Origin of the sequence: Tahibacter amnicola (assembly GCF_025398735.1) — a bacterium.
GTDB classification, from domain to species: Bacteria; Pseudomonadota; Gammaproteobacteria; order Xanthomonadales; family Rhodanobacteraceae; genus Tahibacter; species Tahibacter amnicola.
Genome location: NZ_CP104694.1, coordinates 1434354 through 1492024 on the forward strand (window position 1 = coordinate 1434354; position 57671 = coordinate 1492024).

A 57671-nucleotide genomic window follows, 5' to 3' on the forward strand; every position below is an offset into this window, starting at 1 on the left:
CGACATGCAGTTCAATTTCGCCCAGCTGATCGCGCATGCGGCCAGGACGCGTCCACTCAGTGCCGGCACGATCGTGGGGTCGGGCACGATCGCCAATCAGGACACCTCGACCGGGGCCTCCTGCCTGGCGGAGCAGCGCGTCGTCGAGACCCTGCGGGACGGCAAGCCCAGCACCCCTTTCATGCGCTTTGGCGACGTGATCCGCATCGAGATGTTCGATCGCCAGGGGCGGTCCATCTTCGGTGCTATCGAACAGAAGATGACGCCGCTGGGCTGATCCGGCCCGGCCAGCGATGTGGGGCGTTCCGGCGCTGCCGGTGATGGCACCGGTGCTTGGCGTGCCGGTGTCGCTGCGGTAGATTTCCAACGCCGGCGCAAGCTTGCCCGGCGGCGGGTCACAGGGAGACAGGACGATGTCGGCCGAAGGCTTGCGGCTCTACAGCTACTGGCGATCCAGTGCTGCCTATCGGGTGCGTATCGCCCTCAACCTCAAGGGGCTGGCGCACGAGATCATCCCCGTGAACCTCGCCGCTGATGGTGGTGAACAGCACAGCGCCGAGTACCACGCGGTCAATCCGCAGGAGCTGGTGCCGGTACTGCGCGACGGCGGCCGCATCATCCGCCAGTCCATGGCGATCATCGAATACCTGGACGAAACCTACGACGGCGAGCTGAAGCTCCTGCCGACACCGGCGCGGGACCGGGCCCGTGTCCGTGGCCTGGCCCAGCTCATCTGCTGCGATATCCACCCGATCAACAACCTGCGCGTGCTCCAGTATCTGGAGCGCGAATTCAACACCCCGCAGGTCGAGCGGGAGCGCTGGGTGCGCCACTGGATCGCCGAAGGGTTCCGCGCGTTCGAGGCCCTGCTGACGGAAAATCCGGCCACCGGACTCTTCTGCGAAGGCGACGATCCCAGCCTGGCGGACGTCTGTCTCGTTCCACAGGTATACAACGCGCGTCGCTGGGGGCTGGATCTGGACGCCTTCCCCACCATCCAGCGCATTGATGCCGAGTGCCTGAAGCAGTCGGCGTTCGAACTGGCCCGGCCGGAAAACCAGCCGGACGCGCCAAAGAGCTGAATCACCGGCAGGGCGCCGCACTTTGCGACGGCGATCGGCCGCAGTCCGGCCGGTGGATCGTCCTGCGCGGCGCGCGGCGCCGACCCCGCGTACGGGGTCGGATTGTCGACAGTGTTCCGGCGGCTACGACAAGAATGTCAAAAAGCCGACATGTTGAAGGGGTCGTGTTCGGCGGCCGGATTGTCGCCGCCGCCTTCGGCGAGGCGGATCTTGAGCGCCAGGCCGTCGCGCGAATCGGCTTTCGCCAGCGCTTCCTCGAGCTCGACCTTGCCTTCCTTGTAGAGCCGGTACAGTGCCTGGTCGAACGTCTGCATGCCTTCCTGCAGGCTTCGATCCATCGCCTCCTTGATTTCGTGAACCTGGCCGCGGCGCATGAGGTCGCGGATGTGCGGCGTGTTGATCAGGATCTCCACCGCGGGCACGCGGCGGCCGTCCTTGCCGATGACCAGGCGCTGCGAAATCACCGCCTTGAGGTTCAGCGCCAGGTTCATCAGGATGTTCTTGTGCGCGGACTCCGGGAAGAAGTTCAGGATGCGCTCGATGGTCTGGTCGGCGTTGTTGGAGTGGAGCGTCGCCAGGCACAGGTGGCCTGTCTCGGAGAAGGCGATCGCCGCTTCCATGGTTTCCACGTCACGGATCTCGCCGATCATGATGACGTCCGGCGCTTCGCGCATCGCGTTCTTGAGCGCTTCGTGGTAGCTGTGGGTGTCAAGGCCCACTTCGCGCTGATTGACGATGGATTTCTTGTGCCGGTGCAGGTATTCGATCGGGTCTTCAATGGTGAGGATATGACCCGAGCGGCTGGCATTGCGGTGATCGATCATGGCCGCCAGCGTGGTGGACTTGCCCGAGCCCGTCGCGCCGACCACGAGGATCAGGCCACGCGGCTCCATGATGATGTCCTTGAAGATCTGCGGCAGCTTCAGGGCGTCGACCGTGGGGATCTCGCTCTTGATCGCGCGGATCACCATGCCGATTTCGCCGCGCTGCTTGAACACGTTGATGCGGAAGCGGCCGGCGTCCTTGACGGCAATGGCCATGTTCAGCTCCAGGTCGCGCTCGAACTGCGGCACCTGGCCTTCGTCCATCAGCGAATAGGCGATCTTTTTCACCATGCCGCCGGGAAGGCCGGTATTGCCCAGCGGGTAGAGTTTGCCCTCGACCTTGATGTTCACGGGAGCGCCGGTCGTCAGGAACATGTCCGACGCGCCCTTTTCGGTCATGAGCTTGAGGAAATAGCCGATATCCATGCTCGCCTCGCTGCGAGATGCGTGACGGCTTGGCGCCGTCGGTTTTCTAGGAATGCGTTTTGCCGTAGCAGGCGAATCGTCGTTGCAACGTTCATGCCCGCTTCCGACAATAGCGGCGCATACCCACCCTGTGATGCGATGGAAGTTATGACACCAACCCGAGCAAAAATCCACGTACTCGCGCTGGTTTTGACGATTCCATCCACGCTTGCGTCTGCCCGTGGACCGGCTGCGGTGACCGAGATCACACTCGCTGCGCAGGCCCTGGAAATCGCCACAGAAGCCGGTGCCGCCACATATGCGCCTTTGGAACTTCGTTACGCGGCCGAACAGTTGGAGCAGGCACGCCAGGCGCTGGGGCGCGACGACGAAAAGCAGGCCCGGCAGCTGCTGGAGGAATCGGCCGTCAATAGCGACCTGGCGCTGGCCAAGTCGCGCCTGGGCAGAACGCGCGAGGCGGTGCAGGCCAAGCTGGTGGAAGTGACGCGATTGCGTAGCGAGCTCGGGCTGCCGGCGGAGCCCGCGCAATGACGGCGACCCGGCCATACCTGGCTCGTCTTGCACGGCGCCTGTGGCGCTGCGGTGCCGTGGCCAGCGTCATCCTGGCGGTGGCCTGCGGCTCGGCGCCGCGGCGCGACCTGGAATTCGATCGCCTCCATGCCAGTCTCACCGCGCTATCCGCCGATGCGTCGCTGGGGCGTTACGCCCTGGCCGAGCGTACGCTGGCAGAGGCCGCCGTGCGCCGCCTCGACGCCAGTCACATCAATGCCGAAGACCACGCCCACCTGGCCTACCTGGCCGAGCGGCGCGTGGATGTGGCCTATATCGCGGCGCAGACCGCGCGCGAGGCCGAGCGGCTGGCCGCCCTGGAGCGCGAATACAGCCAGATGCTGCTGGAAGCCAGCCGCCGCGAGACGGCCGCCGTGCGCGCCGAGCTGGACCGGCAGCGCCGGCTCGAGCTGGAGCGCGCCGAGGAAGCCTCGCGCCAGCCGCCGCCAGCCGCGCCGTCTGCACCGGCGTCGGCCGCACCCCTGACGGCCGCATCGCCCAGTCTTGACCCCGACCTCCTGCGCCGGCTGACGACGCTGACACCGCAGTCGACGCCAGGCGGCCTCCAGTTCACGCTGGAAGATCTCGTCTTCGATCCGGGTACGGCCATCCTGCGCCCCGAGGCCGCTGCCGGCATCGGGCGGATCTACGAGCAGCTGGCGCGCTCCACAGGAGCGGTGCGCATCGAAGGCTTCACCGACGCCAGCGGCACGGCCGATGCCAACCTGCTCCTTTCCCAGCGGCGGGCAGAGGCGGTCCGCGCCGCCCTGGTGGCGCTGGGGCTGTCGCCGGGCCGCGTCTCAGTGTTCGGCCGGGGGAGGAATCGCCGGTCGCATCCAACGACGATGCCACCGGGCGTGCGCTCAACCGGCGTGTCGTGGTCACCCTCTCCGAGCCGGTCGAATAGACCATTTTGCAATCGTAACCAATTGACACAAAAGGCGATTCGCGCCTGGTTTGCGTAGGTGCCGGCATTGGAGTAGGGTCGGGGTGCAGTCGCCGTCAAGACGGGGATTGCCCAAAAAAATATGCAGACCCGCGCATCGCACACGTCCGAGGAAGCAGCCCCGCCACACACGTCGCGGCGGGCATGGACGCTTGATGCCGCCAGAGTCGCTTCACTCAGGTTCCCGCAAGTATCTCGACCACCGGCGCCAGGAAGGCGGACGGTGGCGTTTGCTTGTGTCCGATAACGCAGAGGAGAACGGCTGATGTTCGAGAATCACCAGAAATCCGAGATCGACGCACTGCTGAAGACGAATACCGAATTCCGCAGCTTGTACCAGCGCCACCAGGAACTGGACAGCAAGCTGAGGGACGCCGATCTCGGGGTTTTGCCGATGGACGACACCACGCTTCATTCGCTCAAGAAAGAAAAGCTCCGCGCCAAGGATCGCCTGGTCCTCATGTGGGAACGCAGGAACGCCGCGCACTGACGGATTCTCGCCGGACGGCCCGCCGATCGCGGGCCGTCGGGCCCTCGGTTATCATCCCGCCCCCTGAATCGAAACACGCCCGGCCCGTGCCGGGCGTGCTGGCGGGAGCCACATGACCATCCATCAAAGCGTGCTGGAACTCATCGGACGTACCCCGATGGTGAAAGCGCAGAACCTCGATACCGGTTGCTGCGAACTGTTTCTCAAGCTGGAAAGCATGAACCCGGGCGGGTCCATCAAGGACCGCATCGGCCTTTCGATGATCGAGGCCGCCGAGCGCGAAGGGCGCATCAAGCCGGGAGACACCCTGGTCGAAGGCACCGCCGGCAACACCGGCATCGGCCTGGCGCTGGTGGCGCAGCAGAAGGGCTACCGGCTGGTCCTGGTGGTTCCCGACAAGATGAGCCGCGAGAAGATCTTCAACCTCAAGGCGATGGGCGCCGAGGTGATCCTGACCCGCTCGGACGTTGCCAAGGGCCACCCCCAGTACTACCAGGACATGGCCGAGCGCCTGGCGAAAGAGACCCCCGGCGCGTACTTCATCAACCAGTTCGGCAATCCGAACAACCCGCTCGCCCACGAAACCACGACCGGCCCCGAAATCATCGAACAGATGGATGGCCGCCTCGACGCCATCGTGTTCGGCTGCGGCTCGTCCGGCACCATGACGGGGCTTTCGCGCTACTTCGCCAGCGCGGCGCCGAACGTCGAGTTCATCCTGGCCGACCCGGTCGGCTCCATCCTCACCCAGTACATCAACGAAGGTACGCTTTCGACCAAGAGCGCCTCGTGGCTGGTGGAGGGGATCGGCGAAGACTTCCTCCCGCCGATCAGCGACTTCACCCGGGTCAAGAAGGCCTACGGCATCAGCGACAAGGAGAGCTTCCTCACCGGTCGCGATGTGCTCCGGAAGGAAGGCATCCTGGTCGGCTCCTCCAGCGGCACCCTGATCGCCGCGGCGCTGCGCTATTGCCGCGAGCAGACCACGCCCAAGCGCGTGGTGGTGTTTGTCTGCGACACCGGCAACAAGTACCTGTCGAAGATGTACAACGACTACTGGATGCTCGACAACGGCTTCCTGGAGCGGGAACAGCGCGGCGACCTGCGAGACCTGATCATGCGGCCCTATTCCCAGCACGATACCGTCGTGATCGGGCCGAATGATCCGCTCACCATGGCCTACCAGCGCATGAAGTTGTACGAGATTTCGCAGTTGCCGGTCATGGATGGTGAGAAAATCGTCGGGATCGTCGACGAATCGGACGTGCTGATGCACGTGCACGCCGATGAAAGCCGTTTCCGCGATCCCGTTTCCACGGCCATGGTTTCCAAGCTGGATGTGCTCGACGTCCACGCACCGATCGAATCCCTGTTGCCGGTTTTCGACCGTGGCCACGTTGCCATCGTGATGGACGGGGAGAAATTCCTCGGGCTGATCACGCGGATCGACCTGCTGAATTATCTGCGGCGGCGCGTGCAGTGACGCCTGCCATTTCCACCTCGGAGGAACCCGTGGACACGTTTTCCCCTGTTTCGATGGAACCGCCGGTTGATTTGCGCAAGATGCGCGTGTTTCGCGCGGAGGCGTTTCCGGCATCACCCAACACGCCGTGGCTGGACCGGCCGGATTACGAAGCGCAGATCCAGGCGCGCCTTGCCAACGGCACCCTGACGGCCGAACAGGCCGAGTGGTGCCGCAAGTGGGCGCGGGACGGCTACCTGATCATTCCCGGGATGTTTTCGACGGATGAGCTGGATGGGGCGTGGTCCGAGTACGAGGCGCGCATCGCCGCAGGTGAACTCGTGCCACTCGAGGACCACGCCATCAGCGTGCAGAACCCCTTGCCCGGGCGTGTCCTCAATCCGCACTTCAAGGTTCCCGGTTTCAACGCCATCCTGCGCAACCGGCGCGCCGAAGAGATCGTCAGCGTCCTTCTCGGTGCGAAAGCGTTGCCGTTCCAGACGATCGCCGGCCACAAGGGTAGCGAACAGCTGGCGCACTCGGATTCGATCCACATGACGACCTATCCCCAGGGCTATCTCGTCGCCAACTGGATCGCGATGCAGGACATCGCGCCGGACTCGGGCCCCCTGGTCTACTACCCGGGCAGCCACCGCCTGCCGTACGCCTACTCGCGCGAATGCGGCATCACGCTGGAGGAAGGCCGCAAGGGCTACGAGGCGTACCACGCCAAGTACGAGCCGCATGTCGAAGCGACGATTCGCGACAACGCCCTGGACGCTCACTATTTCCACGCGAAAAAAGGCGATGTCCTGTTCTGGCACGCCAACCTGCTGCACGGCGGCTCGCGCATCAAGGACCCCTTGTCTTCGCGACGGGCGCTGGTCTGCCACTACTTCGCCGAAGGCTGCCTCTGCTACCACGACTACACCGGCAGTCCCAGCCACCTGGTACGCCTGCCGATGCTCGACGCCGAAGACTTCGACGCGGCGAGCTACCTGAGCTTCAACCCCGACGTGGCCGCCGCGGGCGTCGACGCGTACCAGCACTACGTCAACCACGGATACAACGAAGGACGCCGCGTGCGATGAGCAACAAGAACAACCTCGGTCTGGGTACGCGTGCCATCCATGCCGGCCAGTCGCCGGATCCGTCGACCGGCGCCGTGATGGTGCCGATCTACGCCACGTCTACCTATGCGCAGTCCAGTCCTGGCGTCCACCAGGGCTATGAGTATTCGCGTTCCCACAATCCGACCCGCTTCGCCTACGAGCGCTGCGTGGCAGACCTTGAAGGCGGTACGCGCGGCTATGCCTTCGCCTCCGGTCTGGCGGCGACATCGACGGTGCTCGACATCCTTGATTCGGGCAGCCATGTCATCTGCATGGACGATGTCTACGGCGGTACCTATCGTCTGTTCGAGCGGGTGCGCCGCCGCTCGGCCGGTCTGGATTTCAGCTTCGTCGACCTCAACGATCGCGCTGCCCTCGAAGCCGCGGTCCGGCCGGAAACGCGCCTGATCTGGATCGAAACGCCCACTAATCCACTTCTGAAAATCGTGGATATCGCGGCGATTGCGGAGTTTGCGCGCAAACGCGGCATCCTGGTCGGTGTCGACAACACCTTCGCCACGCCGATGCTGCAGCGGCCGCTGGAGCTGGGTGCGCACCTGGTCATGCACTCGGCCACCAAGTACCTCAATGGCCATTCCGACATCGTCGGCGGCATGATCGTGGTGGGGGACGATACCGAACTGGCCGACAAGATGACCTTCCTGCAGAACGCCGTGGGTGGCGTGCAGGGGCCGTTCGACAGTTTCCTGGCACTGCGTGGCCTGAAGACCTTGCACCTGCGCATGAAGGCGCATTGCGCCAGCGCGATGGAACTGGCCGGCTGGCTCGAGCGGCATCCGAAGGTCGAGAAGGTGATCTATCCGGGGCTTGAAAGCCACCCGCACCATGCGCTCGCCAAGCAGCAGATGCACGGGTTTGGCGGAATGGTCAGCGTCTACGTGAAGGGCGGCCTGGACGGCGCGCGCCGCATGATGGAGCGTTGCCATCTCTTCGCCGTCGCCGAATCCCTCGGTGGCGTCGAGAGCCTGATCAATCACCCGGCCATCATGACGCACGCCTCGGTACCGGCGGAAAACCGTGCGCGCCTGGGCATTCATGACAATCTCGTTCGCCTGTCCGTCGGCGTGGAAGACGTTGCCGACCTTCGCGCCGAACTGGACGCGGCGCTGGCCGCGGCGTGAGCGTGACGGTGCCGACGGGCGTGGTGGGCATCGCCGGATGGACCGGCCAGTGAGCCGCGGCGTTTCGGGCCTGGCGGCCATCCTGACCGAACCGTTTTCCGCGTTCGGCCGGCATCGCTCCCTGACCCTGGAACTGGCCAAGCGCGACGTGCTCGGCCGGTACCGGGGCGCGAGCTTCGGCCTGCTGTGGTCGGTGCTCAGCCCCTTCCTCATGCTGATGGTCTACACATTGGCGTTCGGGTCGATCTTCAACAGCCGCTGGCCACAGCAGGCGGAGGGTTCGGTCGACTACACGCTGATTCTCTTCGTCGGCCTGATCGTGCACGGCTTCTTCGCTGAATGCCTGTCGCGCGCGCCGAATCTGGTCGTCGGCAATCCCAGCTACGTCAAGCGCGTGGTATTTCCGCTGGAGATCCTGCCGTGGCCGATGCTGTTGTCGGCCTATTTTCATGCGCTGATGAACGGGCTGGTATTCGTGGCCCTGTATCTGGCGCGATTCGGCCCGCCGCCCTGGACGGTGGTGCTGGCGCCGCTGGTGTTGTTGCCGCTGGCGTTGCTGGGGGCGGGCGTGGGCTGGCTGTTTGCGTCGCTGGCGGTGTATCTGCGCGATATCTCGCAGGTGACGGGTGTGCTGGCCACCGCCCTGCTGTTCCTGTCGTCGGCGCTGATACCCGTGGAAACCCTGCCGCCGGAGTACCAGTTCGTATTCCGCGCCAATCCACTGACTTTCATCATCGACCAGATGCGCGCCGTTGCACTGTGGGGGCAACTGCCGGACTGGTGGGGCCTGGGCGTCTACGCCGGCGCCAGCCTGGTGTTCTGCTACGTCGCGTATAGCTGGTTCCGGACGACGCGCCCGGGGTTTGCCGATGTCCTCTGAGATCGTCATCCGCGTGGAGAATCTGTGTAAGTCGTTCGCGATCTACGAGCGGCCGCATCACCGCCTGCTGCATCAGTTCTTCCCCAACGCCGGGCGCGCCTGGCACCGTGATTTCCACGCGCTGCGCGACGTGCACTTCGATATTTACCGCGGCGAGACAGTAGCCATCGTCGGCCGGAACGGGTCGGGAAAATCGACCCTGCTGCAGATCATCTGCGGCACGCTCACGCCCACCAGCGGCCGTGCCGACGTGCGTGGCCGCGTCGCGGCGCTGCTCGAGCTGGGGGCCGGCTTCAATCCGGATTTCACCGGTCGCGAGAACGTCTACCTCAACGGCACCGTGCTCGGACTGACGCGCGCGGAGATCGAGCAGCGGTTCGACGAGATCGCCGCGTTCGCCGATATCGGCGAATTCATCGACCAGCCGGTGAAGAGCTATTCCAGTGGCATGTTCGTACGCCTGGCGTTCGCCGTGGCGATCAACGTGTCGCCGGACGTCCTGGTCATCGATGAAGCCCTCGCTGTCGGCGACGAGGCCTTCCAGCGCAAGTGCTTCGCGCGGCTGCAACAGATGCGCGACCACGGCACGACCATTCTTTTCGTCTCCCATTCCGCGGGCGCGGTGATCGAGCTGTGCGACCGGGCGATACTGCTCGACCGCGGCGAGCAGCTGGCGCTGGGTTCGCCGCGATTCGTCGTCTCGCGGTACCACAAGCTGCTGTACGCGCCGCCGGAAACCGCGGACGCGCTTCGCGCCAGTATCCGCCAGGAAGTGCAGGGCAGCGAGCCGGCGCAGCAGGCTGCGCGCGCCGCTGCGGGTGAGGCGGACGAGCGCGAAGGCGATTTCGACCCCGCGCTGGTGCCGCAGAGCACGCTGCGCTACGAGCCGCGCGGCGCACAGATCACCGACGTGCACATCCTGACGCTGTCGGGCCGCCCGGTGAATGTGCTGCGTTGCGGGCAGAAGTATGTCTACGCCTACCGGGTGCAATTCGACGCGGACGCCTATCGCGTGCGCTGCGGCATGCTGATCAAGAACATCGCCGGGCTCGAGCTGGCCGGGGCGATCACGGCGAACTGGGACGATGCGGTAGAGAGCGTCCGCGCGGGCGAATCGCTGGAAGTCCGCTTCGAATTTCGCTGCCTGCTGATACCGTCGACGTACTTCCTGAACGCCGGAGTGCAGGCCCAGGTCGACGGCACCGAAACGTATCTGGACCGGCACGTCGACGTAGCGATGTTCCGCGTGATGCCGGAGGCCGGTCGCCTCGCGACCGCCTGGGTGGACCTGGATGTCAGGCCGGAGTTGCGTCGGATCGGGGCGACGTCGACATCCGGCGAGGAAGTACGCATCAATCGCTGAAGGCGGACGGTGTGCCAGTGACGGCAGCGCGTCCTGCCGGCGAGGGAGAGCTGGACGAGTGGATCCGGCATTGGGGCTAGTGACGATGAGCAAACTCTATCTACGTCGCCGTGGCGACCAGTACAGCGAACACGGCGCGATTCAAGCCGATTCGCCGGCGTCTTCCGAAACCGGCTGGACCCGGTTCCGCCTGTCTGCCGATGACGGGCTGGAAACCGTGCGCTTTGATCCCAGCGCACAGGCCGGGATCTATCGCCTGCGCGGCATGCGCTGGCTGGATGCGGCCACCGGTGCGGAGTTGCTTCGCTACAGCGCGCAGACCTTGCGCGACGAGGCGACCGGCGTCGGCGGCGTGCGCCTGCCGGGCGAAAGCCCTGACGCCCTGGAGTTCTGGACCTTCGACGATGACCCGTACATCGAAGTGCCCTGGCCGCGGGCACTCGACGGGCAGATGCGCTCGATCAGCCTGGAAGTCGAATGGAATTGCGATCCCATGTCCACGGCCGATGCCGCGGCGATCGCGATGGACCTGCTGGGCGACGACGAGGCGGCGCTGCTCGCTTCGGTCGCGAAAGGTGACGGTGCCGCCGGGAACGGTGTACTCGACTTGCCGTCTCTTGCGGCCAGCCAGCGGATCGTGTTCCAGCGCTTGGCCGAGTGGGAAACCCGCCACGTGGCGCAGGCGCGTCTCCACGAGGCGGCGGTCACGCAGCTGCGCGAGCATATCGACGGACTGCACTCGCGTGCCCTTGAAGAACGGTTGCGCCTGGTGCGTGCCGGCGAGGCGGCGCGTGTGGAAACCGGCATCGAATTGCAGCAGTTGACCGCGCGGGTCGATACCACGCACGCCGCGCTTTCCGCACAGCTGGCGGAGGTGGTGCAACGCCTGGACCAGGCGCTGCAGCAGCACGCGGCACGCGAGCAGGTGCTGGAGGCAGCGCTGCGGCGACAGTCGGAACAGCTCGACGAGCTGCTCCTGCCGCCTTCCTTTCGCGTCCGGCGTGCACTGAAGGCGATGCCGTCGGCGCTGCGCCGCATCGGTGCGCGAACCGTGCGCCGTCTGCGCGGCTGGACCGATTTCATCCGCATCCGGACGTTCATGCTGTCGCCACTGGGGGATGTCGAACCGATCGCCGACGCGCCGGTCGGAACCGCCTGGCGTTCCACGGGCGACGATCCGCGGTTCGCCCTCGTGCCGCAACAGACGGGCAGCCCGAGCGCCGGCTGGTACGTGCTGCGCCTGGCCCTGAAGCCGCGCGAAGGCTACGCCTTCGTCGAGCCGTCGCTGTATGTGGATTACGGCGTTGGCATGACCGAGGCCGGCAAGGTGACCTTCCGGCTCGATCCGGACAAGCCGACGCAGGACGTGCTGATCAAGCTGGCCGGCGATGCGCGTGCAATCCGTTTCGACCCCTCGACGCAGCCCTGCAGTTTCGACGCGACGGCGTTCTCGCTACGCAAGATGACGCGGCCCGAGGCGGCATTGCGCCTGGTCGGGCCGGTGCTGCGCGAACTGGTCCGTTCGCCGCGCCACCTGGCGATGGCGTTTCGCGATGCACTCAAGGCACTGCGCGCCGGTGGCGTCGCGGAAGTGGAAAGCCGCCTGCGCGCGCTGCACGAATCGCGTTCGCGCGATGCCAGCTATGCCTGCTGGGTGGCGCGCTTCGATACGCTCAGCCGCGAAGACCTTGCGCGCATGGCCGGCCAGCTGGAGAGCCTGGCGACCAGGCCGACGTTCTCGCTCATCGTACCGGTCTACAACACGCCGGCGCGCTGGCTGCATCGCTGCATCGACAGTGTGCTGGAGCAGACGTATCCCAACTGGGAGCTGTGCATTGCCGACGACGCCTCGACGCAGGCCCATGTGCGGCAGATCCTCGACGAATACGCCGCCCGCGACGCGCGGATTCGCGTGGTCTACCGCGAGCGCAACGGGCACATTTCCGCGGCCAGCAATTCGGCACTGGAACTGGCCACCGGCCGCTATGTCGCGCTGCTGGATCACGATGACGAGTTGCCGGCGCACGCGCTGTTCCTGGTGGCCGAACGCCTGCAGCGCGAGCCGGACCTGAAGCTGATCTACAGCGACGAGGACAAGATCGACGAAAGCGGGCGTCGCTACGATCCCTATTTCAAGCCGGACTGGAATCCGGATCTGTTCCACAGCCAGAATTTCGTGTGTCACCTGGGCGTCTACGACACCCAGCTCGTGCGCAGCGTGGGCGGTTTCCGCGTCGGGTACGAGGGCAGCCAGGACTACGACCTCGCCCTGCGCTGCGTGGAGAAGCTCGAACCCGGGCAGATCGGGCACATTCCGCACATCCTGTACCACTGGCGTTCGGTCGCCGGTTCCACGGCGCTGGCAGCGGGTGAGAAGTCGTATACCAACGATGCGTCACAGCGCGCACTGCAGGATCACTTCGCCCGCCAGAAGCAGGCGGTGCTCGTCGAGCGCACGGCGCAGGGCTATTTCCGGTGCCGCTATGCCTTGCCGGAAACATTGCCGACGGTCACCCTGATCATCCCCACGCGCGACCGGGTGGACCTGCTGCGCATGTCGGTGCAGAGCCTGCTCGAACGCACCGACTATCCGGCGCTGGATATTCTCATCGTCGATAACCAGTCGTGCGAGGCGAGGACGCTGGCGTACTTCGAAGAGCTGAAGAACGAGCCGCGTGTCAAAGTGCTGCGCTACGACGAGCCGTTCAATTTTTCCGCGATCAACAATTTCGCGGCAAAGCAGGCGACGGGCGAGGTCATCGGACTGGTCAACAACGACATCGAAGTGATTCACGCGGACTGGCTGCGCGAGATGGTGTCGCACGCCATCCGGCCGGAAGTGGGTGGCGTCGGCGCCAAGCTGTACTACCCCGACGGGCGCATCCAGCATGCCGGCGTCGTGGTGGGTTTCGGTGGCGTGGCGGGGCATTCGTATCAACGCATGGCGCGGGATTATCCGGGCCAGATGAATCGCGCCAATCTCGTGCAGGCGATGTCGAGCGTCACGGCGGCCTGCCTGCTGCTGCGCCGCGAGGTCTTCGAGGCCGTCGACGGGCTGGACGCTGGATTGCAGGTGGCCTTCAACGACATCGACTTCTGCCTGCGCATTCTCGACCAGGGCCTGCGCATCGTGTGGACGCCGTTCGCCGAGCTGTACCACCACGAGTCAGCCTCCCGTGGCTACGAGGATTCACCGGAGAAACTGGCCCGATTCCACCGCGAGATCCGCTTCATGCAGGAACGCTACGGTGAGCGCCTGACGCAGGATCCGGCCTACAATCCCAATCTCGCCCTGGAAGGCGAGCCGTTCGAACTGGCGTGGCCGCCACGGGCGGTGTATTCGTTCCGTGCCGGGGAGGCAAACTGATCCATGCAGGTTTTCGTCTGCGGCATGCACCGGTCCGGCACGTCCATGGTGGCGCGCCTGCTGAACCTCATGGGCATGTACTTCGGACCGGAAGGGTCTGCACTGCCGGTCAATCGCGAGAATCCGAAGGGGTTCTGGGAGCGCCGCGACATCGTCGAACTCAATGACCGGCTCCTGGCGGCTACCGGCTCCACCTGGTTCGACATCCATCGCTTCCTTGGCCGCAGCGCGGATTGGCAGCCGCCGCCGCCGCTCCGCGAAGCGGTGCATGCCAAGGTGCTCGACATCGACGCCTACCGCCCCTGGTTCCTCAAGGACCCGCGCCTGTGCCTGACGCTCGACTACTGGCGCGAGTGGTGCGAGCGGCCGGTGGCGGTCATCTGCTCGCGTGATCCGCGTGCGATCGTCGCGTCGCTGGCCAAGCGCAGCGAGATCACGGGCCTGACGTTCACTACCGACGAAGCCGTTGCGCTCTGGCTCGCCTATAACGCAGAACTGATGCGGGCCAGCGAAGGCATGCCGCGGATCTTCGTGCGTTACGAAGACTTCCTGGCGCAGCCGCAGCAGCAGTGTCGACAGTTGTACGAGGCGCTGGTGCAGGCCGGCGTCCGCGGCTTGCACATGCCCGATGACCACGATATCGCGGCCTTCGTCGACCCGAGCTTGCACCGCAGTGCTTCGGCCCGCGCGATCGAAGGTCCACTGGCGCAGATCGCCGCCGCGCTGGATGCGACGCTGTCGCAACGGACCGGCGGCGAGTCGGCCGTCGTGTCCGCGCAGGCAGCGGCGGAACATCTGGCAGGATTGCACGAGCGGCTGGAGCAGGCGCGACGCCACCGCAAAGTACTGGCTGCGCTCAGCGGGAGAATACCGGAAATTGAGGCAAACGTGGCGGCGGCTGATGGCACGGTGTCGTTGGACGAGCCTTGGACCCTCCATCGCTTGCGCCACCTGCGACGCCCGGAATCCTGAGATGCCCTTAAGGATGGCACGGCGGCAACGTAGCGGCCGTGCCGGCGCTTCCTACTGGAATCCGTTGCGGAAGATCAGGTCGGTGAACTGCAGTAGCACCGGGCCAGTGGAATACTGGACCACTGGATTGGCGCCATCGGTGATGACAAATCCGACGTAGTAGCGGCCGTTCGGTATTGATCCGTTGGTGGTGAACATGTGCTGCCCCGCACCCAGCGTTCCGGCTGGCGTTGCGATCGCAATCTCGCCGCCGTTGGCATAGACGCGATCGGTGTCAAGGAAGATGGTCAGCGACGTGGAGGCATTGTCCGCATCGCTGGCGTTCCAGGTGATGTTGTAGCTGGGGCCCGCCAATGCCCACGGCGACAGAACAATGGACTCGATGCGCACATCGTGGCAGTTCGCCGGGCTGGGTGACGAAATGCACTCGTTCGAAACCGGATATTCGTGCGGATCCAGCCGGAAATAGACAAAGGATCCCGCCCACGGCATCGGCGCCCCCGGTTCGACCGGAATGACTGACATATCTTCGATGCAATACTCGGTCATTCCGGCAGAGAGGAAGATGTCCTTGGATATCGACATGTTTGCCGTGGAATTTCCCCAAAACAGGCGGACGAGCGAGTTTGGCGCGCTTGGACTGGGGCCAAGCACGTCGAGGGTGAAGCAGGCAGATTTGTAATAGTCCGCATTCACCGGATGTCCGGTTGTCTGCAGCACTATTCCCGGATCACCACTGGTGGGGCGTCCATAAAAGGTCCCGGTCGGGTTGGTGTAGCTGATGTTGGTCAGCGAGCCGGTCAGCAGGACGTCAGCCGCATCCATTGGGCCCCACGGGTTACCCAGCTCCACCTGTGCGTAGTTACGCGTCTGTTCACCGCGGGCAGTAGGCGCAGTAATGGTGATCGCCGGTGGCGCATTGATATGGACCGTGCCTGGGCTGAGCGAGGTCGCACCGTTGCGGCTGACTTCGATGCGGTAGTCGCCCGGCGCAAGCACCGAAAGGTCCGCCGAATAGGATGTCCCGGAGACACCAGTACCCAGGATGTGGCGGGCGTTGTCGCCGTCGATGGCGGTCACCGTGTAGCTGCCCGAAACCGTATCGGACCACATCACCGTATAGCGCTGGCCGCTGGTGGGTGCCGAGGTCATGCGAATCCAGTCAATTTCCACCTTGACGTTAGTGTTGACTGTCGGGTCCAGGCGCAGTCCGCCCACGGTCGGAAATCCGGTCCAGGTATACGTCGATGCAGGATGGACCTGCGTCGCCATGTCAACCGACAGGATTGTCCAGGCATTTGGCGATATGTGGAAAAAATTGGAAAAGCCGATCGTGCCAGCAAGGAACGATCCGTCGTTTTCGAGAAAGAAGTATTGCAACGGCTGCAGCCCGCTCAGCGGTGGCCCGCTGTTGGCGGTCATGCGGATCTTGAGCGTGGCGTAGCGATAGACACCGGTCGCGATGGGATGCCGTTTACCACGCGAGAGGTTGACCGTCCCGTCCGTGCCCGGGTGGTGGATATACGTGCCAGGGTCGGCATTCGTGGTGACCGCGGAGTAGATGCCGCTGTTGAACAGCTGCGACTGCAGACCGCCGGAATCGTATGTGGAGAGGTCACCCACGTGACTCATGTCCCAGGCGTCGCCGAGGACCTGGGTTGCGAAGTCGTCGCCCGCGGCCACGAGATCGTTGACGCCGTCGGGCTGGGTCACGTTGAGTGCGGATGCGGTGGTGGCGCCGATCAGCAATCCGGCGCAGAACAGGGCAGTGGCTAACGGTTTCATAGTGCTCCAGCCTGATACGGCCTTGCTGAAAACGGACTTGCGGAAAATACTAACGCTGCGGATGACGCCGGACCGTGAATCAATGCGTCGCCGGCGGGGCTGACGGGGCCTGCGGGGCCGAGATCCGCAAGTTCCGGACGTAAGCCCAGTCGCACGTCGGGCTCGCACCGGGCTGGACGGTGAGCGACAGCGTCCCCGCCTGGGGCAGCACAATATCCGCGCGCAGCGGATGGGGGCCTTTGAGCGCCGGATCGGCGAATGGATTGTGCGGCTGCCGGACGGATGAGCCTGGCGATCCGGTCGATGCCGCCACCTCGAAAACGACGCCGTCACTGCCGGTACAGCCCGCTGCACTCAGCGCTTCGTTTCGGATACCGATCTCCGCATCCAGGTGGTAGCGGCCCGCGTCGAGTTCAAATGCCAGTCGGCCCGGACTGTGAACAAACAAGGCTGGCCTGCCGTCTTCCACGATCACGGCGGTTTGACCGTTGCTTATCGCTGGGCGCCGGTCGAAACCGGGAAAGAGGCTGGCAATGACTGCCGCGGAAACAATGGTGTTGGACGTTGGCAGCGCCATTGCCGCGGTGGCATAGCTGAAGTCGTGCTGGTACAGCGCACTCAGGACATCAGACTGGGGTATCAGGCGAAAACGCCGGACGCGAGGTAGCGGATCGCCGATGAACAAGCGAGCGTAGTCGTCCAGCGAATTGACGAAGGGATCCAGCAGAAAACCCGCCTCGGCCGCCGTGCGGACAATCCGAAAAGTGTGCGTCTCGCTGTTGTCCAGCTGGACCTCCAGCCGCCAGGAGGGCTCACGCACCAGGAAGGCGAATGCGCGTCCGAGCGCGCTGGGACGGGCACGTAGCGACAATACGGTTCCGCTTTCGGCAGCCGGTACGTCGACCCACGTCCCCAGCGTCGACGAACGGAAACTCACGGCGTCGATGGCGGCGAACGCGGGTATGTCGCCAGCCGTGCGCTTCAGCAGCAGATAGCCCCCTTCCACATGAGCGGGCTGGTAGCCACGCAGTAGTGCAAGGAAGGTCAATGGATCCTCGCTGGTCGGGTAGTGTGTATCGATCTGCGAGAAGGGCAGCAGGACGAACTGCGGGGCCATCGGACCGGTGAAGTGTGCTTCGTTGACGCGCGCCAGCACGGGGGAATAGGCGGCGTAACTTTGGAAGATCGGGCGCGGCCGATAGTTCAGCCGGTTGAGCAGCAACACGCCCTGCTGCCAGCCAACAAGGTCGATGGTCGAGGTGCCCACAACCTGGCGTGTCTGAGGTAGGTCGAGGCGCTTCCGGTCAGCCTCCAGTGACTGCTCGAAGTTCTGCACGGTGGGAGCGAGGTTGCGCAACTGCCGGGCGACCGAGCGAACGTGTGCCGGCGCAATGTCGACGAGCTGGCGCGGCGTCAGGATGCCGGTCGGATTCCACGCCGTTACCAGCATCGGAACGCCCGCCAGCGCCAGTACGGCGCATACCGCGTACAAGGCGGCGGAGCGCTGCTTCGGAAACGCGGCGATCGCCACCGCCAGGCCGCTGACCACGCAGGAGAAGGCCATCGTGTGGCCGTCGGCGCGCGTGTAACCGGCGCGCCAGGCCAGGAAGGTCGCAGCGCCGAAGAACAGCACCGTGATCGCGGCCGACAGCGAGGTGCGGCTGCGCCACAGCTGCATCAGCAGCAGGACACCGATCGTGCCGAGCAGGGCCAGGCCGTAAACCTCGGTGAGCAGGGGCGCAAACGCACTCATCGCGTGCCCGTATTCGGCCGAGATGTTGAAACTCAACTGCAGATGGCGCGGCAGGTCGGACAAGGTCTGCCCGGCCACCAGCCAGACTGCCAGCGTGGCCAATGGAAAGCCGGCGAGCGACAGGCCGGCGAGGCCGACACGGCGACGCACGGCCAGCATCAGGGTGGCTCCGGCCCACCACAGCAGCGCCAGTGGGAACAGGCTCACCTTGATGGCGGTGGTGATCGCGGCATAGACCGCCGTGGCGACGATGAGCGAGCCCAGTCGCACCGGTGATGCCGCTGTTTCGCACAGGCGTTGCGTCGTGAACAATGAATAGGAAAAGATGATGATCCAGAGGGGATCGGCGCACAGGACGACGATCTGCAGGTAGGCCACCACCACCAGCAGCAATCGCTCCGCCCAGTTGAGCAGGCCGAAGAACTGCGCGGCGACAAAGGCGCCGAGCAGGCCGACAATCACCTGGCCTGCCACGAACTCGCCGTAGGCGGCAGGAAAGTAGCTGGCGATCGGATGCAGGAATCCAAGCGGGCCGTAGGTGAAGACGATGTCCTGCCCCCAGCGCAGCTTGTTCTCGAAGGCCCAGGCCAGGACCACCGTCCAGGAAGGATCCAGGCCGTCGCCCGCCGATGGCGCGCCCAGTCGCGTTGTCAGCAGGAAGAATCCCGCAGCGAATACCACGATAAAGGCGCGATCGAGCAGCGTCGCGGCCAGGGAGGGCTTGCGTACGCCCATAGGGCGCGGCGGTTCGAATTGGGATTTATGCACAATACGATTCCTTGCTTGCCGTTGCCGGGACGCGGCCTGCGGTTTCGCCAGTCCATGCGTGGTCAGGGGGAAGGCCCGCGCCAACCGGTCCGATCGCGTAGCGTATCGAGCAGCCGCGCCGTCGCATAGGAAAGTCGGCCCTGTTCGACCGGCGCGCCGAAGGCGAACCAGTACTCGGGATTGTCGTCGCTCACCACAAATGCAAACGCGTCGGAAGGTGGACGTACGACCAGCGGAATCCAGGCCTCGTGCGCCGGCGGCGTTTCCACGGTGCGCATCGTGCCGTCGTCGCTTTTGAGTGCCAGCGAGAGGCGGGGCATCCCCAGATAGCCCGCAACGGGGAAACGCAGATAGCGCGAGCGGCTCTGCAGCGTGGCACTCGTGCAGGTGCCGGTGGCCGCGTTGCCCGTCCCGGCGGCGAAGGTGCCCAGCGATCCGGCGGGCCACGCCGGTGTGGTCGGGAAGGCACCGGGCGCGACGAGCAGCGCGCATCCGGACCAGTCCACGGCCAGCGGCAGCCGGATCGCCATCGGCAGGAGAGAGCGCACGGTGGCATCGTCCAGCGCGCGCGCGACCAGTTCCTTGTTCGGATGGCCCACCTGCTGTGGCGTCGCCTGCTCGAAGGCGCTGCGCCCGGCGCCGTGCAGGAAGTGGCGCAGGTGGGTGGTGGCCGCGGCCTGGTTCTGCCGCAGGGATTCGAGCTTCGTGATGCCGTGCAGGCCCCAGATTCCCAGCGCCGTAAACAGCGTGGCGGAGGCAAGAATCACGTAGACGCCCGTCGCCACGGCGGCGCCGGTCCGCATGGCGGCGGGTTGCCAGTGGCGCAGGGCGAGAATGAGGTTCGCCGCGACGCCCAGAACGAGGACATCCGTGTAGCGGCTGGCGAGTGTAGCGCCAGGTGCGTAGCGCGAGTATCCGATCGCCAGGCATTGCAGCAGCACCCAGCCGGCGATGCCCAGGTAAAACAGATCGGTGCCGGTCATCATCCGCCGGCGCAGCGCCACCAAGGTGCTGACCGCCGCGGGCCACCAGATCAGGGCGGCGATGGTCCAGCTCGCCGGCAGTGGCCACGACAGCGTGTCGCGCGTCGCCGCGAGGAACTGCGCGACTGTCGTGGGGTGCATGCTGCCGTGGTGCGGAGCCGGCGCCATCAGCCCGATACCCAGCGCAAACAGCGCCGCCAGGACGCTGCCCAGTACGACCAACTGGCGGCGATCGATCCGCCCGGCCCGGAAGGCCACCAGCGCGGCACCGGCAACGGCGGGGGCCGCAAGGCAGCCGGACGCCAGCGTCAGCAGGCTGAGAAAGGTGCAGGCGAGGGCCGCTGCGATGGGCAGCCACCGGCCGGGTCGGGCGCGGGCGACGGCCAACAGCGCCAGGGCCGTCCAGCCCACCATGAAATAGAACGCGTTCTGCACGCCGGAAACGAGGTTTTCCCAGCCGTAGGGAATGGCGCCGATCATCACCAGGCCAACGGCGCCGGAGAACAGCGCGCCCGTCGACAGGCCACGGAACCAGGGCCAGGCCACCAGCGCCAGGACGGCGGTGTAGAGCCCGATGTTGGCGCAGGCCTCGACCAGGTTGTCAAACTGCGCGCCGTTGAGCCAGAACAGCACGAGGCCCGTCAGCCGGGTGAAAAAGATGACGTGCTCGTTGTGCGGCTTGAACAGGTCGGCGAACGCCAGCGTTTCGTCAGCTGCCGGCTTGTACAGTTTCACGACCATGCCGTCCCACTGGTCCCAGTACGGAATCTCGGATCCGTACACGGCCAGGACGATGAGGCGGACCAGCACCACGACCGCCAGGGCCGTGAACAGGGACGCGCCGTGAAGCAGCCGCGATGGCACTTCCGGCGTGCCGACGGGTGTGGACGTCACTCAGTCCACCTTGAAAGAAAGGTATTTGTGGCCAAGGAAGCTGGTCAGGATCGGGACGCCAATGCCAACCGCGTGTGCGATCTCCTCGACATACACGGTGATACCGATCTGCGGCAGCAGCCAGCGCGCGAGCAGCAGGCTGATCGCCAGTGTCTGCACAAGGCCGAACAGATTCACGACCACGAAATACGTCGCCTGCCGGTGCAGGGGATTGGTCGATCCGGCGAAGACGAACAACCGGTTGAGCACGAATGCGCTGGAAAGCCCCACGCAGAACGCCAGTGAAATGGCAACGATGTAGGTCGTGAACAGGTCGAACAGGATGCGCGAGCCGAAATTCAGGCCCGCCGCGACCGCGCTGACGGCAACGAATCGCAGGAACTGCCAGCGGCCGTCGCCGTCGCGGGGTGCGACGGCGGACGGATTTGCCGGTTCGCCTGACACGGCCATTACGCGGTGTCCTTGCGCGCGACCACCAGCGCCTGCTTGCCAACGAAGCGCCAGGCGAACGGCAGCTTGAGGTACAGCGAGACCAGCCACGGCGCCTTGGGCAGGCGGCTCTTGGTGGTGTACGGCAGGAACCGGTCGATCACCACTTCCGGCGTCAGGCCGGCCAGCTGCAGGCCTTCGACCAGGCTGCGCTCGGTCAGCGGCGTGTGGTGGTCGAAGAAGTCCCAGTATTCACCCGGCAGGTAGCGGATGTTCGGCTGCAGCACGATCACCTTGCCGCCACGGCACAGGATCCGGCGCGTCTCGCGGAACGTTTCCAGCACCAGGTCCTTGTTCGGCAGGTGCTCCAGGAAGTTGCTCATGAACACGACATCGACGCTGTCGCTGTCGAGCTGCTTGATGGCCGTGCAGGATTCATTGATGACGCGGATACCCGGCCCGGCGAACCGGCGAACGTCCGGGTTGAGGTCGACGACGATCTTCTGGCCCGCCTGGATATTGTTGATGAACTCGCAGTAGCCGGCACCGATGTCGACAACCGTGTCCGTGGGTTTCACGTACCGGTTGAAGTACTCCGTGCACAGCACTTTCCAGATGGCGTGCTTCTGCTGCAGCTCCGCTTCGGGAAAGCGCTGGTTGTAGAGTTTGTCGAGTTCGAGTTCGGTCTGGCTCATGGGATCCTCACGACAGGGCAGCGGCGACGAGGTCCTTGGCAACCTTGACGCTTTCACAGATGGACCGGTCTTCCGGGTAATAGTAGGCGGTGTCGGCCATGCAGAAGCCCTGGATGGGCGTACGCATCGGCGGCAGCATGGCATAGAAGCCCGGTGGGCACACCGCCTGCGCGAATTCGTAGCGATGGCAATGCGCGGCCAGCACCCAGTCGCGGCGGAATGCCGGATTGATGTGCGGTAGGTAGCCGAGGACTTCCTCGATGAAGGCCGCGTTGTCGCGGGCAAACTTCGGATGCGTCTTGGGCATGTAGAACGGCGCGTACACCACGGCCGGCCCGGTGCCCGGATTGAGATTGGAATACTCGATGACGCCCGGAATCTCGATCCGCTCGTCGCAGATGTTCATCCAGAAATTCTCGCTCAGCGGCTGCTTGAGCTTGAGGATCACGCAGACTACGGGGATGTTCTCGATCGCCTGGATGCGCGCGACGAAATCCGCGGGCAGATCGGGCACGAGCCTGGGAACGTACTGGATCGGGGCGGTGCTGATCACGCCGTCCACTGCCTGCTCGACGCCGCGCACGACGACGCCACGCACCTTGCCGCCGGATGTGGTGACCTGGTCGATACCCGCACCCAGGTGGAAACGGCCGCCGCGCTGCCGGATGTACTGCTCCATGCGGTCCAGCAGTGTTTCCGAGCCGCCCTCGATGAAGCCGAGCGACTCCTGCAGCAGATTGCGGCGTGACAGGGCGACGCGCTTGATGCGGGTTCCAAGCCAGGCCGCGGAGAGGTGATCCTTGTACTCGTAGAACTTCAGGTGGAACAGGCGTTCCCACAGCACCTTGTAGGCGCGTTCACCAATGGATTTCTTCAGCCACGGGATGATCGGCACCTTGTCCAGTTCGCGCCAGTCGCTGACGCTCTTGGTCTTCATCACGTGCAGGGCGTAGCGCAGCTTGTCGACCAGGCCCAGCTTGTCGAAGGCGAGCAACGCGAACGGCGTGCCCCACTTGTACAGGCGCCCGTCACAGTAGAAGCCCATCTTGGTATCGGTCCACTTGAGCCTGTCCTCGATGCCCAGCTCGCGCAGGAGTTCGAACAGGGGATCGTCGGTCTTGCAGACGAAGTGGTAGTAGCGCTCGATTGTCAGGCCATCGAAATCAAAGCTGGCGGACATGCCGCCAATACGATCGTCACGTTCGTACACATCAACGTCGTGGCCGGCCTTCAACAGCTCCATGGCTGCCATCAGCCCCATCGGGCCAGCGCCCAGGACGGCAAATTTCATCGGGATTGCTCTCGTAACGGAATGTCATTGTCGAACAGGCTGCGGCTGACGAGCCGGTGGCAGTCCGCCTGCGCCAGCGTGACGCGCCAGCGCGTGCCGGCGCGGCCGTCGAAGTGGATCGGAAACTCATGCGGTTGCGCGTTGGCCAGGCAGGCTTCCACATGGGCGCGCCAGTTCATCGAGTCGTGGCGCCGTTGGGCCACTTCCAGGGCGTTGCGCGCGGCGAAGGCGAGAATCATGGCAGCGCCGGCACGCGGAATCTGCGCATCGACGCAGGCGACCTGCACCAGGAACCAGCCGAGAATCACATAGGGGAAAAAGAAGTAGCGTGGCCCAGCCAGCTGTGGATGCAGCCCCGCCAGCGGCTCGCGCAGCACGGAGGCGGCGATCGCGCCCGCCAGGCATCCCAGCAGGAGCAGCGCCGGCAGCCCGAGCTGGCGGCGGTACGCCCACGAAACGTAAGCCAGGAACAGCAGCACGGCCACGCCGCATGGCAGGACCGCCTGCGCCAGGCCCGGCGCGGTGGCGTGCACGATGTAGTACCCGAAGAACTTCTCGACCAGTGGCGCCAGGGCCAGCCCCGGTTCGGCGGTACCGGTGGTACGGAACTGCCAGAGGAACACGCACTGCACGGCGGCCACGCCCGTGGCGACGCCTGCGTCGATCGTACTGTCACGCCGGCGCAGCCACGTGGCGCGCAGGGCATACAGCGGCGCCAGCACCACGATCAATGGCGATGACAACCCACCGAGCAGCAGGAACCCGATGCGGATCACCGGACGGCCGGCGTCGTCGCGCCACAGCAGCGGCAGGAGTGCGAGCAGGCTGCCCCACCATCCGGCGTACAGCGATACGGCAAAGACTTCCGAGTCAGTCGGGATGGCAAGCGGCGTGAGCGCGCACAGGAAAGGTGCACGCAGGTGTGTCGGAGCGAAGGCGACAGCCGCGAGCACGCCGACGCTGAACACCACGCTCAGCCACAGGCCGATCTCGGGCAGCCAGCGGAACGACAGGGTTTGCGCCACCGCATGCAGCAGCTTGATCGGCACGCTCAGGTAACCGGCGATTGGATGCCACAGTGACGCCCAGCCGTTGGCGGCATAGTCGGGAATATTGAAGCGGCCATCCTCGACCCAGATACCCGGATGGGTGAACTGGTCCGGACGCCGGAAGTACAGCACCAGCACGACCGCCACGACGAGCAGGACCAGCTTGGCGGCCACGGTGAACCGCGGCGAACGCCAGTCCACCGACAATACCTTCGCGGCGATGGCTGGTACGGTCGTGCTCATCGACGCTGCGCCGTGGTTACAGGACGCCTCGTCACGGTGTCACCTGGTTGTCGAACAGACTGCGCTGCACCATCTGTCGGCATTGTTCGCCGGTCAATGACACGGACCAGGTCGACGCGGCCAGGCCAACGGTGTGTACCGGCAGCTGGTAGGTCGGTGAACGGGTGCAGCTGTCGACATGCGCGCGCCAGTCGATCGGCTCATGCCGGTGCTGGCCGTGCTCCACGGCGTTTCGAACACCCAGTGCCAGCGCCAGGATGGCGATGACCTGGGTCACGCGCGTCGGAACGGCCGCCAGCTGGATCAGCATCCAGCTGGTGAGCAGGTACGGAAAGAAGAAGTACCTCGGCGTGGTCACCACCGGATGCACCAGCGGCAGCGGTGTGCGGACGATGGAGATCAGGATATTGGCGGCCAGCGCCAGTGCCAGCAGCGCGAAGGCCATGCCGAGGGAACGCCGGTCGAACACACCTGCCGCGGCGATGAAAACGACCAATGCGGCGCCGGCAAGCTGGATCCAGCCGTGTGCGACAAATTCGAGCGAGACGACGGTGTAGTAGCCGAAGAACTTCTCAAGCATCAGCAGCGTGTCGTAGCCGAGCGAATCGGCCTTCGGCGGGCCCGGTGAATGCGTCAGGGCGTACAGTTGCAGGCCGGCCAGGAGCGCGGCCGCCACCACCGTGATGACTTCGTCGCGATGGCGATACCAGAACAGGCGCAGCGCGAACAGCGGGGCGATGGCGATGATCAGGGGGGTCGACAGGGCGCCGACGAAAAGCAGTCCAAGTCGCAGTCCGGTGCGTCGCTGCTCCGTATTCCATAGCAGCGCCAGGAGCGCCAGGATCGAGCCCCACCATCCGGCGAACAGCGATACCGCGAAGTTCTCGGCGCCGGTCGGAATCAGCAGGACGGCGACAGCGCACAGCCAGCGCCAGCGCAACAGCGTCGGCGCGAACGCCACCGCCGCCAGCGAGGCAAAGGTGAAGGCGGTAGTGAGCCACAGGCTGATCTCCGGGAACCAGCGGAACGACAGGCTGCTGGAGATCAGGTAGATCAGCTTGATCGGAAGGGTGTAATACCCGGCGACCGGCTGCCACAGCGAGGCCCAGCCGCTCTGCGCGTAGTGGACGGTGTTGACCACGCCGTCCTCGCCCCACATGTACGGATGGCTGAACTGGTCAGGCCGGCGGTAGAGCAGCACCAGCAGCGTCACGACGGCCAGTACCACGACCTGGACGGTGCGGTTCTCCAGCGCGCCGCGCAACCGCGCGGACAAGGGCATGGACGTTTCGACGATAGCGTTCATCGTTCCAGCACGATATGCGCGTAGCGCGGGTCGCAATAGCTTTCGCGGATAGCCTGCTCGAACGGCGTCTGGTTGACGCCGAATGTCTTTGCCGTGTCGACGCCGGTGAATTCGTCGCCGGCAGTCAGGGCCTTGAGCTGGTCCGCGGTGAACGGCGGCTTGCTGCTGAACAACGCGTAGATCTGCAGCAGGAGTCGAAACAGGCCGTACGGGATATGCACGACCCAGGTCTTCAGGCCCTTGGCGCGCTTGATCGTGTGGATGATGTCCACGTAATCGACGCGGGTATCGCCACAGACGTCGTAGATCGCGCCGGCGGGCTGGGTTTCGATGCACTTGACGATGCAGCGGCAGAAGTCGCGTTCGTACAGGGGCTGGCGCATGTACCGCCCGTGACCGGGAATCGGGAATACCGGCACCTTCTCCATGAAGCGCGACAGCCACCCCAGGTGCTTGGGATCGAACCAGCCGAACATCAGGGTCGGTCGCAGCACGCAGTGCGCAAGGCCACTGTCGACGACGAGTTTTTCCTGCGCCTTCTTGGTGTTGGTGTAGTCGTCATCGGCGACGGAATTGACCACTGACGAGCTGATATGGACCAGATACGGCACGGCGTCCCGACGGCAGGCGTCGAGCACCAGCCGCGTCGCCTGCTCGTTGTTGCGGATGAACTCTTCCGGAAACTTGCCCGTGATCTGGGCGTGCAGCTGCACGACGCAGGCGGCGCCGCGGAACGTCGTTTCCCATTCGCCGTGCTCGGCGAGATCACCCGGCACGACCGTGACGTCCGGATGCAACCGGCGCAGGATCTCCAGGTTATGCGCATGCTTGTCGATAGCGACGAGGTTGCTGTAGCCCTGTGACTTCAGCTCGACAATGAGGTTCTGTCCGACCAGACCGGCAGCGCCGGTCAGGACGATCTTGTCGGTTCGGGCGAGCTTCACGTTCTGTACCTCGGCGGGTGCGGCGGTTCGGTGATTCAGGCGGGCTTGCGGGCGCTGAGCAGGCAGGCGGACGCCAGCTCCAGCTTCTTGGCGTCGTCGAGCTCGCGGACGAAATCCGATTGCAGGAGCTGGTTGGGCGGTAGCAGCAGATCGGAAACGCGCTGGTTCAGGAAATGCTTGCGAGCCTTGCCCTCAAGACCCTGGGCCCAGGATTGCAGGATCCAGGTCAGCGCCCAGACCGGCCCGGTGCTGTCGATGACTTCGACGGAATCCACGGTCAGGTCGCGCTCGAACAGCGCGCGCAGTCCCTGGTGCGTCATGTTGTAGTAGTGGTGCGGATAACCGTGGTAGGGCTGCAGGAAGGGCACGCAGCAGATCAGTTCACCGCCGGGCTTGAGCACGCGGACGAGTTCTGCCGCGCAGCGGAACGGGTCGCGGACGTGCTCCAGGACGGCGATGGAAATGACTGCATCGAAGGCGCCATCCACGAAAGGCAGGCATTCGCCGACGCCGCGCACGTCGGTGGTGTCGTAGTCCACGATCTCGAAGTTCACCACGTGATCGAAGTAGGTGCCGCGCCGGCCAGCACCGCAATCGAGCACCAATCCGTTGGCATGACGCTCCAGAAGTGCCATCACCTTGCCGTCGTACTCGTTGGAGCTGACGCTGTCGGTGTCCGAGATATTGCACTCGCGTCGGAGCGTGTCACTGAGAAAGTCGTAGTGATCAGGCTGGCGCACCATAGGCAGGTCGCTGCGCAGCAGCGGCGCGATGCGTTCGAGCTTGCGGGCTTTTGCCGAATCCAGGAGCTGCGACGGCAGGCGCTGGTTGCGCGCTTCGCGTACACCGTGGCGGAGGAAGTGGTCATGGCCCGAAACGTAGTAGCCATCATCGACGGCTTTGCGCACGTCCGGATTTGCCGCGAGATAGCCGCTTTCGTTGAAATTTTCCCGCGTGGCGGGCTGGGTCAATCGCAGTGCATCCATCCTTCCGTCTCCAATGGGGAATTACGCAGGCTTACAGCTTCACTCGCTTGAAGAGGAACTCCGGTACATGCTTGATCACCAGCATGATCAGGCTCCAGAACCAGGGCAGGTAGGCGACGCTCCTGCCTTTGTCGATGGCGTTGACGATGCCTTTCGCGACATCTTCTGGTTTTGCCCAAAGTGCGCCTTTGGGAAAATCGCGCGTCATCGGCGTATCGACGAAACCGGGCTTGATCGTCAACACGTTGACGCCGGACTTCTGCAGGCGCTGGCGCAGGCCGGAAAGAAAGGCGCTCACGGCGGCCTTGGCGGCGCCATAGGCATAGTTGGACATGCGGCCGCGATCACCGGCGACGGACGAGATGACGGCGATCGTGCCATGCCCCTGGGCCGCGAACCGGTTCGCCAGCGGCGTGAGCAGTGCCATGACTGACAGCGCGTTGATGTCGAACTCGCGCCGCAGTGTCTCGACAGATTCTTCACATTCACGCTGGTTTGACAGCGTTCCGTGCGCGATCAGCACGGTGTCGAGGCCACCCAGGTCGCGGTCGGCCTGCTCCAGCACGGCAGCGTGGGCCGCGAAATCGGTGACTTCGAGCGACGCTGTCGCGGTGCGTACCGCGCCGCGCACGCCGAGGTCGTCGGCGATAGCTTTGAGGCGTGACGCGTCGCGCCCCACCAGGAACAGGGCGTCACCGCGCGCGGCGAATTGCCGGGCCGTCGCTTCGGCGATGGCCGAGGTGGCCCCGATGATCAAGATCCTGCGCATGCATCACTCCGTTACGCGCCGCCAGAAACCCGAAGAAAAGCGGGGATCAAGGTACGGTCGCAGGGTTTCCCAGGCCGGGAAATAGGCCCGGAAGCGGTCCGCACGCATTCGTGCGTCTTTCGCGGGGTAGACCGCGCCGCCCGCCGCGGCCACCACGTCGTCGAGCCGCTCCAGCAGTTCGAAGGTGGCGTGGCCGTCGTTGGGGAAATCCAGGGCGAGCGTGGCCCCGGGGCGCGGAAACGACAGGATACCAGCGGATCGGCGCTGGCCAAACATTTTCAGCACCGCCAGGAACGAACCGGTACCGCTGTCGGCGATCTGTTCGATCAGGTCGGTCAGCGTGTGCTCGGCGTCTTCCGGTGGAACGACGCACTGGTACTGGAGGAATCCGCGCCGGCCGTAGATCCGGTTCCAGTCGCCGATGCTGTCGAGCGGGTAAAAATAGGGCTCGTAGTGGGTCAGTGCGTGGGCGACACGGCCACGCTGGCGGTGGTAGTAGAGCGTATTGAAGGCGCGCAGGCTGAGGCTGTTGATCAGCGAAACCGGCGGCGTCACCGGCACGGCCAGGCGTCGACGCGGGCGGGCCGGGCCATCGCCGGCCGGCGCATGATTGGCACGGATGAAGTGCCCGCGGCCGAGACGGTCGCCGCGCGCCGCGCAGTCGATCCAGGCCACGGTGTATTCGTAGTCGCTTTCCGATGCGGCCGACAATTGCAGGAATTCACGCAGGCGGGAAAAACGGTGGGTTTCCACGTTCATCCACGCGCCGCGTACGCGGCGCAGGCGCAGTTCCGCCCAGGTGATCACGCCGGTCAGGCCCAGGCCGCCCGCGGTGGCGGCGAACCAGTCCGCATTCTCAGAAGGGGAACACCAGCGTCGGCTGCCGTCGGATCGCAGCAGCTCGAAGCCGTTCACCCACTCGCTGAAACATCCGGCGACGTGGTGGTTCTTGCCGTGGACGTCATTGGCAATGGCGCCGCCGACCGTGACGAATTTGGTGCCGGGCGTCACGGGCAGGAACCAGCCCTGCGCGACGGCGAAATCGAGGATGTCAGCCAGCAGCACGCCGGCTTCGCAGCGCAGTACGCCGGTCGCCGGATCAAACGCGATCAGGCGGTCCAGTCCGCGCGTGTGCAGCAGCGTTCCGTCGTGGTTGAGACAGGAATCGCCGTAGCTGCGGCCGTTGCCATGGGGCAGGGCGCTGCCTTCAAAGCTCGGCAGGGGCGCGTGACGGTCGGTCAGCGCGATAAGACGCTGGTCGGCGCGGGGATAGCGCCCCCAGGATTGGCCCTTCACCGTCATTGCCGCGGTTCCATCAGATGGCTCCCGCCACGACCAGCGCGCACAGCACCAGGATGATCCGGCTGACGCGGTCCACCAGGGCGAAAACCACCGGGTCATCGTGCATGGCACCGCGGTGGGCGATGATCCAGACGCGGCTGATCCAGTAGAGCAGCAGGGGACACAACAGCCAGAGTACCTGCGGACGGTGATAGAGCACTTCGCTGGCCGTGCTGTTGATATAGAGCGCCAGCACGAGCACGCTCAGGTAGCCGCTGGAACCGCCCAGGGATTGGAGCAGCGGCAGGTCGTCCACCGCGTAGCCGCGACCACTGGCGGTCGCCTTTCCGCCCAGTTGCATGGCATGCAGTTCGGTATAGCGCTTGAGCATGGCCAGGCTCAGGAACAGGAACATCGAGAAAGCGAGCAGCCAGAAAGACAGCCCGCCGCCGACCACCACGGCCCCGCCGACGATACGGACGGTATACAGGCCGGCCAGGGCCACCACGTCGACCATCACCACGCGCTTGAGCCAAAGCGAATAGGCGAGCGTCATCGCGTAGTAGATCGCCAGGACGCCGGCGAAAGCCGGCGAGAGAATCAGGGCCAGCCCGAAGGCGAGCAGGGTCAGCGCGGGCGCGGCAATCAATCCGGCCTGCAGCGGCAGGGTGCCGGCCGCGAACGGGCGCAGGCGCTTTCTCGGGTGGCGCCGGTCCGCATCGAGGTCGAACAGGTCATTGAGCACGTAGACGCCGGAGGCGCACAGGCCAAAAATGAAGAACGCCGCAACGGTGGAAAGCAGGGGCACGGTTTCGAGTACACGGTGCCCGGCAAACAGGGGCAGGAACACCAGCAGGTTCTTCAGCCACTGGTGCAGGCGCAGGGCCTTGATCCAGGTGCGCAGGCTGCCGCGGCTCGCCTCGAACACGCGATCGACTTCGCATTCGCGCGCCGCCGCCGCCGCAAGGCCGTTGCCGGCATTCACGACAATGGCGCGTCGTGCATGTTTCCACACGTGGAGGTCTCGGTACTCGTTGCCGGCGTAGTCGAAACCGCGCTCGCCGTAGCGCTCGCGCAGCGCCTCGCCCTTGTTGCGGCCGGCCAGATTGCGTTCGCCGTCGCTGGCCATCACTTCGTCGAAAACGCCGACGTGCGCGGCCACTGCCTGCGCCAGTTGGGCATCCGATGCGGTACACAGAATGCGGGGACGTCCCTTCACGTCGTCGCGCAGCCAGCTCACGACACGTTCGTCGTAGGGCAGGCAGGCGGCATCCACTTGTGCGCGGCGCGCGATCTCGCGCTTGAGGTGCGCCTTGCCGCGCAGCAACCAGGCGACAAAAACCAGCAAATACAGTGGGTTACGCCGCAGCAGGCTGAGTGCCGATTCGACCAGGAGATCAGATCGGATCAATGTGCCGTCCAGGTCGACGCACAGGGGAATTGCCGACTCTTGCATCCGTGGGCCCGTGTCAATCCGTCGCGCGGGGCGCGAACGTTGGATAAACGCCGAGCTTACTACGTCAGCCGGGCCGGTTTCAGTGTGCCCGGCCCGCTACAACCGTTTCAGGCGGGAATGTCCGTGGCGGACAGGACCACTCCCTCGTGATCGGTCACGCGCGCGCGCTGGCCACGGCTCCAGCCGCCCGGGTGTCGTGACAAAAGGTTTCCGCGTAGCGCTGGCCATCAATGTCGTTCCAGAAACCCAGCGGCATCGAGGGAAAGGGCCCCAGCAGGGCGACATCGCCGTCACCGTCGCGCACAGATTTGCCCATGCTGTCGAAGGTATCCCATTTGAGCCCCAGGCCCCGGCACTGGTGTTCGCCGCAGAAGACGGGGAGGACCGGACATCCCAGGGCAATGCTGGACAGCAGGTCGGTACCGCCGCTGCAGGCCGATACCATCAGGCGGTCCTTGACCGCGGTGTAGACGTATTCGCACAGTGGCGCGGCGAGGGTCGATCCCATCGAAAGCACCGTTTTGAGCGAAAGCAACTTGTGCGACTCGCCCGGGCGCAGGCCGGCATCCACGCAGGACTGCAGCCAGGCTGCGTCGGTGACCAGGACGGTGATACCCAGGTCGTCGACGAGATTCCACAGGCTGCGGGGGTCGGCCCGGTGCGGTTGACCGTCGACCATCACGAGCGTGGCGCCCACCGCGAGCGCCGAAGCCAGCCAGTGCCAGGTCGTCGGATCGCCGCCGGTGTCGAAGTGGATTTTGTCTTCGCGCTTGAGATCAGCGTGAAGGACCAGTTCCTTCAGGTGCTGGATCAACGTGCCGCCGGCGCCGTGCACCAGATGCATGCCGCGGCCGAGCGCGTCCGTTGCCGGAACCAGGTAGAGCGGGTGATCGAACGGCATCGGCTCGAACACCAGGGGTTTTTCCTCGCCCTGGAGGAACGCCTCCCAGGACATCACCGGTGAGGGCGCCCGTTCGTTCGCCAGTACGTTGCAGTCGCCCACCACGACGATCCGCTCAAGGGCGGGCAGCGGGCGGATGGCGGCGAGCGTGGTCGCCGGCGACTCGCCGAGCGCGGCCGCGGACGTGATGAGGATTCGCGGTGCGATGTCGATCAGGCGGCCAACGGTGGCGTCGATATCCGCACCGGGCCGGCACAGGGACCAGATCGCACCGATCGATGTGGTGGCCAGCATGGCGAAGAGACTTTCGGGGGAGTCGGGCAGCCAGCCCGCGACGCGATCGCCGGCCTGCAGTCCGTGCCGGCGCAGCGCAGCGGCGACGCGCGCCACCTGTTGTTGCAGCTCCGCGTAGGAATATTCGCGACTGGCGCCGCTGCGATCGCGATGGATGATCGCCGTGCGATCATCTTTGAAACGCAGCAGGTTCTGGGCGAAGTTGAGGCGTATCCCCGGGAACCAGCGCGCTTCGTTCAATGGGGTGGCGCTGACCAGCACCTCGTGAAAAGTACCGGAAGCACGAATGCCGCAGAATTCCCAGACCAGTTGCCAGAAGCGATCCGGATGCCGTACCGAGAAATCGTGGAGCGGCGCGTAGCGGCGGATGTCGTCGTTGCCGGTCTGCTCCCGGACGAAGCGCATGAATCGGCTGATGTTGGCGCGTTCAATACGCTCGCTGCTGGGTTCCCAGATCGGTTTTGACATGATGCGAAAGCCTGGCGTCCGTGGCGTGGGAGGAAGCGGTGACGGCCGGGTAACTTAGCAGGAAGCCTGCCAACGCGACCACTGCGCGGACGGCGAATATCCCATAGTGCGCACGTCCGCGTTTTGCGCCGATTCACGATACGTTGACATGGCGCCGCGTGCCACGGTGTTTGTGACGAGATGTGTCAGCGTGCGACAACGCAGAGGCCGCGTTGTCCCACGCGCGAACACCTTTAGAAGCGATATCGCAGCTTGACCAGGAACTGGTCGGCATCGCGCAGCGAAACAGCGTCGCGGAACAGGGCCAGGCCGTTGTCATGGTCGTCGCGACGCTCGAACCCACCGCGGCTGTACACCGCGTAGAAGTCGGACTGCGGCGCCAGTTCATAGCGGTAGCGCAGCTGCAGGCCGAAATTGTTGACGCTGAAGTCGTCCGCGCTGCCGTCGGGGTGAAGCCGGCCGCGCTGACCCAGGCGGTAGCCGCGACCGTCGTGCGCGCTGACGGCGAACCACTGCACCTTGGCGCGCAGTTCGTGGCGGGCGCGGGGGAACCAGTCGAGGTTGATCGACGTGTCCCACAGGCTGCGCTCGTAGCGCGCAAGCTGGTCGTCCTGCTTCCACACCAGCCAGTCGCGACTGCTGCGCGCGTTGACCTCCGCATCCAGCGAGAGCCGGTCGCTAAAGCTGTAGACAAGACGGCCCTCCCACTGCAGGGCATGGCCACCGAGCCCTTCCTGCAGGATCCAGATGCCGGATTCGTAGTGCCAGCCGTTGCGGCGTGGGCTGACGTAGTTGGCGAAGAACCAGTGGCGGGACGGCCGCCAGACATTTCCCGCGCCCCGGGCGATCTCATCGTCGTAGCCGGGCGGACGCCATTGGTACTCGAGCAGGTACGCACCACCACGACGAAAAGAGGCTTCGCGTGTGAGGAAGACCGTGGCCGGTAGTCGAACGCCGCGGTCATTCGTGCTGTAGCGGATATCCGCTCCGTAATCGATAGCGGCCACGGACGATTCGGCCGGACGGTCGTTGACCTTGACGTGGGATGTCCAGCGCAGTTCGTTGAGGCTGTTGCGCGGCAGGTAGCCGGCGTCGTTGAAATCCAGCTGCGCATCGTAGTGGGCCAGGGAGGCTTCGTGGTGCCAGCGCGCCGACGGCGTGAAGGCGGCACCAATCCACGCGCCCGCCCCCTCGCTGGATTGATCGCCGGATTCCACATCCGACAGCAGGATCTGGCCGTTGAGCTGGAAGCGTTCATTGGGCTGCCAGCGCAGGTCGGTGGTGCTGACGGTGGCGTGGCGGTCGAGCGCCGGCCGTTCGACGTCGGTCACCAGCAGGCCGACGCCGACGGTATCCGGCGTGTAGAGCAGGCGCGCAGCGGTGAACTGGCGGCCTGCATCGTCGGCCTCGTCGGCAAGGAACAGGCCGTATTTGAGGCGGCCGGCGTTGCCGTTGAGCTTCACCGCGGCGTCGATGTCGGCGGCGCGTCCGCTGTCGTCGTCCGAGGGGCCGCCGACGCGGCGCGTATAAAGGATGCGTCCACCCTGGGGTGTGCGCAGGTCGAACAGTCCCTGGTTTTCGGTAAAGAAGGGGCGCTTGTCCGAGTAGAAGGTTTCGATGGCATCGAAGTTGACGACCAGCTCGTCCGACTCGACCTGGCCGAAATCCGGATTGAGCGCGGCCGTGAGCTGGAAGTCGCCACTGGGTTTCCAGAACATGTCCATGCCGCCGCGGAACTCCTGGCGGTCATTCTTGACGTCGTACAAGGCGGAAACGTACGGGAAAAAATCCAGGATTTGCGAACGATACTGGGGGATCTCGACCTTCTCGAAAGCCGAGAGGAATACGGGGTTGCCGTAGAAGATCGCCGGCACGGCCGACCGCTCGCTGCGCGAGGCCAGGACGCGGTCGAAGTACACGGCGACGGTGCGCTTGTCTGCAGCGCTGTCGCGCATCGTGGCGATCGTCCAGGGCAACACGATCTCGACGGCCCAGCCGGCGTCATCTTCGTGCACCGCATGGGCCCAGTCGGCGTCCCAGTCGGCGTTGAAGTTGTTTTCCTCGGTGATGACCGCGTCTTCGATCGAGTTGGATAGCGAAACGGTGAAGTTGTAGGCCGTTTTCGCGTCCGCATCGAAGTCGATCATGATGTTGACGCGATCGGCGCTGCTGATGCGGTCGCGTGGCGTGAAGGGCTTCACGCGCGGCAGCGAGGGGTCCTGGGCGCAGCGGAACGCGAATGCCAGGCCTTCGGGCGTGGCGAGCATGCGCACCTGGGTTTCGACGCTGGCCGTGTCAAGGGTGTAGGGCTGGGTGCGGCGCAAGTCTCCGAATACGCGGGCCTGCTGCCATTCGGGTTCATCCGGAACGCCGTCGACGACGATCGCCGCGCTGGCAGGCAGAGCGAATGCACCCCATAGCAAAAATAGTCTGGCCAGCATGTCGGGCGACGCTCCAAAAAACGTGCCAGTGAGCCACGCGATCCTGGCGATGGCATGGGCCAGAAGGCATGCCGGGCGATTTCCCGCCAGAAATGCAAACGGCCCGCGCGAGGCGGGCCGTTGCGGCATAGCAAGGCTGGCGGGATCAGCCCAGGGCCTGTTCCAGTTCCGGAACGAGCTTGAACAGGTCGCCCACAAGGCCGATGTCGGCGATCTCGAAGATCGGCGCTTCGCCGTCCTTGTTGATCGCCACGATGGTGCCGGCATCCTTGATGCCCGTCAGGTGCTGGATCGCGCCCGAAATGCCAATGGCCATGTAGAGCTCCGGCGCGATGATCTTGCCGGTCTGGCCGACCTGCAGGTCGCTGGGGACGTAGCCGGCATCGACCGCGGCGCGCGACGCGCCAACGGCGGCGCCGATCTTGTCGGCCAGGCTGAAGATGATGGCGAAGTTCTCCGCCGAACCCACGCCACGGCCGCCGGAAACGACGCGGTTGGCGCTCTGCAGGTCCGGACGGTCGCTCTTGCCCTGCTGCAGCTCGATGAAGCGGGTATGGCCGGGCAGGGCCACGTCGAGCGCCAGGGTTTCCACCGGGGCCGTGCCACCGGCGCCGGCGGCCGCAAAAGACGCGGTGCGGACGGTGCCGACCAGGGTGCTGCCGGCCGGTGCCTCCACCGTAATGATGGCGTTGCCCGCGTAGATCGGGCGCTGGAAACGCTGCGCGTCAATCACTTCGGCGATGTCGGACACCTGCGCGACGCCGAGCAGGGCGGCCACGCGCGGGGCGAGATCCTTGCCGAACGTGGTGGAGGGGGCGAGCACGTGGCTGTAGCCCGCCGCCGCAGCGACGACCTGCGGCGCATACACCGCCGCGAGCGCATGGGCATTGGCCGGATTGGCCACGGCGAGCACTTTGCTGACGCCGTCGATGGCAGCCGCTTCGGCCGCGATGGCGGCCGGATCGGCCGCGAGCACCAGGACGTCGATGCTGGACGCGCCGAAGGCCTTGGCGCAGGTCACGCAGCGCGCGGTGCTGGCATTGAGCTTGCCGTTGAGATGTTCGGCAATGATCAGGACTTTACTCATGGGATGGTTCCTTGTGGCCGACCGGTCAGACGAGGCCCTTGGCCTTGAGCGTGGCGACGAGCTCGGCCACGTCCTTCACCATCACGCCCTTGCTGCGCTTGGGCGGTGCCGCATAGGCGGTGGTCTTGAGGTGGTCGCCGGATTCGACGCCCAGGCTGGCGAATTCGATGGTTTCCAGCGGCTTGGATTTGGCCTTCATGATGTCCGGCAGCTTGATGAAGCGCGGCTCGTTCAGGCGCAGGTCGGTGGTGATCACGGCGGGAAGATCGACTTCGATCGTCTCCAGGCCTGCATCGACCTCGCGCGTCACGCGCGCGGCAGTGCCGTTGACTTCCACCTTCGAGGCAAAAGTGGCTTGTGGACGATTCCACAATGCCGCAAGCATCTGGCCGGTCTGGTTGCAGTCATCGTCAATGGCCTGCTTGCCGAGGATGACGATATCCGGCTGCTCTTTCTCGATGAGCTTGAGCAGCGTGCGGGCCGCGGTCAACGGCTGGATAGCGTCGTTGGTGACGACATGGATCGCGCGGTTGGCGCCCATGGCAAGGCCGTTACGCAGGTGTGCCTGGCAATCGGCAGGACCAATCGTGGCGACGACGACGTCGGTGGCGATGCCTTTCTCGCGCAGGCGCAGGGCTTCTTCCAGCGCGATTTCGTCGAACGGGTTCGGCGAGAGTTTCACGCCGTCGGTGACGACGCCCGAGCCGTCCGGTTTGACCTGGATGCGCACGTTGTAGTCCACAACGCGTTTGTAGCCGACGAGGATCTTCATGCAACGGATTCCTTGCTGGACACCACAGGCGCGGTCATGGCCGCGCCCGAAAAGAAGGGGGATTCTACCGCGCCGGGCCGGCCGCGGCAGGCGAAACTGTCCGGACAGATTCCAGCCGGCGCAGGATGGCGGCGGCAAATCGGGCGGCCGATCCCTCGCCGTGGGCGAAGAATAGGGACGGTTCGCTGAGTTCAAGCTCCAGAACGACCGGGTTGTCGGCGGTGTCACGGATCAGGTCGACGCGGGCGTAGAGCAGGGGGCCATCGGTGGCGATGGTTGCCAGCGTGCGTTCGGCGACAGCCCGCTCCTGGGCGGTGGGCTCGCGTGCGCTGATGTGCTCGGCGGCGAACAGGGCGCGGGTCGGGCCTTCATCCGGCTTGAGCAGCGGCCCCTTGCGGATGGCGTGGCTGAACTGGCCGTCGAAATAGATCAGCGCCGTTTCGCCCTGGGCGTCGACGCGATCCAGATACGGCTGTATCAGGACGTCGCGTCCGGCAGCCAGGAGCGCCGCCGCATGCGCGGTGGCGGCGGCGACCTGCGCGCGGCCGTAGCGCTGCGCATCGCGCGAACCGGCGCCGACGCAGGGTTTGACGACGAACTCCGGATCGGTGAACCGTTCCAGCGCGCGGGCGATCGCCCGGGCTGGATCTTCGCCCGGGTGCAGGAACAGACCCGGGACCACCGGCACGCCGGCCTGGGCCAAGGCCTCCAGATAGTGCTTGTCCGTGTTGCGGCGGACGACCTCGGGCGGATTGAACAGACGCGTGCGTTGGCTCGCGGCATCAATCCATGCCAGAAACTCGGGCAGGCGTCGGGTGTAATCCCAGGTGGACCGCAGCACGGCAGCGTCGTAGGTGGACCAGTCGACGGACGCGTCGTCCCAGGCGACGATGCGGACATCGGCACCGGACGCCGCCAGTGCCGACGCCAGGGGGGAAGGTCTTCGTCGAGGTCGCGTGCGGCCGTGGCGGTCACCAGGGCCAGGATAGGTCGCTGCATGCTTATTCCTTGGGCGTCGGTGCGAGGTGTCCCTCGGCATCGACCGAAAAGTGATACACGCCGGGACCGCTGCGCGCGTGATCCGGCTCCTCGAACTGTGCCGTGCACAGGTTACCGAAGCGTTCCATCAGCGGACGTCCCTGGAACTGCGCCACGCGCAGCGCCGGCCAACGCGCCGCATCGCACCAGGCGGCGTCCAGCACGATGCTGTACACGGGGAGCCCGGCGTATACCGCGCAGGTCATCACCGACGCACCGCGCGGTGCCATCGCCTTCACGATGGTATCGATGTGCTGACGGATGTCGTCCGAGTGGTGCGGCATCGCCAGTTCGATCTGGCAACCGCCGGTGTAGCTGTGCGCCGCGACCGCTTTCCCCAACTGCGTCATCTGCGCCGCCTCGCGGCCATAGGTGGCGCTCCAGTGGGTACTGACCTGATGTGCCCGCAGGAAGGCCGCTGCGGTAACGCAAGCCAGCAGGGCGACGCCGACGCGGCGCCGCCGCGTATCGCGCAGGCTGGCGATCGCAGCGCCTGCACCCAGCGCCAGGCCGATGCCGGCGAGGTAGTAGAAGCGCAGATTGAGGGAGATCAATCCCGATTCCACCGCCAGGGCCTGGCGTACGATCGGCCACTGCAGGATCGCCGGTACGACCAGCAAGGTGGCTCCGATGAGGATCGCAGGCCACGGCGCCGCTGACGGGCGGCGCAACGCCGCCGCCCAGGGGGTCAGCTGTGCTACCAATAGCGGAGCGGACAATCCGGCAGTCCAGCGCCAATCCGAGGAAAACCCGGCGATCGCAGAGGGCAAACGCCACCACCAGGCGCCGATGCCGGTGATGATGGCCTGCATCCCCGCGCCGTCCCCCAGTGCCGAAGCTGCGCCGGTCCCGCTGGCAAATCGCAGGGCGACCGCGCTGGCGACGGCCGCCGCCACGGGTGCGGCCAGGTCCCACCGGAGACGGCGTTGCGTCCATGCATCGACGGCGGCGTGGACGAGCATCGCGCCGGCAACGGCGTAGGCGACTTCCTTCGACGCCATCGCCAGCAGCAGGCCCGTGAAAACCAGCCAGTAGCGACGATGCTGGCGAAAGGCCGTCTCGTAGGCGAGCAGGGCCAGCAGGCCGAACAGTGCCGCCAATGGATCAAAGCGGTCCGACAGCCAGATCGCCGTGCCGATGCCGATCGGCATGACGCCGAACAGGATGCCAGCCAGGCGCCCGGCGATGACGTCCCCCGTCAGTCGCGTCGCCAGATGCGCCAGCAGCAGCGCGTTGCCCACATGCAGCGCCAGGTCGAAGGCGTTGTGCCACCAGGCGTCGGCTTCGAACACGTGACCGGTGAACCACCAGCTCAGCAAGCCGACGGGGCGGTAGAAATAGGTGAAAAATACATTCTGGTACGTGGCAACCAGCGGGTCGTCCAGGTGCCGGCCCATCGCCAGCCAGCTCCAGTCTTCCGGCGTGACGCCCGCCGACAGGGCTGGCCAGAAAGCGAGGGCGGCCACTGCGACAACGAGGGCGTCCAGTGCCATACGCCATCGCGTCGACACGCCGTGAAAGCCCTGCGCAGGGGAGAGCGGACCTGACATGTTCGTGGCCGATGCGTTCCGGTACTCGTCAGGTGCTCATCGAGAGCCGGATCGCCGCACGCGTCACACGGCGCGACAGCCCGCTGACGACACGTTGCATGAACGTCGGCACGCACGTCATGGGGCCGTGGTTGCGGTGCTGCCGTTCCGTCAGCGCAATCGCGGTGAGCGCCGCGAAAAGCTCCGGATCGCGCGCCTGCACGACCTGCGCCTGTTCCTCCATGTGGGCCACGACGAGCTTCTCGACGCTGTCCATGCAGGTGAGGATGCCGCAGCGGCCGAGCAGGGCGGTGGCCAGGCCCAGCGCCCAGCCGCCAAGCCGCCACACGAACAGGCCGCGGCAGGGGCGGATGCCACGCCGGTCGAGCATTTCCTTGAAGATCGCCCGGTGCGCCCGTTCGTGCGCGAGCTTCTCCTGCAGCAGCCCGCGCCCCTGCGGCCAGACCAGCGACGCCAGCAGGTGCTGGGCCTGGTAGATGCCGATGGCACCGGATTCGCCGGAGTGATCCACGCGCAGGACGCGCTGGATATCCAGCGGCCACAGGTCAGCCTGGCAGGACGTGCCTGGCACGGTTACAGGTTCTGATAGTTCGGGCCCGCCCCGCCTTCCGGGGTTACCCAGGTGATGATCTGGTAGGGATCCTTGATGTCGCAGGTCTTGCAGTGCACGCAGTTGGCGGCGTTGATCTGCAGGCGCTTGCCGGCTTCGTCCTGCACGATCTCGTAGACGCCGGCCGGACAGAAGCGCTGGCAGGGATTCTGGTACTCCTCGGCGCAGCGCGTCACGCAGATGTCCGTATCGGCCACGCGCAGGTGCACGGGCTGGTCTTCATCGTGCTCGGTCGCGGCGAAATAGACAGAGGCGAGCCGGTCGCGTGGCGGCAAGGTGCGTTCGACGAAATCGCGCCGGGGTTGCTCGTAGGTACCAATTTTCTTCGTCTGCGCCCAGTCCGCGTGGTTCTTGAGCGTCCAGGGCGACAGGCCCGCGGTGATCGTCTCCCAGCCGGCGTTGACCACGCCCCACAGCATGCCCTTGTGGAATCCAGGTTTGATGTTGCGCACCTTGCGCAGCTCCTTGCCCACCACCGAGGCGCGCAGCTTCGCGTCCCACCCGACGACGCTGTTGGTCTGCGCAATGTGTTCGGCCGCGAGCATGCCCGAGCGGATCGCCTGGTGGGTTCCCTTGATCTTGGGCACGTTGAGCAGGCCAGCGGCATCACCGATCAGCAGGGCGCCGGGCATCTCGCACTGGGGCAGCGACTGCCAGCCGCCCGCAGCCAGCGCACGCGCGCCGTAGGAGACGATCGAGCCGCCTTCCAGCAGGGGCTTGATGGCTGGATGGTGCTTGAGCTGCTGGAACAGTTCGAAGGGCGAGAGCAGGGGGTCGGCGTAGTCGAGCCCGGTGACGTAGCCGATGGCGACGCGATCTTTATCCAGGTGGTAAAGGAAACTTCCGCCATAGGTGGCATTGTCCGCCGGCCAGCCGATGGTGTGGACGACCTTGCCCGGTTCCACGCGCCCGGGCGGCAGCTGCCACAGTTCCTTGATGCCGATCGACCAGGTCTGCGGATCGCAGTTCTTGTCGAGTGCGTAGCGGGCGATGAGCATTTTCGACAGGTGGCCGCGCGCGCCTTCGCCGAGCACGGTGATCGGCGCGCGGATATCGATGCCCTGGGTGTAGCCGGCCTTGTGCGAACCGTCCTTGGCCACGCCCATGTCGCCGATACGTACGCCGCAGACAGCACCGCTCTCGTCGATCAGCGGTTCGGCGGCGGCGAAGCCCGGATAGATCTCCACCCCCAGCGCCTCGGCCTGCGGCGCCAGCCACGCACACAACGCACCCAGCGACACGATGAAATTGCCGTGATTGTGCATTTGTGGCGGCGCAGGGAGCTTCAGGGATCGCTCCTTGTCGCGCAGCCAGAGGAATTCGTCCCGGGTCACCGGCACGCAGATCGGCGGCGGGTTCTTGCCCCATTCGGGCAGCAGCGCATTGAGTGGCTCGGGTTCGATCACGGCGCCGGAGAGGATCTGTGCCCCTACGGTCGAGGCCTTTTCGATCACGCAGACCCGGATATCGGGCTTGAGCTGCTTGAGTCGGATGGCGAAGGCCAGCCCGGCCGGGCCGGCGCCGACCGTGACCACGTCGTATTCCATGACATCGCGTTCGCTCATGGCGGACTCCGGCTAGGGCGAGAAAGAAAGGGATTGTCACGAATTGCCCCCCTGTGGGGCAATTGCAGGGCGCCGCCGCGCCGGAGGGGCTAGACTTCCGCGGTTGTCCGGTTCCGGGGGCGGGCAGCACCTGTCAATCCGGCAACCTGGCGCGCGCCTCGCGCGGCCTTCCCCGGCCGAAGTTCGAACGGACCCGGTAGCCAGGATCAGGGGGACGTATCAGGTATGCGCAAGTTGTTGCTGTTGATGATCGTAGTCGGGCTGTGCGGCTGGAGCGTTTCCGCGCTGCGCCGGAATGCCCAGGCGGGGGTGCGCCTGGGCCCGGTCTACGAGGGTTTTGCCCAGATACGGATGACGATCCAGGCGGGCAGCCGGGACCTGGAGCTGGTGGTCATCGGCGAGCGCCCGACCGAAGCCGAGTGCCAGAAGCCCAACGGTGGGGTCGAGATGGCGATGGCCTGCCCGCCCGGGGCCCAGTGCGCCATCAAGAGCTACGAGTGCACCCGGGAAATTGACCCGCGCTACCAGCGCATGCTCGACATGCAGCCGTCGACCACCCACTACGTCCATTTCCGGGTGCCGGAAGGCGACCGGACGCGCCGCATGGTGATGGTGGGCTGGGGCATGACCGAAGCGGAGTCGGCGCGGATGTGCGAGCGGGCCAGGGCCCTGGTGCCCTCCACGCCGCTGAAGGACAAGCTGACAGCCTCGTGCATCTGAGGGCGCGCCGTCGTCGTCAGACGCCGCGCATCACGTCACTGCGCTCATAGCGGGTGATGTAGCTGAAGACATCGCCCGGATGCAGGGTGACGGCCACCAGCAGGATGCGGTCCTTCGGATCGAAGTACCGGCGCAGCGTGCGCAGGGCCGGGCTGCCCGGTTCCACTTCCAGCTCGCGCGCCTGCTCGGCGTCCAGGGCAACGGCCGACAGGCTCTGCTCGACCAGGCCGACGCGGGCGAAGAGCTCGCCCTCGATCAGGGCGCGCATCGCGTCCTCCACCCGGGCGAAACCGGGTGGAAGGCCCTGCATGGTGGCGCGGCGATATACGTCGGTAATGCAAAACGGCTTGAGCATGCGGCGCTGGTATCGGATTCCGTGCAGCAACACGCATTCGGTCCCGGCGCGCACGTCCAGCCAGCCGGCGACCGTCGCATCGGCCATCAGGCGGTCGCTGTGGCGCAACTGGAATCGGGTGGCCTGGGTGTATTGCAGCAGATCGTCGATCGACCGCACGTACTGGTTGTAGCGCACCTGCGGCTCGGCGCTGCGCACTTTCGTGCCCGAGCCGCGGCGGCGCGCGATCAGGCCCATTTCCTCCATCGTCCGCAGCGCCTCGCGGGCGGTATAGCGGCTGATGCTGAAGCGTTCGCACAGCTGGGCCTCGGTCGGCAGCATGCCGCCGACCGGGTGATCGCCGCGTTTGAGTTCGTCGCGCAACTCGTCGGCCACCTGCAGGTAGCGCGGTTTGCGCGAGGTGCGCAGGCCGCGTCGGGCGGTGGGGGCAAGATCGACGGTTTCGGGCGATTTTTCTTTCAGCGGCATCACGGCTTCCTGACGGGCAGGCGACCAACGGGGGGAATGGCGAGATCCTAACGTCAGCGTACGCAAAATAATGCGCAGCGTCTTGCGCTCGGAACGATATCGAACCACGCTTGCGGACACTCACAAGGAGGTGCGAATGAATCAGGCCACCCACGACGATCTCGCCGACACCGCCCTGCGCGGCGCTGGACTGTGCCAACTGCTGCATTGGCTGGCCTCGGGGCGGATCACCGCCGAGCGGGTGACCGACACGTATCTGGCGGCGATCGCGCGGGAAAACACCGCGCTCAACGCCTATCTCGCCACCGATCCGGAAAAAAGCCGCGCGCAGGCCAGAGCCGCCGGCGCGCGCCGGGCGTCCGGTGGCCCGATCGGGCGCCTCGACGGCGTGCCGGTGGCCTTCAAGGACAACATCGACGTCGCCGGATGGGTGACGACAGCCGGCCTTCCGCGCCGGCGCCAGGCGGTGGCATCGACCGATGCCGCCTGCGTGGCGCGCCTGCTGGCCGCGGGCGCGGTGGTGCTGGGCAAGACCAATCTCGACGAAGGGGTGCTGGGGGCGGCCACGCGCAACCCGCACTACGGCACCACGCCCAATCCCTGGAAGGAAGGCCACATCGCCGGTGGATCCTCCGGCGGCTCGGCGGTGGCGGTTGCCGCGGGCCTGTGCGCCGTGGCGGTGGGCAGCGACAGCCTTGGCTCGGTGCGGATTCCCGCCAGCCATTGCGGCATCTATGCGATCAAACCCACGCACGGCGAGATTTCCACCCGAGGCCTGGTACCGGCCGCGCGGCGCCTGGATACGATCGGCCTGATGGCGCGCAATGTCGACGATTTGACCATCCTGCTGCAGGTCCTTGCCGGCTACGACATCGACGACCCGCGCTCGCGCAAGCGCCGGGTGGCCTTTGCTCCGCCGGACTGGGAACCGGGCAAGCTGCGCTCAGGCACCCTGCCCAACCTGGCGCGGCTGGGCACGGCGCCAGAGGTGGTCGAGGTTTTCGAGAACGCCCTGGTGACGCTGCGCCACGAACTGGGCGAGCGCCAGGCCGTGAACTTCGAGGACTACCCCATCGAGCGGGCCCGCCGCGCCGGCCTGCTCCTGATGGAGGCGGAGATGCTGGGCACCTACGCCGCCGACCTGGCCGATCCGGCTGCACCGATCTCGGCGGATCTCAAGCGCCTGCTCGACTACGCCGCGGCGCGCTCTGCGCATGACTACGTCCAGGCTGACAAGATGCTCGACGCGTCCGTCCTGAAGGCGCGCCGCATCTTCACCCAGGTGGACGTGCTGATTACGCCGACCACGCCCGCCTGCGCCGCGGCGATTGATGCGGTGGAGCCAGCTGACCAGGCCTTGTTCACCAGCTTCCCCAGCCTGTCGGGCTGCCCGGCGGTGAGCATCCCGATGGGGCGTTCGTCGACCGGCCTGCCGCTGGGCCTGCAGTTCATCGGCCCGCCCGGCTCGGACCTGCGCCTGCTGGAGCTGGCCGAAGTCTGTGCCGCGGCGCTGGATGCCGCACCGGACTATCCGGCGCGGCGCTGATTCGGGCGGGGCGCAATGTCGTTTCTGGAAGGTGTGCGTGTGCTGGACCTGTCGCGGATTCTCGCCGGGCCCTGGTGCACCCAGCTGCTGGCCGACTACGGCGCGACGGTCATCAAGGTCGAGAAGCCGGGCGTTGGTGACGACACGCGCCGCTGGGGGCCGCCATTCCTTGACGAGGCGGGAACCACGGCGGCCTATTTCCTGGCCTGCAACCGCGGCAAGCAGTCGGTGGCGCTGGATTTCAGCCAGCCGGAGGGGCGCGACATCGTGCAGCAGCTGGCCGCCGGTTCCGACGTGCTGGTCGAGAACTACCTGCCGGGTACGCTGGCGCGCTACGGCCTGGACCATGCCAGCCTCGCGGCGCACAACCCCGGGCTGATCTACTGCTCGATCACCGGCTTCGGGCAAACCGGTCCGAACGCGGCCCGGGCCGGCTATGACGCCATGATCCAGGCCGAAGCCGGCCTGATGTCGCTGACCGGCCACGCCGATGGTGAGCCGGGCGGTGGGCCGATGAAGGTGGGCGTCGCAGTCAGCGACCTGATGTGCGGCATGTACGCCGCGTCCGCCATCCTTGCCGCATTGCATCGGCGTCAGCGAGCCGGGCAGGGGGCGTACCTGGACCTGGCGCTGTTCGATTGCCAGGTCGGCTGGCTGGCCAACCAGGGCATGAATTACCTGGTGGGTGGACAGGTGCCGGGCCGTTTCGGCACGGCCCATCCGAATATCGCGCCCTACCAGACCTTTGCCACCGCCGACGGCCACCTTACCCTGGCGGTGGGGAACGACGAGCAGTTCCGGCGCCTCTGCGCCGTGGCCGGTGTCGCCCTGGCACAGGACGAGCGCTTCGCCACCAATGCGGCCCGCGTGGCCCATCGCCAGGCACTGGTGGAGGCCGTTGGTGCGTTCCTGGCCGAACGGCCGACGGCACACTGGCTGGGTGAGCTGGTGCCGGCTGGCGTACCTGCGGGGGCGGTGAACGACCTTGCGGCGGTGTTCGCGCACAGCCAGGTCGCGGCGCGCGGCCTGCGCTTTGATGCCCGGCATCCGGTACTGGGTGATGTACCGCAGATCGCCAATCCGGTGCGGTGCCCGGATGCGACGACCACCTCGCCATTGGCCCCGCCGCAGCTGGGCGAGCATACGCAGGCGGTGCTGGCTTCGCTTGGCGTTACGGACGGCGCCGCGCGTCCCGACACCTGAACCGCCCGGCACCGATGGACGACCTGTTTCCGCAGGATCCCGTACCCCCGGCCGCCGAGCCGCTGCGCGCGCTGGCCCTGCCGGGTGCTGACCTGCTGTTCTCGCCCTGCGCCTTCACGGACGCCGCGTCGCTGTTCGCGCAGGTGATGGCCGAAGTCGCCTGGAGCACGCATCGGCTGATCTTGTTCGGCCGCCAGGTCGATGCACCGCGGCTGTCGTGCTGGATGGGCGATCCCGACGCGGTCTACACCTATTCCCGCACGCGGTTCGTACCGTTGCCGTGGACGCCCACCCTGGCGCAGATCCGGAGCCGGGTGACGCAGCTGTGCGCCGTTCCGTTCAATAGTGTTCTTTGCAACTTGTACCGTCATGGAAATGATTCGATGGGCTGGCACAGCGACGACGAGCCGGAGCTGGGGCCGGCGCCGGTGATCGCGTCTGTCAGCCTTGGTGCAACGCGGCGATTCCGCCTGCACCATCGGCAGGATGCGGCACAATCTCTGGCGCTGATGCTTCCGGCGGGAAGCCTTCTGGTGATGCGCGGCGACACCCAGCGCCACTATCGACACGACCTGCCGAAAGCGCCGCGCGTCCAGGCGCCGCGCATCAACCTGACGTTTCGCCGGATCTTCCCGCCAGCATCCTAGGTCGCTACCCGACGGATAGCGACGATTGATCTGTCCGGGGCGCGCGCCGTGGCGCTAGACCGAGAAACCTTCGAGTTCGCGGGAAAGAATGGCGCGGGCCAGTGCCCAGTCGCTGCGCACGGTGCGCTCGCTCAGGCTCATTTCCGCGGCAATTTCGTCGAACGTGAAACCGCCGAAGAAATGCCATTCGACGACCTGGGCGGCGCGGGCATCGCGGCGGGCGAGGCGATCGAGTGCCTGGTCGATGACCAGCATCTCGCTGGCCTTGGCGTCCACGGCGACATTGACGCCGTCAAGGTCGGTGGGGGCCACCCCGCCGCCGCGTTTGTCGGCGATGCGCCTGCGCGCCTGGTCGACCAGGATCTGGCGCATCGCCCGCGCGGCCAGGCTGAAAAAATGGCTGCGATCGGTGAGCTGCCCGCCATAGTTGGCGGCCAGCTTGGCGTAGGCCTCGTGGACCAGGCCGGTCGTGTTGAGGGTGGCGCCCGGATTGCGGCGCAATTCGGCGGCCGCAATGCGCTTGAGCTCGGAATAGATGCGGTCGAATGCCTCGTCCCGCGCCCGGCCGTCGCCGTGCTGGGCGCGATTGAGCAGTTCGGTGAGTTCGGCCCCTGACATTGCGCGTTCTCCTGCCTGTGGCCGAGTCTAGTGGCCCCACCGGCAAGTATCCATCCGGAAAAACGCCCTGCGGACGCGTATGGCACCGGTTTCTCAGGCCAGTAACATGCAGGCGACGCCTGACACGGTGAGGCCGACGCCCACCAGCTTCCGGCGCGTCAGCGGCTCGCCCAGGAACAGCCAGGCCAGAAGGACAATGAAGATCGAGGTCGTCTCGTTGAGGATGGCAGCGATCGAGGCGCGCGTGTACTTGTAGCCGCCCAGCCACAGCACCATCGACAGGTACTGGCCGACAAAAGCCCCCGCCAGCAGGGTGCGCCACGGGATCGGCCCCCGGTTCTGCGACGTCGACGGCGCAGTGCGTGCGAACGCCGCGTAGGCGAGGGCCATGGCCGTCACGCCGCCGACCAGGCGCAGGCTGACCACCCAGACAAACGGCTGCGCCTCCAGCACCGGCTTGACCATCACGATCGCCACTGCCATCAGGAAAATCGCGGCGATACCGGTGGCAATGCCGATCCGGATGGCGCGCCGGTCCACGGTATCGGTCACGGTCTGGCGACCGACGGTGAGCACGCCCGCGGTGACCAGGACGAAGCCGACGATCTGGATCGGCCCCAGCCGCTCGTGCAGAAAGACGAACGAGAGCAGGATGACAAAGGGGCTGAAGAAGTTGCCGAGGATGCCGGTGCGCGCCGCGCCCAGCTGGTTGAGCGCCCGGAAGTACAGCGTGTCGGCCACGGCAATGCCCAGGACGCCGGATACCAGGGTGATCACCAGGTCCGACAGCGGTAGCGTGGGCGGCGGCCAGTCGGCGAATACGGCGAGGCTTGGAACAAGCAGACCAAGCACGATCAAATTCTTCATAAGATTGAGCTGCATCGGCGGCAGCGACTCGCCGAGGCGCTTATAGATAATCACGCCGGCCGACCACGCCAGCGCACTCAAGATCGACAACGCCTCGCCCAGACCCATGCCCGAAACACCCGCCACCCCTGTCCGAACGGTCGATTATCCGCGAGGTCCCGCATGAATGAGGCCTACACGCTGACCACCCGGGTGGGCTTCGTGATCGCCCTGGCGCGGCGGCTGCACGAGTACGGCACGGCGGCGCCACGCCTGGAGGAGGCGATCGCGAAAGTCAGCGCCCGGCTGGAGCTCTATTGCGACGTGCTGTCGACGCCGACCTCGATCGTGCTGTCCTTCGCCGAACACAGCCAGGGACGGCACGCGGTGGCGCAGGTCACCCAGGTGATCCGGTTGGCGCCGGGCGAGGTGAATCTGCGCCGGCTGTGCGAGGTCGACCACATCGCGGATCGCGTGATCGACGGCAGCCTGGACCTCCAGGCCGGCTACAAGATGCTGCGCGAGCAGGATCGCCCCGACAGCGCCCGCACCCGATGGATGACCGTGCTCAGCTTCGGTGCCTCCTCGGCCAGCGTGGCGATGCTGCTCAAGACCTCGCTGGTGGATATCGCGGTTGCCGCGCTCTGCGGCTGGCTGATCGGCCTGCTGGCACACTGGTCCAGGGACCGGCCGCGCCTGTCGGCCAGCTTCGAAGCGGTGTCGGCACTGTTGGTCACGGTGATCGCCACGGCTTTCAGTGCTTTCGTGGCGCCCTTGACGCTCAAGCCGGTCGTGCTGGCCAGCCTGATCGTGCTGCTGCCGGGCATGAGCCTGACTACAGCGGTGCGCGAGCTGTCGAACCAGCACCTGGTTTCGGGCGTCGCGCGCGTGGCCGGCGCAACGGCCACTCTGTTGAAGCTGACGTTCGGAACGGTGGCAGCGGCGCAGCTGTGTCGCGTGACGGGTATCGTACCGGCCGCAGAAGGGTTGCCGCCGGCACCGGCATGGGTGGAATGGGCCGGGCTGATCATGGGCGCGATGAGCTTCGCGGTCCTGTTTCGCAGTGCACGACGGGATTTCGGGCTGGTTATTGGCGCCGTCTTGCTCGGTTATGCGATTACGCGGATCGGTGGCGCGAATTTCGGCCCGGAATTCGGCGTTTTCATTGCCGGATTGAGCATGGGCGCATTGAGCAATCTATATGCGGGATTGACCCACCGGCCGGGCGCGCTGCTGCGGGAACCGGGGATTATCTTGTTGGTACCCGGTAGCGTTGGTTTCAAAAGCCTGTCGTTCGTTTTCGAACGTGATGTATTTCTCGGAATCGATACGGCGTTTTCACTGGTCACGATCCTGGTGTCATTGGTGGCGGGGCTGCTTTTTGGCGACCTGATCGTGCCGCCGCGACGCAGCCTGTAGCAGGCGCGCCGGCACTGCGATGGCATGTGCGTCGGTGGCGCGTTCCCCGTTGTCCCACGGGCGCTGCCGTTGTCGAAAAATCCAAAAGAAAACGCCGGATATACCGGCGTTTTCGTAGTTACTAGGGGCTGGGGTCAAATCAGGAGGTCTTTCTCTTTCTTGCCGGCCAGCAGCGCGGCGCTGAACCAGCGGGGGCGCTTGCCGCGGCCGGTCCAGGTTTCGAAAGGGGATACCGGGTTGCGGTACTTCGGCTTGACCGTCCGTTTCGGACGGCGTCCTGCGCCGAACAGTTCGTCGACCGTGAACCCCTCTTTCTTGACCAGATGCACGATTTTCTCGCGTATTTCGTGCAGTTTTTCGCGTTGCAGGTCGTTCTGGCGCTGGTTGGCCCGGGCGATCAGGTCCGCGAGCTGTTTGGGGTTGAGGCTTTCGACATCAATGGCCATGATTATCCTTGTCGTTGGTTGCGGCTAACGCTGGGCGACGACATGCGCGACTCCCTGATATTCGGCCCGGACCCCTGCAATAATCCGTTCGGACGCCCCGGCGCGGATTTTGTTACAAATCCATCCCAAAGTGCAAAAGGTGTACTCCGTACGGTTGCGCCGCGAGCGCCAAGGCGCCGCGTCTGCCCGGAAACGTTGCCGGCGCCCGGGACGCCCTTTCGGTACGTGCCAGCGGCGTGCAGACGGGATACTATGTGGCCTGGTCAGGGAGCGTCAGAACAAAGCCCGTACCTGCCAGGCCGGCCCGGGCGATCCGGTGTTCCGGGCCGGGGCCTGCTTCGCAGGCACCCAAAGGGGGATACCACGGGCCGTCGGCGGGAGTCCGCCGCTTGTTCAGGCCTTCCATAGCGGTTGGAAGCGGGGCTGTCCGTTACGGCCCGCGTAATCACGTTTCAGGGGTGAGCAGTGGGACTGCTTGACGATCTCGAACAGGAAGCTCGACGGCGCAAGGCTGGCGCTGATGACATTGAGCGCGCCAAACAAGAGCGCGAGGCGGCCTATCGCACGCAATTGGAGCCCGGCATGGCCGCGCTCTATGACTACCTGGCCAAGCTGACGCAGAACCTGGCGTTCATCAAGCCGAAGAAGACGTTCTCGCATGCCGTGGCCGGCTACGGGGATGTGGTCCTGTCAGTGGACCACGAATACGACCTGAAGCTGTCCAGTACGGCCAGCTCCAAGGAGATCAAGCTCAGTTTTCCCTGCCCGGTGGTCTCGGACGAATGTCCGTCGATCGATGTGCTGGGCACGACCAAGGTCAAGGCCATTGCGGGCGCCTTCCAGCGCTTCCACCTCGGCGGCATCACCTTCACCAAGAAGGACGCCTCGGGCGAGGTGCTCGCGGCGAACGTGAGGGCGCGCGGCAAGGTCGTGCTGGCGGCGCACTTCGTGGCTGACGCCGACAGTGGCGTGGTCCGCATGACCTTCACCAATTTCGACCAGCTGGGCGGCCAGCAGACCAAGACCGTTGGACCGGACCAGTTCACCGAAGGCATGTACGACGAGATCGGCCGTTACGTCGCGCGCGAGCCCAACGGGCTCTTCCGCGAGGCGCTGCCCGATGACTACCGCAAGCAGCTGCGCACCAAGGTGCAGCAGGAAGAAATGAAGCGCCGCTGGGAAACCCAGATGGCCGATCGCCAGCGCGAGGAGCTGGCGGAACTGGAACGGCAGCAGGGGCTGGCGGGCAAGCTCACCAAGGTGGTTGACCAGGTGAAGGTTGGCGGCCTGCTGAACAAGCTGCGCGGGCTGGTGAAGAAGGACAAGTAATCGCGCTGCGGCCGTCGCCCGCCGGCGGCTACGCCCATACTGACAGCCCCCGCCGCGTGCGGGGGCTGTCGTTTCCGGATCAGGCGAAGAGGGCGAGCACTTCCTCGCGCGACAACTGGCGGCTGTCCGCGTCGCGACGGGCGCGATACTCGAAGGTGCCGGCGGCCAGGCCGCGCTCGCTGACGACGACGCGGTGCGGAATACCGATCAGTTCCATGTCGGCGAACATGGGACCCGGACGCAGCCCGCGGTCGTCCATCACGACTTCGATACCCCGGGCGGTCAACTCGTCGTACAGGCTGGTGGCCGCATCGATGACCGCCGCATCGTTCTTCGGATTGATCAGGCAGATTGCCACGCGCCAGGGCGCCATCGGTTCGGGCCAGCAGATGCCGCTGGCGTCGAAGTTCTGTTCGATGGCCGCGGCCACGATACGGCTCACGCCGATGCCGTAGCAGCCCATGTGCATGACTTTCTTCTTGCCGTCGTTGTCGAGCACCGTGGCCTGCAGCGCCTCGGCGTATTTGGTGCCGAGCTGGAATACGTGGCCGACTTCAATGCCGCGGCCGATGCGGATCTGACCCTTGCCGTCCGGCGAGGCATCGCCGTCGACGACCTTGCGGATATCGGCCACGCGCGTGATGCGGGCGTCGCGCTCCCAGTTGGCGCCGCGGAAGTGGGTGCCGTCCTGGTTGCCGCCGCAGACGAAGTTGGCCACGGCTGCCGCGCTGCGGTCGACGATGACCGGAATGCTGTCGGGCAGCCCCGCCGGACCGATGAAGCCTGGGCGGCAACCCAGCACGCGCACGATTTCCGCCTCGTCGGCCAGCTGCGAGTCGCCCGGCAGCTCGGGCAGCTTGCCGGCCTTGATTTCGTTGACCTCGTGGTCGCCGCGCACGCACAGGGCGACGAGCCCGTCGGTGCCGCGCACCAGGATGGTCTTGATGCAGTGGGTGGCGTCGACACCCAGGAAGGCGGACACTTCGTCGATGGTGCGTTGGGTCGGGGTGTCGACGCGTTCGAGGGTGGCCGTCGCGGCCGGCCGCTCCGCGGACGGCGCCACGGCTTCGGCCATCTCGACGTTGGCAGCGTATTCGGATCCGGTGGAGAACGCGATTGCGTCCTCGCCGGACTCGGCAAGCACGTGGAATTCGTGCGAGGCATTGCCGCCGATCGCGCCCGTATCGGCTTCGACCGCCCGGAAGCCCAGGCCCAGTCGCGTGAAGATGCGCGAATAGGCGTTGTACATGTTCCAATATTCCTTGCCCAGGCACTCCTCGCCCAGGTGGAAGGAATACGCATCCTTCATGAGGAATTCGCGCGCACGCATCACGCCGAAGCGCGGGCGGATCTCGTCGCGGAACTTGGTCTGGATCTGGTAGAAGTTGATCGGCAGCTGCTTGTAGCTGTTGAGTTCCGCGCGGGCGAAGTCGGTGATCACTTCCTCGTGCGTCGGACCAAAGCAGAACTCCGATTCCTTGCGGTCCTTGATTTTCAGCAGCTGCCCGCCGAATTTTTCCCAGCGACCGGTTTCTTCCCACAGCTCGCGCGGCTGGATCGAGGGCATGAGAACTTCGATCGCACCGGCGCGGTTCATCTCCTCGCGCACGACGGCTTCCACCTTGCGCAGCACGCGCAGGCCCAGCGGCGCCCAGGTATAGATTCCGGCGGCGAGCTTTCGGATCATGCCGGCGCGCAGCATCAGCTTGTGGCTGACGATTTCGGCGTCGGCGGGAATTTCCTTGACGGTGGCGAGGTGGAACTGGCTCAGGCGCATGGGAAGGTCGATAGGGAAAAGTCCGTGATTTTAGGGAAGGACCGGACAAGTTGACACACCGGCGCCTCCGCCGGTCGCCGGCCCGGCCGGATCGGCTGATGGCGGCGGGGCAGCGCCGCGCCGCGGAGCTCAGTCTTTTTTGTCTTCCGGGCGCTTGTAGCCGGGCACGACATTGGTGTCCGGGTTGTAGCGCACCGTCTCATAGGGCCGGTCGGGTGGCGGCTGGTCAGTGACGTTCAGGCGGCCGTTGGCGTCACGCCACTTGTATAGCGGCGGCGGGGCCGTCTGGACGGTCGGCGATGCCGGGAGGGTGTGCCGGATCGCGGTGGGCAGCGTGGCGGGGAAGAAGTACCACCACGCTGCGGCGGCGCCGATGGCGGCAAGCAGAAGCCAGGCCCACGGGCGCCCGTTCATGGCGCGACGGAATTACTTCGAGGCCGCGGCCGCGCAATAGGTATCGGCGGTCGCGGTGGCGATCTTGAGCTGGGTGTCGCGCTCGGCACCTTCCAGGGGTACGGTCTTGCCTTCGCGCTGGATGGTCAGGGCGACCGGGCTGCTGAGCAGCGCCACTTTGTCGCGGGCCTGCTTGCAGCGCTGGGTTTTTTCGTCTGCGGCATTTTCCGGCGTCGCCGGTGTTCCCGGCGTGGAAGCAGTGTCGGTGGCCACCGGCGTGCTCTGGCCGACGATCCGGATATTGTCGAACTCGGTACCCTTGGGCGGCGGCGTATCGGTGAAATGCGTGATGCCCGCGGCATCCTTCCACTTGTAGACTTTATCGCCTGCCTGGGCGGCGGACATGGCACCCAAGGCAAGCAGGCCCAGGGCGATTGCAGGGATTTTCATGCGGGTCTCCGAAGACGCGCGACAGCGGCGCGCGGCGAGCGATCACTGGATAACATTGTTGCTACTACGATACAAGCTGCGGCCATCCGGTACCGTGAGCCATTGCAGTAAACTCCGGTAAACCCCCAGGCAGGCTACGCATGGATTCCCGCGACACCCCGCGCACCAAACCGCACCGGGGCATCTACCTGTTGCCCAACTTGTTGACCACCGGCGGGATGTTTGCCGGTTTCTACGCCATCACGGCTGCCATGGCCGGCCGGCCGGCAGATGCCTCGATCGCCGTCTTCGTTGCCGGTCTTCTCGATGGGCTGGACGGGCGGGTCGCCCGGCTGACCAATACGCAGAGCGAATTCGGCGTCCAGTACGATTCCCTGGCCGACATGGTCAGCTTCGGTATCGCGCCGGCGCTGGTCCTCTACGTGTGGTCGTTGTCGACCCTGGCTGCCAATGGCCCGATGGCGGCGAAAGTCGGGTTTGCGGCGTCCTTTATCTATGCCGCCTGCGCCGCGCTGCGGCTGGCGCGCTTCAATACCCAGGTCGGGGTCATCGACAAGCGCTATTTCCAGGGCCTGGCCAGTCCCGCCGCGGCGGCGCTGTGCATGTCCTTCGTCTGGACGATGACCGACAACGGCTTTTCCGGCAGCCAGCCGGTCGTGCAGTGGGCGTCGGCGACGCTGGCCATCCTGGCCGGGCTGCTGATGGTCAGCCGCGTGCGGTACTACAGCTTCAAGGCCTGGCCCCTGTCTGACCGGGTGCCCTTCATCTGGATTCCGCTGGTCGTCCTGATCTTCGTCGCGCTGTATGTCGACACACCGATGGTGCTGTTCGCGATTGCCCTGCTGTACGTGATCTCGGGCCTGATCCTGACCCTGTGGGGGCTGCACCAGCGCCGGAGCCAGCGCGACACCGTTCCACGCGAGGAGCACCACCGCCTGTGAGCCTGCCGGCGGCTACCGTCCTGGCGCGCGCCGCCGAAGGCGAGGGGGCCCAGGCGTTCGCCCTGCTGGCGGAGCTGTCGGAAACCCTGGCCATTTCGCTGGACTTGCGCACCACCCTGCCCGAGGCGCTCAACCGCATCGTGGACTATATGGCGGCCGAGGCCGCCTCGCTGTTCCTCTTTGATCCGGTCGAGAACGTCCTTGAGTGCAAGGTGTGCGTTGGACCCGTCGACCTCTCCGGGCTGAAGTTGTCGCCGGAACAGGGGATCGTCGGGCTCGCCCTGGTCCAGAACGCGGTGCAGATCGTGGCCGATGCCCAGAACGACGATCGCGTGCACCGCCGCGTCGACGCGGAAACCGGATTCATCACGCGTTCGCTCCTGGCTGCGCCGCTTGCCACCGCCAACGGCCCGATCGGTGTGATCGAACTGTTCAACAAACGTGGCGGGCAGCCGTTCGATACCGTGGACGCGGGCATCCTGCGCCTGCTGGCCGCGCCGGCCGCCCTGGCCATCAACAACGCCCGCATGGCGCGTGAGCTACTCGAACAGCAGCGGCTCAAGCGCGAATTCGATCTCGCCCGTCGGCTGCAGAAGGCGCTGCTGCCGCGCCGGCGCCGCGCCGGCTTTCCACTGCTGGCGGTCAACCTGCCGGCGCACGAGATCTCGGGCGATTTCTACGATTACTTCGAAATGCCCGACGGGCGTATCGGGTTCGTCGTGGGCGATGTCTCCGGCAAGGGCCTGGACGCGGCCCTGCTGATGACGCGGGCGGCCAGCCTGCTGCGCTGGGCCGGCAAGGACGACCTGGCGCCATCCGAATGGCTGCGGCGCGCCAATGAGGAGCTGTGCCAGACCACCCACGACGGCCGCTTCGTTTGCGCGCTGGTGGGATACTACGAGCGGTCCACTCGCGTGGTGCGCCTGGCGGGCGCGGGATTTCCGCCGGTGCTGTTCCACATGGGAAACACCTACCGCGAATTGCCGTCGGATGGTCCGCCACTGGGAATCGTGCCAGGGATTTCTTTCGGCGAAGCGGCGGTCGCGCTTGGCGACGGCTCGCTCTACTGCTTTTCCGATGGTGTGATCGACGTGCGCAGCGGTGCCTCGCGCCTCGGACATGCCGGCGTACGCAGCCTGATCGAACGCTACGCCGGCTCACCGCCCGAGTCGCGCCTGCGGTCGATCGTGCAGGAACTGCGCTACCTCAAGCTCGTCGACGACACGACGATCCTGTTGCTCGAAGAGCCGCGGGTGCATCCGCCGGAGGTCTACCTGCGCCAGACCTTCGCCGCAGAGCCGGAGCGCCTGCGCGGCGTGCGCGCCAACCTGCGCCTGGCGCTCGACCGCGCCGGGACGCCGCCGCAGCTGCGCGACCGCCTGGTGCTGGCGGTCGATGAAGGCTGCTGCAATATCATCCGCCATGCCTACCGTGACGGGACCGGCGACATCACCGTGTCGGTGCGACGCGACGGCGATATGCTCGAATTCGAATTGCGTGATGCGGCGCCGCCGGTCGACCCGGACTGCGTCCGCCCGCGCGACCTGGACGAATGCCGTCCCGGGGGACTGGGGCTCAACATCATCGACACCGTGATGGATGGGTGGTGCCTGCAGCCGCGGCCGGGTGGAATCGGCAATGTATTGCGTATGTGGAAACGGTGTCCGCTGCCGCAGGAGGAGGACCAGTGAACAACGACGTGGTGACGCAGCAGCATGGCGATTACATGGTCGTGCGCCTTTCGGGTGAAGTGGACCTGTCCTGGTCGCCGCGCGTGCGCATGGCCATCCTCGACGCGCTGGAGAAACACCAGGGCGTGGGCGTCGAGCTCTCCGCCGTCAGCTATATCGATTCCTCGGGGATCGCCGCCCTGGTGGAGGGGTTCCAGAACGCTCGCAAGAGTGGCCGCCGTTTTGCCCTGGCCGCGGTCAGCCCGGCGGTGATGGCGGTACTGGAGCTGGCCCGGCTGGACCGGGTCTTTCCCATCGTTCCGGATATCGACACCGCCATCCGCGGTGACGCAGCGTGATCGTAGCGGCGATCCACACTCTCGGCCGGGCCACGATGCAGTCCATCGCGGGACTGGGCTATGCCGGCATGTTGCTGGCCGAAAGCCTCTGGTACACCGTAGCCGGCTGGCGGCTCGGCCAGCCGGTGCGCCTGGCGGCCGTGGTGGCCGAGATGCGACGCATTGGCGTGGACGCCCTGCCGATCGTCGCCATGCTGTCCCTGACCATCGGCGTGATGCTGGGCATCCAGTTCATCGCCGCCCTGGAGGAATTCGGCGCGCAGTCGCAGGTGGTGCTCGCCGTGGCCAAGTCCGTCACGCGGGAATTCGGCGCGCTGATCACCGCGATTCTCGTGGCCGGCCGTTCGGGCTCGGCGCTGGCGGCGCGAATCGGTTCGATGAGCGTTTCGCAGGAGATCGACGCCCTGACGGTGATTGGCATAGAACCGGTGCGTTACCTGGTCGCGCCAGCGCTGATCGCGATGCTGATCATGCTGCCCGTGCTGACGATCTTCGCCGACACGATCGCCAT

At 65.8% G+C, this 57671-nt stretch carries 51 protein-coding genes (2 of these 51 cut by a window edge); 22 read left to right on the forward strand and 29 right to left on the reverse strand.

Features of this window, described 5'->3' with window-relative positions; genetic code table 11:
- A protein-coding gene (locus tag N4264_RS06020; protein ID WP_261696161.1) for a fumarylacetoacetate hydrolase family protein crosses the window boundary here: on the forward strand, positions 1-277 show its final stretch. Its footprint begins 764 nt before the window's first position; the window shows 277 of its 1041 coding nt (coding positions 765-1041); the start codon falls outside the window, past its left edge; the stop codon is at positions 275-277.
- A 136-nt stretch (positions 278-413) separates the two neighbouring features.
- Complete coding sequence (gene maiA, locus N4264_RS06025) at positions 414-1082, forward strand: maleylacetoacetate isomerase (protein WP_261696162.1); 669 nt, start codon at positions 414-416, stop codon at positions 1080-1082.
- A 137-nt stretch (positions 1083-1219) separates the two neighbouring features.
- Here the strand turns inward: maiA and N4264_RS06030 are convergent, their stop codons facing one another.
- Positions 1220-2332 carry a PilT/PilU family type 4a pilus ATPase gene (locus N4264_RS06030; protein ID WP_261697581.1) on the reverse strand — a complete coding sequence of 371 codons (1113 nt, stop codon included), beginning with the start codon at positions 2330-2332 and terminating at the stop codon, positions 1220-1222.
- A 234-nt stretch (positions 2333-2566) separates the two neighbouring features.
- On the opposite strand from N4264_RS06030, the gene N4264_RS06035 reads away from it, so the two are divergent.
- From N4264_RS06035 to N4264_RS06080, 10 genes are all read left to right on the forward strand, one after another.
- Positions 2567-2863 (forward strand): DUF4398 domain-containing protein, encoded by a 297-nt coding sequence (locus tag N4264_RS06035; protein ID WP_261696163.1) that lies wholly within the window; start codon positions 2567-2569, stop codon positions 2861-2863.
- Positions 2860-3846 (forward strand): OmpA family protein, encoded by a 987-nt coding sequence (locus N4264_RS06040; RefSeq protein ID WP_261696164.1) that lies wholly within the window; start codon positions 2860-2862, stop codon positions 3844-3846. The genes N4264_RS06035 and N4264_RS06040 overlap by 4 nt, the downstream gene beginning before the upstream one ends.
- 246 nt (positions 3847-4092) lie before the next feature.
- Positions 4093-4317 carry an HP1242/YdcH family protein gene (locus N4264_RS06045; protein ID WP_261696165.1) on the forward strand — a complete coding sequence of 75 codons (225 nt, stop codon included), beginning with the start codon at positions 4093-4095 and terminating at the stop codon, positions 4315-4317.
- Positions 4318-4429: 112 nt separating this feature from the next.
- A complete protein-coding gene (locus tag N4264_RS06050) occupies positions 4430-5800 on the forward strand; it encodes a pyridoxal-phosphate dependent enzyme (protein WP_261696166.1) in 1371 nt (456 codons plus the stop codon).
- 29 nt (positions 5801-5829) lie between these two features.
- Entirely contained in the window at positions 5830-6870 is a 1041-nt protein-coding gene (locus N4264_RS06055; protein ID WP_261696167.1) for a phytanoyl-CoA dioxygenase family protein, read from the forward strand.
- Positions 6867-8033 carry a cystathionine gamma-synthase gene (locus N4264_RS06060; RefSeq protein WP_261696168.1) on the forward strand — a complete coding sequence of 389 codons (1167 nt, stop codon included), beginning with the start codon at positions 6867-6869 and terminating at the stop codon, positions 8031-8033. Before N4264_RS06055 ends, N4264_RS06060 begins: the two co-directional genes overlap by 4 nt.
- Before the next feature lie 49 nt (positions 8034-8082).
- Complete coding sequence (locus tag N4264_RS06065) at positions 8083-8913, forward strand: ABC transporter permease (protein WP_261696169.1); 831 nt, start codon at positions 8083-8085, stop codon at positions 8911-8913.
- Positions 8903-10276, forward strand: coding sequence for an ABC transporter ATP-binding protein (locus N4264_RS06070; protein ID WP_261696170.1), 1374 nt, complete (start codon positions 8903-8905; stop codon positions 10274-10276). The genes N4264_RS06065 and N4264_RS06070 overlap by 11 nt, the downstream gene beginning before the upstream one ends.
- 85 nt (positions 10277-10361) lie before the next feature.
- Positions 10362-13643 (forward strand): glycosyltransferase family 2 protein, encoded by a 3282-nt coding sequence (locus N4264_RS06075; RefSeq protein ID WP_261696171.1) that lies wholly within the window; start codon positions 10362-10364, stop codon positions 13641-13643.
- A gap of 3 nt (positions 13644-13646) precedes the next feature.
- Entirely contained in the window at positions 13647-14615 is a 969-nt protein-coding gene (locus N4264_RS06080) for a sulfotransferase family protein (RefSeq protein WP_261696172.1), read from the forward strand.
- Positions 14616-14666: 51 nt separating this feature from the next.
- On the opposite strand, the gene N4264_RS06085 is transcribed toward N4264_RS06080, so the two are convergent.
- The 21 genes from N4264_RS06085 to N4264_RS06185 all read right to left on the reverse strand — a co-directional run bounded on the left by N4264_RS06085 (position 14667) and on the right by N4264_RS06185 (position 41973).
- Positions 14667-16400 (reverse strand): hypothetical protein, encoded by a 1734-nt coding sequence (locus tag N4264_RS06085; RefSeq protein WP_261696173.1) that lies wholly within the window; start codon positions 16398-16400, stop codon positions 14667-14669.
- A gap of 79 nt (positions 16401-16479) precedes the next feature.
- A complete protein-coding gene (locus tag N4264_RS06090; RefSeq protein ID WP_261696174.1) occupies positions 16480-18921 on the reverse strand; it encodes a hypothetical protein in 2442 nt (813 codons plus the stop codon).
- 62 nt (positions 18922-18983) lie between these two features.
- Positions 18984-20798, reverse strand: coding sequence for a hypothetical protein (locus N4264_RS06095; protein ID WP_261696175.1), 1815 nt, complete (start codon positions 20796-20798; stop codon positions 18984-18986).
- Complete coding sequence (locus tag N4264_RS06100; protein ID WP_261696176.1) at positions 20799-21248, reverse strand: GtrA family protein; 450 nt, start codon at positions 21246-21248, stop codon at positions 20799-20801.
- Positions 21248-21922 carry a class I SAM-dependent methyltransferase gene (locus N4264_RS06105; RefSeq protein WP_261696177.1) on the reverse strand — a complete coding sequence of 225 codons (675 nt, stop codon included), beginning with the start codon at positions 21920-21922 and terminating at the stop codon, positions 21248-21250. Before N4264_RS06105 ends, N4264_RS06100 begins: the two co-directional genes overlap by 1 nt.
- A gap of 7 nt (positions 21923-21929) precedes the next feature.
- Entirely contained in the window at positions 21930-23213 is a 1284-nt protein-coding gene (locus N4264_RS06110; RefSeq protein WP_261696178.1) for an NAD(P)/FAD-dependent oxidoreductase, read from the reverse strand.
- Positions 23210-24505 (reverse strand): hypothetical protein, encoded by a 1296-nt coding sequence (locus tag N4264_RS06115; protein WP_261696179.1) that lies wholly within the window; start codon positions 24503-24505, stop codon positions 23210-23212. Before N4264_RS06115 ends, N4264_RS06110 begins: the two co-directional genes overlap by 4 nt.
- Before the next feature lie 31 nt (positions 24506-24536).
- Positions 24537-25811: a hypothetical protein gene (locus tag N4264_RS06120; protein ID WP_261696180.1), complete on the reverse strand. Its 1275-nt coding sequence runs from the start codon at positions 25809-25811 to the stop codon at positions 24537-24539.
- Complete coding sequence (locus tag N4264_RS06125; protein ID WP_261696181.1) at positions 25808-26755, reverse strand: NAD-dependent epimerase/dehydratase family protein; 948 nt, start codon at positions 26753-26755, stop codon at positions 25808-25810. Before N4264_RS06125 ends, N4264_RS06120 begins: the two co-directional genes overlap by 4 nt.
- A gap of 35 nt (positions 26756-26790) precedes the next feature.
- Positions 26791-27741, reverse strand: a complete 951-nt coding sequence (locus tag N4264_RS06130) for a class I SAM-dependent methyltransferase (protein ID WP_261696182.1) — start codon at positions 27739-27741, stop codon at positions 26791-26793.
- A 31-nt stretch (positions 27742-27772) separates the two neighbouring features.
- Positions 27773-28510, reverse strand: a complete 738-nt coding sequence (locus N4264_RS06135; RefSeq protein ID WP_261696183.1) for an SDR family oxidoreductase — start codon at positions 28508-28510, stop codon at positions 27773-27775.
- Positions 28511-28513: 3 nt separating this feature from the next.
- Positions 28514-29812, reverse strand: coding sequence for an FAD-binding oxidoreductase (locus N4264_RS06140; protein ID WP_261696184.1), 1299 nt, complete (start codon positions 29810-29812; stop codon positions 28514-28516).
- Positions 29813-29825: 13 nt separating this feature from the next.
- A complete protein-coding gene (locus tag N4264_RS06145) occupies positions 29826-31247 on the reverse strand; it encodes a UbiA family prenyltransferase (protein ID WP_261696185.1) in 1422 nt (473 codons plus the stop codon).
- Between the two features lie 154 nt (positions 31248-31401).
- Positions 31402-32910: an AMP-binding protein gene (locus N4264_RS06150; RefSeq protein WP_261696186.1), complete on the reverse strand. Its 1509-nt coding sequence runs from the start codon at positions 32908-32910 to the stop codon at positions 31402-31404.
- Positions 32911-33143: 233 nt separating this feature from the next.
- On the reverse strand, positions 33144-35351 hold the full coding sequence (locus N4264_RS06155; RefSeq protein WP_261696187.1) for a DUF5916 domain-containing protein: 2208 nt from the start codon (positions 35349-35351) through the stop codon (positions 33144-33146).
- A 145-nt stretch (positions 35352-35496) separates the two neighbouring features.
- Positions 35497-36438 (reverse strand): electron transfer flavoprotein subunit alpha/FixB family protein, encoded by a 942-nt coding sequence (locus tag N4264_RS06160; protein WP_261696188.1) that lies wholly within the window; start codon positions 36436-36438, stop codon positions 35497-35499.
- Between the two features lie 25 nt (positions 36439-36463).
- Positions 36464-37210 carry an electron transfer flavoprotein subunit beta/FixA family protein gene (locus N4264_RS06165; protein WP_261696189.1) on the reverse strand — a complete coding sequence of 249 codons (747 nt, stop codon included), beginning with the start codon at positions 37208-37210 and terminating at the stop codon, positions 36464-36466.
- Positions 37211-37274: 64 nt separating this feature from the next.
- The gene (locus N4264_RS06170) at positions 37275-38051 is read right to left on the reverse strand and encodes an ATP-grasp domain-containing protein (protein WP_261696190.1); all 777 of its coding nucleotides are present in this window, start codon (positions 38049-38051) and stop codon (positions 37275-37277) included.
- A gap of 160 nt (positions 38052-38211) precedes the next feature.
- Positions 38212-39741 (reverse strand): hypothetical protein, encoded by a 1530-nt coding sequence (locus N4264_RS06175; protein ID WP_261696191.1) that lies wholly within the window; start codon positions 39739-39741, stop codon positions 38212-38214.
- 85 nt (positions 39742-39826) lie between these two features.
- Positions 39827-40369 carry a demethoxyubiquinone hydroxylase family protein gene (locus N4264_RS06180; protein WP_261696192.1) on the reverse strand — a complete coding sequence of 181 codons (543 nt, stop codon included), beginning with the start codon at positions 40367-40369 and terminating at the stop codon, positions 39827-39829.
- 2 nt (positions 40370-40371) lie between these two features.
- Positions 40372-41973 carry an electron transfer flavoprotein-ubiquinone oxidoreductase gene (locus tag N4264_RS06185; protein ID WP_261696193.1) on the reverse strand — a complete coding sequence of 534 codons (1602 nt, stop codon included), beginning with the start codon at positions 41971-41973 and terminating at the stop codon, positions 40372-40374.
- Between the two features lie 225 nt (positions 41974-42198).
- Here N4264_RS06185 and N4264_RS06190 point away from each other — a divergent pair, with 225 nt between their 5' ends.
- Complete coding sequence (locus N4264_RS06190; protein ID WP_261696194.1) at positions 42199-42693, forward strand: hypothetical protein; 495 nt, start codon at positions 42199-42201, stop codon at positions 42691-42693.
- A 16-nt stretch (positions 42694-42709) separates the two neighbouring features.
- Here the strand turns inward: N4264_RS06190 and N4264_RS06195 are convergent, their stop codons facing one another.
- A complete protein-coding gene (locus tag N4264_RS06195) occupies positions 42710-43516 on the reverse strand; it encodes a GntR family transcriptional regulator (RefSeq protein ID WP_261696195.1) in 807 nt (268 codons plus the stop codon).
- A gap of 136 nt (positions 43517-43652) precedes the next feature.
- Between N4264_RS06195 and N4264_RS06200 the strand changes: the two genes are divergently transcribed.
- Genes N4264_RS06200 through N4264_RS06210 form a run of 3 tightly spaced genes read left to right on the forward strand, consistent with a single transcriptional unit; the run spans position 43653 to position 46912 of the window.
- Entirely contained in the window at positions 43653-45062 is a 1410-nt protein-coding gene (locus N4264_RS06200; protein WP_261696196.1) for an amidase, read from the forward strand.
- A 15-nt stretch (positions 45063-45077) separates the two neighbouring features.
- The gene (locus N4264_RS06205) at positions 45078-46265 is read left to right on the forward strand and encodes a CaiB/BaiF CoA transferase family protein (protein ID WP_261696197.1); all 1188 of its coding nucleotides are present in this window, start codon (positions 45078-45080) and stop codon (positions 46263-46265) included.
- Positions 46266-46279: 14 nt separating this feature from the next.
- Complete coding sequence (locus tag N4264_RS06210; RefSeq protein ID WP_261696198.1) at positions 46280-46912, forward strand: alpha-ketoglutarate-dependent dioxygenase AlkB family protein; 633 nt, start codon at positions 46280-46282, stop codon at positions 46910-46912.
- A gap of 54 nt (positions 46913-46966) precedes the next feature.
- Here the strand turns inward: N4264_RS06210 and N4264_RS06215 are convergent, their stop codons facing one another.
- Both N4264_RS06215 and N4264_RS06220 read right to left on the reverse strand, forming a co-directional pair.
- A complete protein-coding gene (locus N4264_RS06215; protein WP_261696199.1) occupies positions 46967-47530 on the reverse strand; it encodes an ECF-type sigma factor in 564 nt (187 codons plus the stop codon).
- A gap of 93 nt (positions 47531-47623) precedes the next feature.
- Positions 47624-48505 (reverse strand): DMT family transporter, encoded by an 882-nt coding sequence (locus N4264_RS06220; protein ID WP_261696200.1) that lies wholly within the window; start codon positions 48503-48505, stop codon positions 47624-47626.
- 54 nt (positions 48506-48559) lie between these two features.
- On the opposite strand from N4264_RS06220, the gene N4264_RS06225 reads away from it, so the two are divergent.
- Positions 48560-49795, forward strand: coding sequence for a threonine/serine exporter family protein (locus tag N4264_RS06225; protein WP_261696201.1), 1236 nt, complete (start codon positions 48560-48562; stop codon positions 49793-49795).
- Between the two features lie 134 nt (positions 49796-49929).
- Here N4264_RS06225 and N4264_RS06230 read toward each other — a convergent pair whose 3' ends face one another.
- A complete protein-coding gene (locus N4264_RS06230) occupies positions 49930-50241 on the reverse strand; it encodes an H-NS histone family protein (RefSeq protein WP_261696202.1) in 312 nt (103 codons plus the stop codon).
- Between the two features lie 465 nt (positions 50242-50706).
- On the opposite strand from N4264_RS06230, the gene N4264_RS06235 reads away from it, so the two are divergent.
- Positions 50707-51570: a hypothetical protein gene (locus tag N4264_RS06235; protein WP_261696203.1), complete on the forward strand. Its 864-nt coding sequence runs from the start codon at positions 50707-50709 to the stop codon at positions 51568-51570.
- A gap of 79 nt (positions 51571-51649) precedes the next feature.
- Here N4264_RS06235 and N4264_RS06240 read toward each other — a convergent pair whose 3' ends face one another.
- The 3 genes from N4264_RS06240 to N4264_RS06250 form a co-directional block, all read right to left on the reverse strand.
- Positions 51650-53347, reverse strand: a complete 1698-nt coding sequence (locus N4264_RS06240; protein WP_261696204.1) for a proline--tRNA ligase — start codon at positions 53345-53347, stop codon at positions 51650-51652.
- A gap of 129 nt (positions 53348-53476) precedes the next feature.
- The gene (locus N4264_RS06245) at positions 53477-53761 is read right to left on the reverse strand and encodes a DUF4124 domain-containing protein (protein WP_261696205.1); all 285 of its coding nucleotides are present in this window, start codon (positions 53759-53761) and stop codon (positions 53477-53479) included.
- A 12-nt stretch (positions 53762-53773) separates the two neighbouring features.
- Positions 53774-54190 carry a DUF4124 domain-containing protein gene (locus N4264_RS06250; RefSeq protein WP_261696206.1) on the reverse strand — a complete coding sequence of 139 codons (417 nt, stop codon included), beginning with the start codon at positions 54188-54190 and terminating at the stop codon, positions 53774-53776.
- 140 nt (positions 54191-54330) lie between these two features.
- Between N4264_RS06250 and pssA the strand changes: the two genes are divergently transcribed.
- The 4 genes in view from pssA to N4264_RS06270 are tightly spaced (at most 35 nt apart) and all read left to right on the forward strand, a layout consistent with a single transcriptional unit that may run on beyond the window.
- The gene (gene pssA / locus N4264_RS06255) at positions 54331-55131 is read left to right on the forward strand and encodes a CDP-diacylglycerol--serine O-phosphatidyltransferase (RefSeq protein WP_261696207.1); all 801 of its coding nucleotides are present in this window, start codon (positions 54331-54333) and stop codon (positions 55129-55131) included.
- Positions 55128-56822, forward strand: coding sequence for an ATP-binding SpoIIE family protein phosphatase (locus N4264_RS06260; RefSeq protein WP_261696208.1), 1695 nt, complete (start codon positions 55128-55130; stop codon positions 56820-56822). Before pssA ends, N4264_RS06260 begins: the two co-directional genes overlap by 4 nt.
- Positions 56819-57160: an STAS domain-containing protein gene (locus tag N4264_RS06265; protein ID WP_261696209.1), complete on the forward strand. Its 342-nt coding sequence runs from the start codon at positions 56819-56821 to the stop codon at positions 57158-57160. Before N4264_RS06260 ends, N4264_RS06265 begins: the two co-directional genes overlap by 4 nt.
- A gap of 35 nt (positions 57161-57195) precedes the next feature.
- Positions 57196-57671 carry the 5' portion of an MlaE family ABC transporter permease gene (locus N4264_RS06270; RefSeq protein WP_261696210.1) on the forward strand. The gene runs 283 nt beyond the window's last position, so the window shows 476 of its 759 coding nt (coding positions 1-476); it begins with the start codon at positions 57196-57198; the stop codon falls past the right edge of the window.

Bases quoted from the DNA above. Each gene is read 5' to 3' on its own strand.
- maiA (WP_261696162.1), top strand. From the start codon at position 414: ATGTCGGCCGAAGGCTTGCGGCTCTACAGCTACTGGCGATCCAGTGCT.
- N4264_RS06030 (WP_261697581.1), bottom strand. From the start codon at position 2,332: ATGGATATCGGCTATTTCCTCAAGCTCATGACCGAAAAGGGCGCGTCG.
- N4264_RS06040 (WP_261696164.1), top strand. From the start codon at position 2,860: ATGACGGCGACCCGGCCATACCTGGCTCGTCTTGCACGGCGCCTGTGG.
- N4264_RS06045 (WP_261696165.1), top strand. From the start codon at position 4,093: ATGTTCGAGAATCACCAGAAATCCGAGATCGACGCACTGCTGAAGACG.
- N4264_RS06050 (WP_261696166.1), top strand. From the start codon at position 4,430: ATGACCATCCATCAAAGCGTGCTGGAACTCATCGGACGTACCCCGATG.
- N4264_RS06060 (WP_261696168.1), top strand. From the start codon at position 6,867: ATGAGCAACAAGAACAACCTCGGTCTGGGTACGCGTGCCATCCATGCC.
- N4264_RS06070 (WP_261696170.1), top strand. From the start codon at position 8,903: ATGTCCTCTGAGATCGTCATCCGCGTGGAGAATCTGTGTAAGTCGTTC.
- N4264_RS06075 (WP_261696171.1), top strand. From the start codon at position 10,362: ATGAGCAAACTCTATCTACGTCGCCGTGGCGACCAGTACAGCGAACAC.
- N4264_RS06080 (WP_261696172.1), top strand. From the start codon at position 13,647: ATGCAGGTTTTCGTCTGCGGCATGCACCGGTCCGGCACGTCCATGGTG.
- N4264_RS06085 (WP_261696173.1), bottom strand. From the start codon at position 16,400: ATGAAACCGTTAGCCACTGCCCTGTTCTGCGCCGGATTGCTGATCGGC.
- N4264_RS06100 (WP_261696176.1), bottom strand. From the start codon at position 21,248: ATGGCCGTGTCAGGCGAACCGGCAAATCCGTCCGCCGTCGCACCCCGC.
- N4264_RS06105 (WP_261696177.1), bottom strand. From the start codon at position 21,922: ATGAGCCAGACCGAACTCGAACTCGACAAACTCTACAACCAGCGCTTT.
- N4264_RS06110 (WP_261696178.1), bottom strand. From the start codon at position 23,213: ATGAAATTTGCCGTCCTGGGCGCTGGCCCGATGGGGCTGATGGCAGCC.
- N4264_RS06115 (WP_261696179.1), bottom strand. From the start codon at position 24,505: ATGAGCACGACCGTACCAGCCATCGCCGCGAAGGTATTGTCGGTGGAC.
- N4264_RS06120 (WP_261696180.1), bottom strand. From the start codon at position 25,811: ATGAACGCTATCGTCGAAACGTCCATGCCCTTGTCCGCGCGGTTGCGC.
- N4264_RS06130 (WP_261696182.1), bottom strand. From the start codon at position 27,741: ATGGATGCACTGCGATTGACCCAGCCCGCCACGCGGGAAAATTTCAAC.
- N4264_RS06135 (WP_261696183.1), bottom strand. From the start codon at position 28,510: ATGCGCAGGATCTTGATCATCGGGGCCACCTCGGCCATCGCCGAAGCG.
- N4264_RS06140 (WP_261696184.1), bottom strand. From the start codon at position 29,812: ATGACGGTGAAGGGCCAATCCTGGGGGCGCTATCCCCGCGCCGACCAG.
- N4264_RS06145 (WP_261696185.1), bottom strand. From the start codon at position 31,247: ATGCAAGAGTCGGCAATTCCCCTGTGCGTCGACCTGGACGGCACATTG.
- N4264_RS06150 (WP_261696186.1), bottom strand. From the start codon at position 32,910: ATGTCAAAACCGATCTGGGAACCCAGCAGCGAGCGTATTGAACGCGCC.
- N4264_RS06155 (WP_261696187.1), bottom strand. From the start codon at position 35,351: ATGCTGGCCAGACTATTTTTGCTATGGGGTGCATTCGCTCTGCCTGCC.
- N4264_RS06160 (WP_261696188.1), bottom strand. From the start codon at position 36,438: ATGAGTAAAGTCCTGATCATTGCCGAACATCTCAACGGCAAGCTCAAT.
- N4264_RS06165 (WP_261696189.1), bottom strand. From the start codon at position 37,210: ATGAAGATCCTCGTCGGCTACAAACGCGTTGTGGACTACAACGTGCGC.
- N4264_RS06175 (WP_261696191.1), bottom strand. From the start codon at position 39,741: ATGGCACTGGACGCCCTCGTTGTCGCAGTGGCCGCCCTCGCTTTCTGG.
- N4264_RS06185 (WP_261696193.1), bottom strand. From the start codon at position 41,973: ATGAGCGAACGCGATGTCATGGAATACGACGTGGTCACGGTCGGCGCC.
- N4264_RS06190 (WP_261696194.1), top strand. From the start codon at position 42,199: ATGCGCAAGTTGTTGCTGTTGATGATCGTAGTCGGGCTGTGCGGCTGG.
- N4264_RS06195 (WP_261696195.1), bottom strand. From the start codon at position 43,516: ATGCCGCTGAAAGAAAAATCGCCCGAAACCGTCGATCTTGCCCCCACC.
- N4264_RS06200 (WP_261696196.1), top strand. From the start codon at position 43,653: ATGAATCAGGCCACCCACGACGATCTCGCCGACACCGCCCTGCGCGGC.
- N4264_RS06205 (WP_261696197.1), top strand. From the start codon at position 45,078: ATGTCGTTTCTGGAAGGTGTGCGTGTGCTGGACCTGTCGCGGATTCTC.
- N4264_RS06210 (WP_261696198.1), top strand. From the start codon at position 46,280: ATGGACGACCTGTTTCCGCAGGATCCCGTACCCCCGGCCGCCGAGCCG.
- N4264_RS06215 (WP_261696199.1), bottom strand. From the start codon at position 47,530: ATGTCAGGGGCCGAACTCACCGAACTGCTCAATCGCGCCCAGCACGGC.
- N4264_RS06220 (WP_261696200.1), bottom strand. From the start codon at position 48,505: ATGGGTCTGGGCGAGGCGTTGTCGATCTTGAGTGCGCTGGCGTGGTCG.
- N4264_RS06225 (WP_261696201.1), top strand. From the start codon at position 48,560: ATGAATGAGGCCTACACGCTGACCACCCGGGTGGGCTTCGTGATCGCC.
- N4264_RS06230 (WP_261696202.1), bottom strand. From the start codon at position 50,241: ATGGCCATTGATGTCGAAAGCCTCAACCCCAAACAGCTCGCGGACCTG.
- N4264_RS06240 (WP_261696204.1), bottom strand. From the start codon at position 53,347: ATGCGCCTGAGCCAGTTCCACCTCGCCACCGTCAAGGAAATTCCCGCC.
- N4264_RS06245 (WP_261696205.1), bottom strand. From the start codon at position 53,761: ATGAACGGGCGCCCGTGGGCCTGGCTTCTGCTTGCCGCCATCGGCGCC.
- N4264_RS06250 (WP_261696206.1), bottom strand. From the start codon at position 54,190: ATGAAAATCCCTGCAATCGCCCTGGGCCTGCTTGCCTTGGGTGCCATG.
- pssA (WP_261696207.1), top strand. From the start codon at position 54,331: ATGGATTCCCGCGACACCCCGCGCACCAAACCGCACCGGGGCATCTAC.